Source organism: Streptomyces sp. NPDC091289 (assembly GCF_044757365.1).
Classification (GTDB): domain Bacteria; phylum Actinomycetota; class Actinomycetes; order Streptomycetales; family Streptomycetaceae; genus Streptomyces.
Window position 1 is genome coordinate 113,125 of sequence record NZ_JBIVUT010000002.1, and the last position, 56,665, is coordinate 169,789.

At 72.4% G+C, this 56,665-nt stretch carries 52 protein-coding genes (1 of these 52 cut by a window edge); 32 read left to right on the forward strand and 20 right to left on the reverse strand.

Features of this window, described 5'->3' with window-relative positions:
- Positions 1–19: 19 nt before the first annotated feature.
- The 6 genes from ACIQPT_RS02630 to ACIQPT_RS02655 all read right to left on the reverse strand — a co-directional run bounded on the left by ACIQPT_RS02630 (position 20) and on the right by ACIQPT_RS02655 (position 6,647).
- Positions 20–667, reverse strand: a complete 648-nt coding sequence (locus ACIQPT_RS02630) for a nitroreductase family protein (protein ID WP_401151863.1) — start codon at positions 665–667, stop codon at positions 20–22.
- Between the two features lie 48 nt (positions 668–715).
- Positions 716–2,413 (reverse strand): dipeptide ABC transporter ATP-binding protein, encoded by a 1,698-nt coding sequence (locus tag ACIQPT_RS02635; RefSeq protein ID WP_401151866.1) that lies wholly within the window; start codon positions 2,411–2,413, stop codon positions 716–718.
- Positions 2,410–3,285 (reverse strand): ABC transporter permease, encoded by an 876-nt coding sequence (locus tag ACIQPT_RS02640; protein ID WP_401151868.1) that lies wholly within the window; start codon positions 3,283–3,285, stop codon positions 2,410–2,412. Before ACIQPT_RS02640 ends, ACIQPT_RS02635 begins: the two co-directional genes overlap by 4 nt.
- Positions 3,282–4,229 carry an ABC transporter permease gene (locus ACIQPT_RS02645; RefSeq protein WP_401151871.1) on the reverse strand — a complete coding sequence of 316 codons (948 nt, stop codon included), beginning with the start codon at positions 4,227–4,229 and terminating at the stop codon, positions 3,282–3,284. The genes ACIQPT_RS02640 and ACIQPT_RS02645 overlap by 4 nt, the downstream gene beginning before the upstream one ends.
- Positions 4,226–5,872, reverse strand: coding sequence for an ABC transporter substrate-binding protein (locus ACIQPT_RS02650; protein WP_401151873.1), 1,647 nt, complete (start codon positions 5,870–5,872; stop codon positions 4,226–4,228). The genes ACIQPT_RS02645 and ACIQPT_RS02650 overlap by 4 nt, the downstream gene beginning before the upstream one ends.
- A 136-nt stretch (positions 5,873–6,008) precedes the next feature.
- Entirely contained in the window at positions 6,009–6,647 is a 639-nt protein-coding gene (locus ACIQPT_RS02655) for a LuxR C-terminal-related transcriptional regulator (RefSeq protein ID WP_401151874.1), read from the reverse strand.
- A 322-nt stretch (positions 6,648–6,969) separates the two neighbouring features.
- Between ACIQPT_RS02655 and ACIQPT_RS02660 the strand changes: the two genes are divergently transcribed.
- Genes ACIQPT_RS02660 through ACIQPT_RS02670 form a run of 3 tightly spaced genes read left to right on the forward strand, consistent with a single transcriptional unit; the run spans position 6,970 to position 10,186 of the window.
- A complete protein-coding gene (locus ACIQPT_RS02660; protein ID WP_401151877.1) occupies positions 6,970–8,019 on the forward strand; it encodes an iron-siderophore ABC transporter substrate-binding protein in 1,050 nt (349 codons plus the stop codon).
- Positions 8,020–8,069: 50 nt separating this feature from the next.
- Positions 8,070–9,107 (forward strand): FecCD family ABC transporter permease, encoded by a 1,038-nt coding sequence (locus ACIQPT_RS02665; protein ID WP_401151879.1) that lies wholly within the window; start codon positions 8,070–8,072, stop codon positions 9,105–9,107.
- The gene (locus tag ACIQPT_RS02670) at positions 9,104–10,186 is read left to right on the forward strand and encodes a FecCD family ABC transporter permease (protein WP_401151882.1); all 1,083 of its coding nucleotides are present in this window, start codon (positions 9,104–9,106) and stop codon (positions 10,184–10,186) included. The genes ACIQPT_RS02665 and ACIQPT_RS02670 overlap by 4 nt, the downstream gene beginning before the upstream one ends.
- 5 nt (positions 10,187–10,191) lie before the next feature.
- Here ACIQPT_RS02670 and ACIQPT_RS02675 read toward each other — a convergent pair whose 3' ends face one another.
- Positions 10,192–10,998: an alpha/beta fold hydrolase gene (locus ACIQPT_RS02675; RefSeq protein ID WP_401151885.1), complete on the reverse strand. Its 807-nt coding sequence runs from the start codon at positions 10,996–10,998 to the stop codon at positions 10,192–10,194.
- A 161-nt stretch (positions 10,999–11,159) separates the two neighbouring features.
- Here ACIQPT_RS02675 and ACIQPT_RS02680 point away from each other — a divergent pair, with 161 nt between their 5' ends.
- Complete coding sequence (locus ACIQPT_RS02680; RefSeq protein WP_401151887.1) at positions 11,160–11,726, forward strand: hypothetical protein; 567 nt, start codon at positions 11,160–11,162, stop codon at positions 11,724–11,726.
- Between the two features lie 68 nt (positions 11,727–11,794).
- Here ACIQPT_RS02680 and ACIQPT_RS02685 read toward each other — a convergent pair whose 3' ends face one another.
- Positions 11,795–12,442: a DedA family protein gene (locus tag ACIQPT_RS02685; RefSeq protein WP_401151889.1), complete on the reverse strand. Its 648-nt coding sequence runs from the start codon at positions 12,440–12,442 to the stop codon at positions 11,795–11,797.
- A 14-nt stretch (positions 12,443–12,456) separates the two neighbouring features.
- Complete coding sequence (locus ACIQPT_RS02690) at positions 12,457–13,344, reverse strand: SIS domain-containing protein (protein WP_401151892.1); 888 nt, start codon at positions 13,342–13,344, stop codon at positions 12,457–12,459.
- Between the two features lie 220 nt (positions 13,345–13,564).
- Between ACIQPT_RS02690 and ACIQPT_RS02695 the strand changes: the two genes are divergently transcribed.
- The 11 genes from ACIQPT_RS02695 to ACIQPT_RS02745 all read left to right on the forward strand — a co-directional run bounded on the left by ACIQPT_RS02695 (position 13,565) and on the right by ACIQPT_RS02745 (position 26,253).
- Positions 13,565–14,362 carry a DeoR/GlpR family DNA-binding transcription regulator gene (locus ACIQPT_RS02695; RefSeq protein ID WP_401151894.1) on the forward strand — a complete coding sequence of 266 codons (798 nt, stop codon included), beginning with the start codon at positions 13,565–13,567 and terminating at the stop codon, positions 14,360–14,362.
- Between the two features lie 159 nt (positions 14,363–14,521).
- Complete coding sequence (locus tag ACIQPT_RS02700; protein ID WP_006128240.1) at positions 14,522–14,926, forward strand: cell division protein SepF; 405 nt, start codon at positions 14,522–14,524, stop codon at positions 14,924–14,926.
- Between the two features lie 103 nt (positions 14,927–15,029).
- Positions 15,030–15,389 (forward strand): nucleotide pyrophosphohydrolase, encoded by a 360-nt coding sequence (locus ACIQPT_RS02705; protein WP_401151897.1) that lies wholly within the window; start codon positions 15,030–15,032, stop codon positions 15,387–15,389.
- A gap of 124 nt (positions 15,390–15,513) precedes the next feature.
- Entirely contained in the window at positions 15,514–16,014 is a 501-nt protein-coding gene (locus ACIQPT_RS02710) for a DUF6099 family protein (protein WP_401151900.1), read from the forward strand.
- A gap of 85 nt (positions 16,015–16,099) precedes the next feature.
- Entirely contained in the window at positions 16,100–17,023 is a 924-nt protein-coding gene (locus ACIQPT_RS02715; RefSeq protein ID WP_401151902.1) for an LLM class F420-dependent oxidoreductase, read from the forward strand.
- Positions 17,024–17,048: 25 nt separating this feature from the next.
- Positions 17,049–17,966, forward strand: a complete 918-nt coding sequence (gene mmuM / locus ACIQPT_RS02720; protein WP_401151905.1) for a homocysteine S-methyltransferase — start codon at positions 17,049–17,051, stop codon at positions 17,964–17,966.
- A 72-nt stretch (positions 17,967–18,038) separates the two neighbouring features.
- Positions 18,039–19,535: a 3' terminal RNA ribose 2'-O-methyltransferase Hen1 gene (locus ACIQPT_RS02725; RefSeq protein ID WP_401151908.1), complete on the forward strand. Its 1,497-nt coding sequence runs from the start codon at positions 18,039–18,041 to the stop codon at positions 19,533–19,535.
- Positions 19,532–22,117 (forward strand): polynucleotide kinase-phosphatase, encoded by a 2,586-nt coding sequence (locus ACIQPT_RS02730; RefSeq protein WP_401151911.1) that lies wholly within the window; start codon positions 19,532–19,534, stop codon positions 22,115–22,117. Before ACIQPT_RS02725 ends, ACIQPT_RS02730 begins: the two co-directional genes overlap by 4 nt.
- A 57-nt stretch (positions 22,118–22,174) precedes the next feature.
- Positions 22,175–23,410: an arginine deiminase gene (locus tag ACIQPT_RS02735; RefSeq protein ID WP_401151914.1), complete on the forward strand. Its 1,236-nt coding sequence runs from the start codon at positions 22,175–22,177 to the stop codon at positions 23,408–23,410.
- Positions 23,411–23,539: 129 nt separating this feature from the next.
- A complete protein-coding gene (gene argF / locus ACIQPT_RS02740; RefSeq protein WP_401151917.1) occupies positions 23,540–24,544 on the forward strand; it encodes an ornithine carbamoyltransferase in 1,005 nt (334 codons plus the stop codon).
- A 221-nt stretch (positions 24,545–24,765) separates the two neighbouring features.
- Positions 24,766–26,253, forward strand: a complete 1,488-nt coding sequence (locus ACIQPT_RS02745) for an amino acid permease (protein WP_401151920.1) — start codon at positions 24,766–24,768, stop codon at positions 26,251–26,253.
- Here the strand turns inward: ACIQPT_RS02745 and ACIQPT_RS02750 are convergent.
- Positions 26,204–26,653 (reverse strand): ATP-binding protein, encoded by a 450-nt coding sequence (locus tag ACIQPT_RS02750; protein ID WP_097867015.1) that lies wholly within the window; start codon positions 26,651–26,653, stop codon positions 26,204–26,206. The two genes, ACIQPT_RS02745 and ACIQPT_RS02750, sit on opposite strands and share 50 nt — an antisense overlap.
- A gap of 283 nt (positions 26,654–26,936) precedes the next feature.
- Between ACIQPT_RS02750 and ACIQPT_RS02755 the strand changes: the two genes are divergently transcribed.
- Entirely contained in the window at positions 26,937–27,764 is an 828-nt protein-coding gene (locus ACIQPT_RS02755) for an enoyl-CoA hydratase family protein (RefSeq protein WP_401151924.1), read from the forward strand.
- Positions 27,749–30,058 carry a bifunctional salicylyl-CoA 5-hydroxylase/oxidoreductase gene (locus ACIQPT_RS02760; RefSeq protein ID WP_401151927.1) on the forward strand — a complete coding sequence of 770 codons (2,310 nt, stop codon included), beginning with the start codon at positions 27,749–27,751 and terminating at the stop codon, positions 30,056–30,058. Before ACIQPT_RS02755 ends, ACIQPT_RS02760 begins: the two co-directional genes overlap by 16 nt.
- On the opposite strand, the gene ACIQPT_RS02765 is transcribed toward ACIQPT_RS02760, so the two are convergent.
- From ACIQPT_RS02765 to ACIQPT_RS02780, 4 genes are read right to left on the reverse strand one after another with little or no spacing between them, the layout of a single operon-like run.
- Positions 30,045–30,518 carry a hypothetical protein gene (locus ACIQPT_RS02765; protein ID WP_401151929.1) on the reverse strand — a complete coding sequence of 158 codons (474 nt, stop codon included), beginning with the start codon at positions 30,516–30,518 and terminating at the stop codon, positions 30,045–30,047. The genes ACIQPT_RS02760 and ACIQPT_RS02765 overlap by 14 nt on opposite strands.
- On the reverse strand, positions 30,515–31,345 hold the full coding sequence (locus tag ACIQPT_RS02770; protein WP_401151932.1) for a GNAT family N-acetyltransferase: 831 nt from the start codon (positions 31,343–31,345) through the stop codon (positions 30,515–30,517). Before ACIQPT_RS02770 ends, ACIQPT_RS02765 begins: the two co-directional genes overlap by 4 nt.
- A 59-nt stretch (positions 31,346–31,404) precedes the next feature.
- Entirely contained in the window at positions 31,405–32,226 is an 822-nt protein-coding gene (locus ACIQPT_RS02775; RefSeq protein ID WP_401151935.1) for a PaaX family transcriptional regulator C-terminal domain-containing protein, read from the reverse strand.
- A gap of 23 nt (positions 32,227–32,249) precedes the next feature.
- Positions 32,250–33,944: an AMP-binding protein gene (locus ACIQPT_RS02780; protein WP_401151938.1), complete on the reverse strand. Its 1,695-nt coding sequence runs from the start codon at positions 33,942–33,944 to the stop codon at positions 32,250–32,252.
- A 162-nt stretch (positions 33,945–34,106) separates the two neighbouring features.
- Here ACIQPT_RS02780 and ACIQPT_RS02785 point away from each other — a divergent pair, with 162 nt between their 5' ends.
- The 9 genes from ACIQPT_RS02785 to mnhG all read left to right on the forward strand — a co-directional run bounded on the left by ACIQPT_RS02785 (position 34,107) and on the right by mnhG (position 42,981).
- Positions 34,107–35,279: an acyl-CoA dehydrogenase family protein gene (locus tag ACIQPT_RS02785; RefSeq protein ID WP_401151941.1), complete on the forward strand. Its 1,173-nt coding sequence runs from the start codon at positions 34,107–34,109 to the stop codon at positions 35,277–35,279.
- Positions 35,276–35,677 carry a RidA family protein gene (locus tag ACIQPT_RS02790; RefSeq protein ID WP_030577659.1) on the forward strand — a complete coding sequence of 134 codons (402 nt, stop codon included), beginning with the start codon at positions 35,276–35,278 and terminating at the stop codon, positions 35,675–35,677. The genes ACIQPT_RS02785 and ACIQPT_RS02790 overlap by 4 nt, the downstream gene beginning before the upstream one ends.
- Before the next feature lie 85 nt (positions 35,678–35,762).
- Positions 35,763–36,368 (forward strand): (4Fe-4S)-binding protein, encoded by a 606-nt coding sequence (locus ACIQPT_RS02795; RefSeq protein ID WP_401151944.1) that lies wholly within the window; start codon positions 35,763–35,765, stop codon positions 36,366–36,368.
- 150 nt (positions 36,369–36,518) lie between these two features.
- Positions 36,519–39,422 (forward strand): Na+/H+ antiporter subunit A, encoded by a 2,904-nt coding sequence (locus ACIQPT_RS02800; RefSeq protein WP_401151947.1) that lies wholly within the window; start codon positions 36,519–36,521, stop codon positions 39,420–39,422.
- Positions 39,419–40,030, forward strand: a complete 612-nt coding sequence (locus ACIQPT_RS02805; protein ID WP_401151950.1) for a Na(+)/H(+) antiporter subunit C — start codon at positions 39,419–39,421, stop codon at positions 40,028–40,030. Before ACIQPT_RS02800 ends, ACIQPT_RS02805 begins: the two co-directional genes overlap by 4 nt.
- A gap of 2 nt (positions 40,031–40,032) precedes the next feature.
- The gene (locus ACIQPT_RS02810) at positions 40,033–41,685 is read left to right on the forward strand and encodes a Na+/H+ antiporter subunit D (RefSeq protein ID WP_401151951.1); all 1,653 of its coding nucleotides are present in this window, start codon (positions 40,033–40,035) and stop codon (positions 41,683–41,685) included.
- Positions 41,682–42,311: a Na+/H+ antiporter subunit E gene (locus tag ACIQPT_RS02815; RefSeq protein WP_401151953.1), complete on the forward strand. Its 630-nt coding sequence runs from the start codon at positions 41,682–41,684 to the stop codon at positions 42,309–42,311. The genes ACIQPT_RS02810 and ACIQPT_RS02815 overlap by 4 nt, the downstream gene beginning before the upstream one ends.
- Entirely contained in the window at positions 42,308–42,631 is a 324-nt protein-coding gene (locus tag ACIQPT_RS02820) for a monovalent cation/H+ antiporter complex subunit F (RefSeq protein ID WP_401151955.1), read from the forward strand. The genes ACIQPT_RS02815 and ACIQPT_RS02820 overlap by 4 nt, the downstream gene beginning before the upstream one ends.
- Positions 42,628–42,981 carry a monovalent cation/H(+) antiporter subunit G gene (gene mnhG, locus ACIQPT_RS02825; protein ID WP_401151957.1) on the forward strand — a complete coding sequence of 118 codons (354 nt, stop codon included), beginning with the start codon at positions 42,628–42,630 and terminating at the stop codon, positions 42,979–42,981. Before ACIQPT_RS02820 ends, mnhG begins: the two co-directional genes overlap by 4 nt.
- 18 nt (positions 42,982–42,999) lie before the next feature.
- Here the strand turns inward: mnhG and ACIQPT_RS02830 are convergent, their stop codons facing one another.
- The gene (locus ACIQPT_RS02830) at positions 43,000–43,368 is read right to left on the reverse strand and encodes a nuclear transport factor 2 family protein (RefSeq protein WP_401151958.1); all 369 of its coding nucleotides are present in this window, start codon (positions 43,366–43,368) and stop codon (positions 43,000–43,002) included.
- A 164-nt stretch (positions 43,369–43,532) separates the two neighbouring features.
- Between ACIQPT_RS02830 and ACIQPT_RS02835 the strand changes: the two genes are divergently transcribed.
- Positions 43,533–44,276 (forward strand): CDP-alcohol phosphatidyltransferase family protein, encoded by a 744-nt coding sequence (locus ACIQPT_RS02835; protein ID WP_401151961.1) that lies wholly within the window; start codon positions 43,533–43,535, stop codon positions 44,274–44,276.
- Here the strand turns inward: ACIQPT_RS02835 and ACIQPT_RS02840 are convergent.
- Positions 44,245–44,694: an adenylyltransferase/cytidyltransferase family protein gene (locus ACIQPT_RS02840; RefSeq protein ID WP_030079843.1), complete on the reverse strand. Its 450-nt coding sequence runs from the start codon at positions 44,692–44,694 to the stop codon at positions 44,245–44,247. The genes ACIQPT_RS02835 and ACIQPT_RS02840 overlap by 32 nt on opposite strands.
- A gap of 151 nt (positions 44,695–44,845) precedes the next feature.
- On the opposite strand from ACIQPT_RS02840, the gene ACIQPT_RS02845 reads away from it, so the two are divergent.
- From ACIQPT_RS02845 to ACIQPT_RS02860, 4 genes are all read left to right on the forward strand, one after another.
- Complete coding sequence (locus tag ACIQPT_RS02845; protein WP_401151963.1) at positions 44,846–46,108, forward strand: glycosyltransferase; 1,263 nt, start codon at positions 44,846–44,848, stop codon at positions 46,106–46,108.
- On the forward strand, positions 46,105–47,811 hold the full coding sequence (locus tag ACIQPT_RS02850; protein WP_401151966.1) for a lipopolysaccharide biosynthesis protein: 1,707 nt from the start codon (positions 46,105–46,107) through the stop codon (positions 47,809–47,811). The genes ACIQPT_RS02845 and ACIQPT_RS02850 overlap by 4 nt, the downstream gene beginning before the upstream one ends.
- On the forward strand, positions 47,808–49,058 hold the full coding sequence (locus tag ACIQPT_RS02855; protein ID WP_401151967.1) for a hypothetical protein: 1,251 nt from the start codon (positions 47,808–47,810) through the stop codon (positions 49,056–49,058). Before ACIQPT_RS02850 ends, ACIQPT_RS02855 begins: the two co-directional genes overlap by 4 nt.
- Before the next feature lie 221 nt (positions 49,059–49,279).
- Positions 49,280–50,101, forward strand: a complete 822-nt coding sequence (locus ACIQPT_RS02860; RefSeq protein WP_401151970.1) for a hypothetical protein — start codon at positions 49,280–49,282, stop codon at positions 50,099–50,101.
- A 4-nt stretch (positions 50,102–50,105) separates the two neighbouring features.
- Here the strand turns inward: ACIQPT_RS02860 and ACIQPT_RS02865 are convergent, their stop codons facing one another.
- A complete protein-coding gene (locus tag ACIQPT_RS02865) occupies positions 50,106–51,608 on the reverse strand; it encodes a hypothetical protein (protein ID WP_401151973.1) in 1,503 nt (500 codons plus the stop codon).
- Positions 51,609–51,713: 105 nt separating this feature from the next.
- On the opposite strand from ACIQPT_RS02865, the gene ACIQPT_RS02870 reads away from it, so the two are divergent.
- Positions 51,714–52,877, forward strand: a complete 1,164-nt coding sequence (locus ACIQPT_RS02870) for a glycosyltransferase (RefSeq protein WP_401151976.1) — start codon at positions 51,714–51,716, stop codon at positions 52,875–52,877.
- A 12-nt stretch (positions 52,878–52,889) separates the two neighbouring features.
- Here the strand turns inward: ACIQPT_RS02870 and ACIQPT_RS02875 are convergent, their stop codons facing one another.
- The 3 genes in view from ACIQPT_RS02875 to ACIQPT_RS02885 are tightly spaced (each overlapping or abutting the next) and all read right to left on the reverse strand, a layout consistent with a single transcriptional unit that may run on beyond the window.
- Positions 52,890–53,729 carry a glycosyltransferase family 2 protein gene (locus ACIQPT_RS02875; RefSeq protein WP_401151978.1) on the reverse strand — a complete coding sequence of 280 codons (840 nt, stop codon included), beginning with the start codon at positions 53,727–53,729 and terminating at the stop codon, positions 52,890–52,892.
- Positions 53,726–54,457, reverse strand: coding sequence for a hypothetical protein (locus ACIQPT_RS02880; RefSeq protein WP_401151981.1), 732 nt, complete (start codon positions 54,455–54,457; stop codon positions 53,726–53,728). The genes ACIQPT_RS02875 and ACIQPT_RS02880 overlap by 4 nt, the downstream gene beginning before the upstream one ends.
- A protein-coding gene (locus ACIQPT_RS02885; RefSeq protein WP_401151983.1) for a LamG-like jellyroll fold domain-containing protein crosses the window boundary here: on the reverse strand, positions 54,457–56,665 show its 3' portion. Its footprint extends 44 nt past the window's final position; only the last 2,209 of its 2,253 coding nucleotides appear in the window; its start codon lies off the right edge, out of view — the gene reads right to left on this strand; it ends in the stop codon at positions 54,457–54,459. Before ACIQPT_RS02885 ends, ACIQPT_RS02880 begins: the two co-directional genes overlap by 1 nt.

Below are 56,665 nucleotides of genomic sequence, written 5' to 3' on the forward strand. Positions count from 1 at the left end.
CCGGACGGCTACCAGGCGGCTACCAGGCGTCCCAGTGCGCGATCTCCTTGGCCTCGACCCGGGGGCCGGGCCGGAAGTCCGTGCCGATGGTGTGCGCGAGCGGGATCAGCGCCGTCTGGAGCACCGTCTCGTACGGGATGCCCAGCAGCTCGGCGGCCTCCTTCTCGTAGTGCAGGTGCGGGGTGGTCCAGGCGGTGCCGAGCCCCCGGGAGCGGGCGGCCAGCATGAACTGCCAGACGGCCGGGAGGATCGACCCCCAGGTGTTGGCCTGCCCGACGTGCGAACCGTTCTCGTGCCGGCCCTGGACCCGGATGCACGGCACCAGCAGCACCGGCACCTCGTGCAGATGGTCGTAGAGGTACTGCGCGCTGTCCGCGATCCGCTGCCCGCGCACCAGGTCGCCCCGGTTCACCCCGTCCCGGACGACCTGCTGACGCGGCCGGGCGAGCCCCAGCCGGTACAGGTTCGCCAGCGCGGCGCGCTTGACGGGGTCGGTGACCAGGACGAAGTCCCAGCGCTGCCGGTTGCGGCCGGTCGGGGCCTGGGTGGCGAGTTCGAGGCACTCCTCGATCAGCTCGCGTTCCACCGGCCGGTCCAGATCGAGCCGTTTGCGCACGGCCCGGGTGGTGGTCAGCACTTCGTCGGCGGTGAGGTCGAGCGGGGGCATGGAGCTCCGTCCATTGGGAGAGAGGGGGGCAGATGCGTACGGGAGGGTTCAGGGGGCGTGGCCCGGCAGGCGCGGCACCGAGGCGAGCAGCGTCCGGGTGTACGGGTGGGCCGGCGCGCCCAGCACCTCGGCGACCGGCCCCTGCTCGACGACCACGCCGTCGTGCATCACCAGCACCCGGTCGCTGACCTGCTGCACCACCGCCAGGTCGTGCGAGATGAACAGCATGGCCAGCCCGTACGCCTCCCGCAGCCGGGCCAGCAGGTCCAGGACCTGCGCCTGCACCGTGACGTCGAGGGCCGAGACCGGTTCGTCGCAGACCAGCAGCCGGGGCGAGGTCGCCAGGGCGCGGGCGATGGCCACCCGCTGCCGCTGGCCCCCCGACAGCCGGGCGGGCCGGCGCTCCAGCAGGCCCGGGTCGAGACCGACCTGGTCCAGCAGCTCGGCGGCCCGCTCCCGCCGGTGCGCCGCCCGCGCGGGACCGGCCACCGACAGGGCCTCGTCCAGGATGCGCCGTACGGTGAACCGCGGGTCGAACGAGCCCATCGGGTCCTGGTGGACCAGCTGGATCCCTCGGCGCAGCGGGCGTCTGCGCCGCTCGTCCAGCGCGCTCCACGGCCCGCCGTCGAGCAGCACCTCGCCCTCGTCGGGGGCGAGCAGCCCCATCGCCATCGCGGCCAGGGTGCTCTTGCCCGACCCGGACTCGCCCACCACTCCCAGCGTCTCGCCGGGGGCCACCGCGAAGTCGACGCGGGAGACGGCGGTGCGCGTCCCGCCGCCGGGGGAGCCGTACCGCTTGACCAGGCCCGCCCCCGACAGCAGCGGCCGCCCGTCGCTTTCGCTCGCTGGGGCCCGGGGTGCGGGCGCCGCGGCCCCGCGGCCGGGCACCGAGGCGATCAGCGTCCGGGTGTACGGGTGGACGGGCGAGCCCAGTACGTCGCCCGCCGGGCCGGACTCCACCACGCGCCCGTCCGTCATCACCGCGATCCGGTCCGCGAGCTGCGCCACCACCGCCAGGTCGTGGCTGATGAGCAGCAGCGCGGTGCCGGACTCCTTGAGTTCCCGGAGGAGTTCCAGGACCCGGGCCTGGACCGTGACGTCCAGGGCGGTCGTCGGCTCGTCCGCGACGATGATCCGGGGTCCGGCCGCCGTCGCCGAGGCGATCAGGGCCCGCTGCCGCAGCCCGCCGGAGAGCTGGTGCGGATACTGCCGGGCCCGCACCTCCGGCTCCGGCACCCCGGCGGCCGCGAGCAGGCCGGTCACCCGGCCCGGGACCTCGGCGCGGGTGGCCAGGGAGTGGACGAGAAGCGGTTCGGCGACCTCCGCGCCGATCCGGCGCAACGGGTCGAGGGCCCCGAGCGCGTCCTGCGAGACGAGCCCCACGGTCCGGCCGCGCACGGTCCGCCAGTCGCGCTCCCGGAAGCCGGTCGCGTCCCGGCCGTCCACCCACAGGCTTTCGGCGTGGACCGAGGACTCGGGTCCGGCGAGACCGATGAGGGACCGGGCGGTGACGCTCTTGCCGGAGCCCGACTCGCCGACGAGCGCCAGGCATTCGCCGGGGGCGAGGGTGAGCGAGACGTCGTGGACGACGGTGCGACGGCGGCGGCCGTGGCCGAAGGAGACGGTGAGCGAGCGGACGGCGAGGGCCGCGGCGGACGGATCGGGACCGCTCGCCGCGTCGGGCACGTCCGCCGCGTTCGCCGGATCCGGCGCGTCCGGCGCGGACTTCGTCGTGGATACGGTCATCTGCCGGGCCTGCCTTCGAGTCCGATGTGCAACTGCCGTCCGACGACGGTGACCGCCACCACCGACAGGGTGATCGCCGCCCCCGGGAACACCGCGATCCACCAGGCGCTCTGGAGCGCGTCCCGGCCCTGGGCGAGCATCGCCCCCCACTCCGGGGTGGGGGCCTTCGGGCCGAGGCCGAGGAAGCTGAGCGCCGATCCGGCGATGATCGCCGTGCCGACCCCGAGCGTCGCGGGCACGACCAGCGGGCCGAGCGTGTTGGGCACCACATGGCGCAGCACCACGGTCCGGCGGCGCAGCCCGAGCCCGATCGCCGAGCGGATGTACTCGGCCCGGCGCACCACCTGGGCCTGGCCCCGGACGAGACGGGCGTACCCCGGTACGGAGGAGACCGCGATGGCGAGCGCCGCGTTGACCGAGCTGGGGCCCACGACGGCGATCACCAGCAGGGCCAGCAGCAGTTCGGGCAGCGCCAGCATCACATCCATGCCGCGCATCGCCACCTGGTCCGCGAACCGGCCGAGCAGCGCCGCCGGCAGCCCGATCAGCAGGCCCGCCAGCACCCCGAGCGCGGTGGCGCCGACCCCGAGCAGCAGCGAGTGGCGGGCCCCGTGGACCACCCGGGCGTACACATCGCGGCCGAGCTGGTCCGTACCGAACCAGTGGTCGCCGCCGGGCGGCAGCAGGGCCGCCACCGGGTCGGCGTCCGTCGGGGAGGCCGAGGCCAGCAGACCGGGGCCGGCACAGGCGAGCGCCGCGACGACCAGGACGGCCACGGACAGCAGCAGGCCGGGCCGGAACGTCGCCAGCCGCTCGCGCAGCGGTCCGAAGGAGAGCCGGGCGACGGCCGCTTCGGTGGGAGGTGAGGTCATGCGGGGCTCCTGAGCCGGGGATCGGCCCACAGGCACAGCAGATCCGCCAGCGCGTTGACGACGAGATAGACGACGGCGGACAGCAGGACGAGCCCCACGACCACGGGGATGTCCCGGTTGGAGATGGCGTCCAGCGCCACCCGGCCGAGCCCCGGGCGGGCGAAGACGGTCTCCACCAGCACCGTTCCGCCCAGCAGCCCGCCCGCCAGCCACCCGCTGAGCGTCACGGCGGGCACGGCGGCGTGCCGCAGGGCGTGTCGCAGCCGCAGGGCGGTGCCGCTCAGCCCCCGGGAGCGGGCGGTGAGCGCGAACGGCTGGTGCAGTGCGGCCTCCATGCCCTCCCGGAGCACCTGCGCGAGCAGCGACCCGAAGGGCACCGCCAGCGTCACGACGGGCAGCACCAGGGACCGCCAGTCGCCCGCACCGGCCACCGGGAAGAGGTTCAGCCGGAACGAGAACAGGGTCAGCAGCACGATGCCGAGCCAGAAGGCGGGGGTGGAGACGGCCACCAGCTCCGCCCCCGACACCGCCCCCCGCACCCGGCGGCGCCGCCCCGCCGTGGTGGCGGCCAGGACCAGCGCTCCCACCACCAGCAGGACGAGCGCGCTCAGCGACAACTGGGCGGTGTCGCCGATCTGTTCGCCGATGATCAGCGAGACGGGCTGCTGCTGCTGGTAGGAGCTGCCCAGGTCGCCGGTGGCCAGCCGCCCCAGGAACGCGACGTACTGCACGGCCAGCGGGTCGTCCAGGCGGTACTCGCGCAGGATCTCCTCGCGCAGCGCCGCCGAGTCGGTGGCCGAGGCCCCCAGCAGCGTGGTCACCGGGTCGCCGGGGACGAGGTGGAGCACCAGGAAGGTCAGGCTCGCCGCGCCCCACAGCACCAGCGCGGCCCCGACGGCCCGGTGCAGCAGCCAGCGGCCCGCCGGTGGGAGGCGCCGGCTCACCTCGTGGTCTTCCGGACCCCGGCGAACTGCGGCCAGGCGTTGGCGTCGAAGGTCAGTCCTTCGGCCGTGCGGGAGACGCCGATGGTGGTCACCGGCACGTACAGCGGGAGCACGGTGGCGTGGTCGACGGCCCAGCGCTCCACCTTGGCGTACGACTTCTCCCGCTCGGCGGGCCGGGACTCGGCCGCACCGGCCCGCAGCCAGGCGTCGACCTGCTTGTCCCGGGTGCGCGAGACGTTCTGGCCGCCGGCCGACGGCAGATTGGTGGAGAGGTAGAAGCCGGCCAGGATCGCCGGGTCGGCGCGGACCCAGGCGTTGTCCCACACGTCGTAGTCGCCCTTGCCGTACCGCTCGAAGTAGCCGCCGGTCTCCACCGGGTCGCGGACCAGGTCGATGCCGTTCTTCTTCAGCTCGGCCTGCACCGCCTCGCCGAGCACATCGCGCTGGTCGCGGACGAGCGAGCCGATGAACGGCCAGTGCAGGGACAGGCGTTCGCCGTCCTTGACGCGGTAGCCCTGGGCGTCCTTGCCGCTCCAGCCGGCCTCGTCCAGGAGCTTCGCCGCGCCGGCCGGGTCGTGGCTGATCGCGCCCTCGATGGCGTCGTCGTAGGCGGCGGGGGTGGTGGGGCCGAGCGGGCTCCAGGCGCGCTCGTACTCGCCCTGGTAGATGCTCTTGATCAGGGCGCTGACGTCGACGGACTGCTGGAAGGCCCGGCGTACGCGCTCGTCGCGCAGCGGCCCCCGGTCGGTGTTGAGGTAGAGGGAGTACGAGGCCCCGGGCGACCGGCGCTTGGTCAGCCGCAGCGAGCTGTCGCGCTGGATCGCCTGGGCGGAGGTGACCGGCAGGGCCGCCGCGTCGACCTGGCCGCTGGTCAGGGCTCCGGAGCGGACGGAGTCCTCCGGCAGGAAGCGGACGACGAGCTTGTCCAGGAGCGGCGGGCCCTGGTGCTTCGCGCCTTCGGGGGACCAGGCGTAGTCGGCGTTGCGGGCGAACTCGACCCGGTCGTTCTTGACGTACCGCACCGAGCGGAACGGGCCGGTGCCCACCGAGTACTTCCCGCCCGCGCACAGCTGGTCCTTGAACTTCGTCAGGGAGGCGGGCGAGGCGATGCCGAGGTAGGGGGTGCTGGCGGCCTGCAGGAAGGGGATGTTGGGCTCGGAGAAGGAGATCTCGATGCGGTGCTTCCCGAGCACCTTGCTGCCGCTGTAGGGCCCGAGCAGCGCGGAGGCGTAGAGCGACTTGGTCGCGGGCGCCTTGATGTGCTCCAGGTTGGCCTTGACGGCGGCGGCGTCGAAGGCGGTCCCGTCGTGGAAGGTCACGTCGTCGCGGAGCTCGAAGGTGTAGGTGCGGGCGTCCTTCGACACCGTCCAGGACGTGGCGAGCCAGGGGTGGAGCTTGCCGTCGGCGTCCAGCTGGACCAGCGAGTCGAAGACGTTGCGCTGGACGACGGCGGTGATGTCGCCGGGGCTGGTGTGCGGGTCGAGGCACGAGGTGCCCACGGCGGCGGCATAGGTGAACGTGCCCCCACGCACCGGCTCGCCCCCCTTCCCCTCGCCCTGCCCGCCGCCGCTTCCGCAGGCGGTGAGGGAGAACAGCAGGGCGGTTGCGGTGGCGGCGGTGGCCACGGCGGGTCGTCTGGGCATGAGCCTCTCCATACGTGTGGTGCGAAGCGCGGGTGGGACAGGGAAGGGTCCCGGCCGTGGGGTTTCGGGGACCCGGGGACACGGCCCGGCGCGGGACCGGCGGCGACGGCCGGTCCCGTACGGGCGTGCGGGGAGGTCAGGCAGCCGTTCCCCGGCCGCGCAGCTGCGCGGCGTGGACGACGGCCTGGATGCGGTTGCGCATGCCGAGCTTGCGCAGGATGTTCGACACGTGGAACTTCACGGTCTTGCTGCTCAGACCGCAGATCTCGGCGATCTCCGCGTTGGATCGCCCTTCCGTGAGGAGGAGGTGGATCTCCCGCTCACGGGTGGTCAGCGGTGCGGTTCGGGGCGGCAGGGGGGAGGGGTGGGTGAACGGGGCCCCCGGGGACACGTCGTCGGGTCCGTGGGGGAGAGCGGTCTCGATGACGCGCCGGGCCACGTCATGGGTGAGGAAGGCCTCGCCGCGGGCGGTGGCCCGGAGCGCGGCGAGCAGGACGTCCGGGGCGGCGTCGACCGAGACGAACGAGCGGACGCCCAGTCGGAGATAGCCGAAGACGCGGTGGGCGCAGGTGCTCTCCATAACGATCAGCGCACGGGTGGCGCGCGTCTCGCCGTACGGGCGGAGGGCCCTGCCGACGGCTTCGGTGACCGGGACGGTGGGGACGTCCTCGATCAGAACCACGTCGGGAAGGGCCGGACGAGGGACGCGGTCCGCCGCCGTCCGGCGGGCCGTGAGCATCTCGAAACCGGGCTCCTCCTGAAGTAGTGCCGTCATACCGGCGGTGAGTAACGACGTTGTGCCGGGGGCCAGTACACGGATCGCACTTCGCCCCCGTGGCGATGCATCGAAGTGCAACATGAGGCTCGACGGTACGAAATTTTCGTCTGTGAGTCAATCATCTATGTCCAGATTAAATGTTGCGCGATTGTGTCGTATCCCCGATTCCTGGTGCGCCCCGTGACGGCTTCTGCTAGGGCGGCGGTCCCGGTGTGCGGCGCCTGTTCCGGCAGGGGCGGGAGGGGGCTCGTTCGGTACGCCCGGACCTCTGGCTTAGGCTTGCCTAACCTTCATTGCCCGGCCAACCTGAGGACCCTCCATGCTCGGCTTCACCCGCGTGCGCCGCCACACCCTCGCCGCGACGGCCACCACCGTCGCCCTCGCCGTCGCCCTGGTCGGCTGCTCCTCGGACGGCGACAGCGACAAGGGCGGGGCCAAGGACTCGGCGAAGAGCGACGGCGCCTTCCCCGTCTCGATCAAGAGCTCGCTCGGCACCGCGAAGATCGAGGAGAAGCCCGAGCGCATCGTCACCCTCGGCCAGGGCTCCGCCGAGACCGCGATAGCCCTCGGCCAGACCCCGGTCGGCATCGAGAGCTACCCCTGGGGCAGCGACAAGTCCGGCTACCTCCCGTGGATCAACGAGGCCGTCAAGAAGTCCGGCGACAAGCTGCCCAAGCAGTTCACCGGCGGCGAGGAGATCGACTTCGAGGCGATCACCGAGCTGGAGCCGGACGTCATCCTGGCCCCCTGGTCGGGCATCACGCAGAAGCAGTACGACGTCCTCAAGGACATCGCCCCCACGGTCGCCTACCCGGAGCAGGCGTGGAGCACCGACTGGGACCAGCAGATCGACATCATCGGCAAGGCGCTCGGCCGGACGAAGGACACGAACGGCCTCAAGACGAAGATCGAGAAGCAGCTCGCCGACGCCGCGGCCACCCGGCCGAACTACAAGGACGTCACCTTCTCGTACATCTACAACTCCGGCCCCGGCACCCTCGGCGTCTTCAAGCCCGAGGAGCAGCGCGTCAAGATGGTCTCCTCGCTCGGCCTGAAGGTCGACCCGGTCGTCAACGGCTTCAAGGAGACCCCCGGCACCGACTCGGCCCTCATCGGCCTGGAGAACGCCGAGAAGCTCAAGGACAGCGACCTGATCTTCACGTTCTACACGGACGAGAAGAACCGCAAGGAGATCGAGGGCCAGAAGCTGTACGGCGCGATCCCCGCGATCAAGAAGGGCGCCGTCGTCGCGAGCGACGACAACTCCTTCGTCACCGCCTCCTCGATCATCAACCCGCTGACCGTGCCGTGGACGATCGAGCGCTACCTGCCGATCATCGACCAGGCCGTCAAGACGGCCGGCAAGTAACCCCGGCCGGGTATCCGAAGGACCAGGGCCACCAGGCACACTCCACACCCATGGCAACCACCACGGTCGCACCGCCGAGCGGCGCCGGTACCTCCCGTACCGGCGCCGCTCGGACGGCGTTCCTCCTGCTCCTCGGGCTGGTCGCACTGGCCGTCGCGCTCTGCGCGAGCGTCATGTTCGGCAGCCGCTCCACCTCGTTCGGCGATGTCATCGACGTCCTGCGCGGCAACGCCGCCCCCAACATCACCGTCATCGTCGAGAGCCGCTACCCCCGGACCGTCCTCGGCGTCCTCGCCGGACTCTGCCTCGCGGTCGCGGGCACCCTCATGCAGGGCGTCTCGCGCAACCCGCTGGCCGAACCGGGCCTCCTCGGCATCAACGCCGGGGCCTCCGCGAGCATCGTCGCCGCGACCGCCTGGCTCGGGGCCTCCGGCGCCACCGACACCATGTGGTGGGCGCTGCCCGGAGCGCTGGTCGCCGGCGTCCTCGTCCATGTCATCGGCTCCGCCGGTACGGGGACGAGCGTGGTGCGCCTGGTGCTCGCCGGAGCCGTGCTCACCGCCGTACTGATGGCGTTCATCCAGGCGGTGACCCTCAGCAAGCCGCAGGTCTTCGACAGCTACCGCTACTGGGTCGTCGGCGCGCTCGGCGGCCGGGACTTCGACGTGTTCTGGTCCGTCCTGCCCTTCGCCGCCGTCGGCTTCCTGCTCGCCCTCGCGCTGGGCCCCGGCCTCAACGCCCTGGCCCTGGGCGACGCGACCGCCGTCGCCCTCGGCTCGCACCCCGGGCGCACCCGGGGCGGCGGACTGCTCGCCGCCACGCTGCTCAGCGCCGCCGCGACGGCCGCCGTCGGCCCGATCGCCTTCGTCGGCCTCGCCGTCCCGCACGTCGTGCGGGTCCTGGTCGGCGTCGACTTCCGCGTCCAGATCCTCTTCTCCGCCCTGCTGGGCCCCACCCTCCTGCTCCTCGCGGACGTGGTGGGCCGGGTCGTCATGCGCCCCACCGAACTCATGGTCGGCGTCGTCACCGCCTTCATCGGCGCACCCGCGCTGCTCATCGCCGTACGCAGGATGCGGGGCACCTCATGACCGTCACCGACCGCACCGCCACCGACCGGACCGCCCCCGTCCGCAAGGCCCCCCGGGGCTATCTGGTCGTCGGCAGCACCCTGGCGATACCCATGCGCCGGGCCTCCGTGTTCGCCGGCGCCGGGCTTCTCGTCCTCCTTCTCGCGGCCGCCGTCACGACACTGACCTGGGGACGCCTCGGCATCGACCTCGCCGACCTCCCCGCCGCGCTGCTCGGCGACGCCGAGGGCAAGGACCGCTTCGTCTTCAACCGGCTGCGCGGCCCCCGCCTCACCGTCGCCATCGGCGTCGGCGCGGCGCTCGGCCTCTCCGGCGCGCTGTTCCAGTCCGTCACCCGCAACCCGCTCGGCAGCCCCGACGTCATCGGCCTCTCCGCCGGAGCCGGCGCGGGCGCCGCGATCTGCGCCCTGATGTTCCCCGACACGGTCCCCGTCCCCATCGGCGCGCTCATCGGCGCGGTGGCGGCGATGGCCCTCGTGTACGTCTCCACCGGCAGCGGCTTCCGCAACCCCGCCCGGCTCGTCATCGCCGGGATCGGGGTCGCCGCGATGGGCGCGGCCGTCACCCAGTACGTCGTCTACGCCCTGGAGCGCGACAAGGCCTCCGTTCTCACCGCCTACGTCAACGGCAGCCTGACGGCCCGCTCCTGGACCGACGCCACCACCGTCTGGCTGGTCCTGCTCGCCACCGCCCCGCTGGCCGCGCTGATCTCCCGGCGGCTCGACATCGGCGAGATGGGCGACGACATCGCCGAGGGGCTCGGCTCCGAGCCGAAGAAGGCCAAGACCCTCGCCGTGGTCCTGGCCATCGCCCTCTCGGCCGCCGCGGTCAGCGTCTCGGGCCCCATCGCCTTCATCGCCTTGACCGCACCCCAGATCGCCAGACGCCTCACCCGCGGCTCCGGCCCGCACCTGCTGCTCTCCGCCCTCACCGGCGGCCTGCTGCTGGTCCTCGCGGACCTCTGCTCCCAGCAGCTGGCGCTCTTCGACGACCTGCCGGTCGGGATCTACACCATGGCCATCGGCGGCGCGTACCTCGGCTATCTGCTGGTACGGGAGTGGCGCAAGGGCGTGCTCTGAGGCGGTCAGGACCGGGCGACGGCCCGCAGCTCCTCGAACAGCTCGCGCAGGGTCGGTCCGCTCGGGACGTGATCCGGCGCGCGCTGCTCCGTCAGCCGGGCCGAGGGGAACAGGGCGGCGGTCGCCTCCGCCGCCGGGAACGGCACCTCCTCGTCCGCCGGCGCGTGCCACAGCCGTACGGGCTGCGCCACCCCGGCCGGATCGAACCCCCACGGGCGCGTCTGCAGCCGCACCTCCCGGGCCGGCCCCCGCCAGCCGTGCCCGGCCAGGCCCGTCAGCGCGGCGAGCGTCGAGGGGGAGGACGCGAACACATCCGCCAGGCGCTCCGCCGCCCCGGCGAACCGGGCGGCCACCTCGTCCTCGGGAGCCTCGCGGTAGAACGTCCAGACGGGCTCGGCCGCTTCGGGGTAGCGGTGACGGATCGCGTCGTCGGCGACGTACGGCAGTCCGCTGAGGACCCAGACCCGTCGCACCCGCTCCGGAAGGGCCGCCGCCAGGGCGTACGCGTACGGCGCGCCCGCCGAGACGCCCAGCACGTCGAACGCGTCCACCTCCAGCGCCGCGAGCACCGGCAGCACCAGGGGCGTCCAGTCGGCGACGGCGGACATCGGGACCGGGTCGGAGAGCCCGTGGCCCGGGCGGTCCAGTGCGATCAGCCGGACGCCCGCCTCCCAGGCCCAGGCGTCCCAGACGTCCGGCAGCCCGGCGTCCCCCAGCAGCCCGTGGTGCAGCACCACGGGCCGGCCGTGCGGATCGCCGTACTCGGCGAAGCCGTGCGCGACACCGTCGATCGTCAGGGCCGTGTGCTTCACGCGTCCTCCTCTGATTAGGTGAGGCTATCCTTAATTATCTGTCGCCGGGCAGGGCTTCGGAGGTTCCGTGGAGGGGAGTTCACCTGCGGACCGGGGGTCGGGGGCCACGCCGGGGCGATGACGACTGGTCACGTACAGGTTCGTCGACCATACTGCCCGCCGTGGAGCAGAGCATAGATTCGACCAAGAAGCCCGAGTTCGCCGCAGGCACCGACCCGGCGTTCATCCCCCTGCCCGGACTGGCGGCGCCCGTCGCGACCCGGAAGCCCGAACCGGAATCGGAGACCGGTCCGGAGGACGCTGCTCCGGAGTCGGAGCGGGAACGCGACGACGCGCCCGAAGCGGCGACCGCGGAGACCGAAGCCGAGGCCGGGACCGACAAGGAACCGGAATCGGCGGCGGGCGATGCCGAAGCGGAGGACGCGACCGAGAGCGAGGACGCCGAGGAGGGCCCCGTATTCGAGGTCAGCGACCGGCGCGGTTCGATACGGGTGGCCCGGGAAGGCGTCCGGTTCCGGCTGGACGACCAGGAGGCCGAGTTCGGCTGGGACGAGATCGGCGCCGTGGAGACCACCCCGGCCCGCTTCGGCCGCCGGTTCACGGTGACCGTGCACCTGTCGACCCGTCGCTGGTTCAACGCCGAGGTCGAGGCGGCGAGCCGCAGCGAGCTCAAGGCCTGGCCGGCCGAGCTGGACACCGTCCTGGACGCCTACTTCGAGGAGTCCTGAACGGCCGGTCGTGAGGCACCCCCCACCGGGGGGTGCCTCGTCGATCGGGGTGGGGCCGCGCCCGGCCGTCAGGGCCGCTCGCGGTTGCGGCCCCGGACGCGCATCACGACGTAACCGGCCACGGCGACGGCGGCCAGCGCCAGCACGACCTTGGACGCGACGCCGACGTACGCCCCGACCATGTCCCACTGATCGCCGAGCCAGTACCCGGCCATCACCAGCACGGTGTTCCACACCAGGCTGCCCGCCGTCGTCAGCGCGATGAACACCGGCAGCGGCATGCGCTCCACACCCGCGGGCACCGAGATGAGGCTCCGGAACACCGGCACCATGCGGCCGAGCAGGACCGCCTTGGTGCCGTGCCGGGCGAACCACTCCTCCGTCCGCACCAGGTCGGACGCCTTGACCAGCGGCAGCTTCGCCCACCAGGCGTGCATCCGCTCCCGGCCGAACACGGCGCCGATCCCGTACAGGACCACCGCCCCGACGACCGAGCCGAGCGTCGTCCAGAACAGGGCCGAGGCGATGCCGATCACGCCCTGCGAGGCGGCGAACCCGGTCAACGGCAGGATGACCTCGCTGGGCAGCGGCGGGAACACGTTCTCCAGCGCGATGGCCGCACCCGCACCGGGACCGCCGAACGTCTCGACGAGACCGGCGGCCCAGCCGGCGATGCCCCCCTGCGGCTCCGAGGCGGCTGACGGGGTCAGGTGCATGTCTCCATGATCCCTCAGGCCCCGTCGAGGACCACCGAACGGCTCAGATGGCGCGGCAGGTCGGGGTCGAGCCCCCGTGCGGCCGCACGGGCGAGGGCGAGGCGCTGTACGCGTACGAGGTCGGCCAGCGGGTCGAGGGCGTCGTCCACCCACCGGGCGCCCGTCGCGCGCACCTGCTCCGGCAGGCCCTCGGGGGCCTCGCCGAACATCCAGGTCGCGGTGCCCGCCGTGGAGATGCTGATGGGCCCGTGGCGGTACTCCATCGCGGGGTAGGACTCCGTCCAGGACAGCGACGCCTCCTTCATCTTCAGCGCCGCCTCGTGGGCCAGCCCGACCGTCCACCCCCGCCCGAGGAAGGAGAACTGGCTGCTCAGCAGCAGCCCTTCGGGCAACGGCTCCGCGAGCGCGGTCTCCGCGTCCGTGACCACGTCCTCCGAATGCAGACCGAGGTGGGCCCGCAGCAGGGTGAGGGCGGTCGTGGCGAAGCGCGTCTGGACGACGGACCGTTCGTCGGCGAAGTCCAGGACGACGAGGTCGTCGGCCGCCGCCCTGACCGGAGTCTCCGGGTCCGCCGTGACGGCCACCGTCCGGGAGGTGCCGCGCAGCCGGTTCAGCAGTTCCAGCACCTCGGTCGTGGTGCCCGACCGGGTCAGTGCGACGACCCGGTCGTAGCCGCGGCCGAAGGGGAACTCGGAGGCGGCGAAGGCGTCCGACTCGCCCTGGCCGGAACCCTCGCGGAGTCCGGCGTAGGCCTGCGCCATGTAGAAGGAGGTACCGCAGCCGACGACCGCGATCCGCTCGCCCGCGGCGGGCAGGGCGGCGGCCTCGGGGCCGTCGGCCAGGGCGGCGGCGCGCCGCCAGCATGCGGGCTGACTGGCTGTTTCGGACTCGGCATACGACACGTCTGCACTCCACGGGAACGAGGTGGACCACGGGAACGGGGCTGATGCAGCCCGCATGTAGAATTCTGCACGTTACATGTAGTTATCGAGCAAAAACAAGCAAGCTGCAGGTGGGGGAAGGGCTCCCGGGAGACCCTGTGCGACGCTTGCGGCGGTCCGGCCACCGGCGACCGCGTTCCCGCGAAACGCGGTGCCCGCGCCGGACGGTGAGGAGACGCTCTTGTCCAGGGACGCCCGGTGGGACGCGCTGCTGGAACTGGTCGGCAAGCACGGCAGGGTGGACGTCGAGGAGGCGGCGACGGCGCTCGACGTCTCGGCCGCCACCATCCGCCGTGATCTGGACCAGCTGGCCGAACAGCATCTGCTGACCCGCACCAGGGGCGGTGCGGTCGCGCACGGGGTCTCCTACGAACTGGCGCTCCGCTACAAGACGGGCCGTCACGCCCCGGAGAAGCAGGCCATCGGCCGCGCGGTGTCGGGCCTCGTCGCCGTCGGCGAAGTGGTCGGCCTGACCGGCGGAACGACCGTGACCGAAGTGGCCAGGGCGCTGGCGGTACGCCAGGACATCGTGGGCGAGACGACGGTGGCGGGTGGCCAGCCGACGCTGACCGTGGTGACCAACGCCCTCAACATCGCGAGCGAGCTGGCGATCCGGCCGCAGATCAAGATGGTCGTGACGGGCGGCGTCGCGAGGCCCCAGTCGTACGAACTGACGGGCCCGCTCGCCGTCGGCGTGATGAACGAGATCACCCTGGACGTCGCCGTCCTCGGGGTGAACGCCATCGACATCGAACGCGGCGCGTACGTCCACCACGAGGGCGAGGCCAGCGTCAACCGGCTGCTCGCGGAACGGGCCCAGCGGGTGGTGGTGGCGGCCGACTCGTCGAAGATCGGCAAGCGTGCCTTCGCCCGGGTCTGCGACCTGGGCCTGGTCGACGTCCTGGTCACCGACTCCAACATCGCGGCGGAGGCGAAGGACCGGTTCGGTGAGGCGGGGGTCCAGGTCATCACGGTCTGAACCGGTGTCAGCCGGTACCGGAAACGGCTCGGACGACGACTCGGACGGAGACTTCGCCGTGTCGTTGGTACGCCGAACGGGTGAGGGGCGAGAGGATTGCCCGATGAACAGTGAGTGCAGCCGGTGCGAATCCGCCCGGCTCGACGACGGGGTGGCCCTGTGAGCAGGTACGACAGGTATGACAGATACGACGCCACCGACGAACAGTGGGAGGGGCTCGCGCAGGTCGTGCCGCTGCGCGGCCGGGACGAATGGCCGTCCAGGATCGACCACCGCACCGTCCCGGACGAGCGCGCGGCCGAGCAACGACGCCTCGTCGTGCTGCGGGTGCAGGTCTTCGCGGACGCACGCGAGGTCGCCGAGTACCTGGTCGCCCAGGTTCCGGTCCTGCTCGACCTGACGGCGGCGGAAACGGACGTGGCGAAGCGGATTCTCGACTTCAGCAGCGGCGTGGTCTTCGGCCTCGGCAGCGGCATGCACCGCGTCGACCGCAATGTCTTCCTGCTCGCGCCGGTCGGCATGGAGGTCGAGGGAGTCACGCCCGCGGGCCTCGCCCAGTCGTAGGAAGCGGCAGTCGGGGCGGCAGCCGAGGCCGGCGGGCGGCCCGGACCGCCGCCCCCGGCCGCCCGCTCCTCCGCTGTCGGTGGCCGGTGATAGACCTGGAGCCGTGACAGACATCGATGTGGCAGAACTCCAGCGGCGGCTGGCCGCGTTCGCGGCGGCGCGGGACTGGGGGCAGTACCACACCCCGAAGAACCTGGCGGCCGCGCTCAGCGTCGAGGCCTCCGAACTGCTGGAGATCTTCCAGTGGCTGACGCCCGAACAGTCGGCGGCGATCATGGAGAACCCCGAATCGGCCCACCGGGTCGCCGACGAGGTGGCGGACGTGCTCGCCTATCTGCTGCAGTTCTGCGCCGTGTTGGACATCGACCCGACGGCGGCGCTGGCGGCCAAGTTGGAGCGGAACGAGAAGCGCTTCCCTCTGCCGGGCGCTCCGGAACCCCACGATCGTCACTCTTCGGAGTGATCGAGTTGTCCACAGTCGACTTCGTGTCCACAGATTTCCGATTTCCTCTGGCCTTACGGTGCTGTCTACCTCACTGTGGGTAATGAATGAGGTGAGCGGGTTTTCGTACGGACGGGGGAGACACATGGAAGCGGAGCGACTTATCGAGGCGGGGCGGCGGGCCCTGGCGGGCAGCCGGGGCGCGCTGGACGTCATGGCGGAGGCCTGGCAGGCCCAGGCGCTCGCACGGGCGGTCGGCAGCAGGCTGGCGCTGTACGGCCCGATGGAATTACGGAGCGAGGCGCGGGCGCTGGGGGAGATCGGCGCCGGATGCTCGGCCCTGGATCACCCGACGGTGCTCTCCGGCGGTGCCAGGGCGGCCCAGTTGTCCGGGATCGCCGATGTGCGGCCGGCCCTGGCCGGGCTGGCGCTGCTGCTCGGTGAGGCCGGGATCGCGCTGGTCGGGGTGGCCTGCGACACGGGGGAGGACGGGCTGTACTGGCAGTGCATCGAGGCCATGGACGCGGCCGACGAATCACTGGACCGTGTGCACGGGATGCTGAGACGGCTGGCGGAGCGGGAGAGGGAGCGCGACGGCCCCTACGGCGGCATACGCGGCCCGGCGTCATCGACGGCGGGGCCCTGAGGGTCCCGGGGGAAGAGGTGGAGATATCGGGGGGCCCGGCCGGGCTGGCCAGGAGGACCGCGCGCCGGAGGGGCAGGATGGAGGCATGGATCTTCGCATCTTCACCGAGCCCCAGCAAGGGGCCGACTACGACACCTTGCTCACCGTCGCCAAGGCCGCCGAGGACCTGGGCTTCGACGCCTTCTACCGCTCCGACCACTATCTCCGCATGGGCTCCGGCGACGGCCTGCCCGGACCTACGGACGCCTGGATCACGCTGGCCGGACTGGCGCGCGAGACCCGGCGGATCCGGCTCGGCACGCTGATGACCGCCGGCACGTTCCGGCTTCCGGGAGTGCTGGCCATCCAGGTGGCCCAGGTCGACCGGATGTCCGGCGGCCGGGTCGAACTGGGCCTGGGAGCCGGCTGGTTCGAGGAGGAGCACAAGGCCTACGGCATTCCGTTCCCGAAGGAGAAGTTCGGCCGCCTGGAGGAGCAGCTCGCGATCGTCACCGGCCTGTGGGCGACGGAGGTCGGCAAGACCTTCAGCTATGACGGGACCTACTACCAGCTCACCGACTCGCCCGCGCTGCCCAAGCCCGCCCAGGCCAAGGTGCCCGTCCTGATCGGCGGTCACGGTGCGACGCGCACCCCGCGGCTCGCCGCGCAGTACGCGGACGAGTTCAACATTCCGTTCGCCTCGCTGGAGGACAGCGAGAAGCAGTTCGGCCGGGTCCGGGCCGCCGCGCAGGCGCACGGGCGCTCGCCGGACGACCTCGTGTACTCCAACGCGCTGATCGTCTGCACGGGCAAGGACGACGCCGAGGTCGCCCGGCGCGCGGCGGCGATCGGCCGGGACGTGGAGGAGCTCAAGGCGAACGGGCTGGCGGGATCGCCCGCCGAGGTGGTCGACAAGATCGGCGCCTACGGGGCGATCGGCTCGTCGAGGATCTACCTCCAGGTCCTCGACCTGGACGATCTGGACCATCTGGAACTGATCTCCTCGCAGATCCAGTCCCAGCTGACCTGACCTGACCTGACCCGAGGAGTTGGCCGTGAGTACCGGCAGCACGCTCGCCGACGCACTGGACGCCGGGCCCGTCCTGCTGGACGGCGGGCTCTCCAACCAACTGGAGGCGCAGGGCTGCGACCTGTCCGACGCGCTCTGGTCGGCCCGGCTGCTGGCCGACGCGCCGGAACAGATCGAGGCCGCCCACCTCGCCTACCTCCGGGCCGGGGCGCGGGTGCTCATCACGGCCAGCTATCAGGCCACGTTCGCAGGGCTCGGGCGGTACGGGATCGACCGGGCCGGGACCGAGGCCCTGCTCGCCCGCAGCGTGGAGCTGGCCCGGGGCGCCGCCGAGGCGGCGCGCCGGGCCGACCCCGGGCGGGAGACCTGGGTCGCCGCGTCGGTCGGTCCGTACGGGGCGATGCTCGCGGACGGCAGCGAGTACCGGGGGCGCTACGGGCTGAGCGTCCGTGAGCTGGAGCGCTTCCACCGCCCCCGGGTGGCGGCGCTGGCCGCTGCGGGACCCGACGCCCTGGCGCTGGAGACGGTGCCGGATCTGGACGAGGCCGAGGCCCTGGTCCGGGTGGCCGAGGAGACCGGACTGCCGTACTGGCTCTCGTACAGCGTGGCGGGCGGCCGGACCCGGGCCGGCCAGCCGCTGGAGGAAGCGTTCGCGGTGGCGGCGGGGCGGGACTCCGTGCTCGCGGTCGGGGTCAACTGCTGCGAGCCGGAGGAGGCACAGGGCGCCGTGGAGCAGGCGGTGGCGGTCACGGGCCGGCCCGCCGTGGTCTACCCGAACAGCGGGGAGGGCTGGGACGCCGGAGCGCGGGGGTGGACCGGTCGCTCCACCTTCGACGCGGGGCGGGTGCGGGCCTGGACCCGGGCCGGGGCCCGGCTCGTCGGAGGCTGCTGCCGGGTGGGGCCGGACCTCGTCACGGAACTGGCCGGGCGGCTGGAGGCCTAGTCAAGGGAGAAGGAGAAGCAGGGGAGCGAAAATACCTGGTGGGGGCAGGGGGCGAGGATCATACTCGGACAGGTGTTCCTGACAATCGGTACGACCGGCACCCCTGAACGTCCCGCCACGGATTTGGGATTTCTGCTGCACAAGCATCCCGACAAGGCGCAGACGTTCTCCACCTCGCACGGCTCCGCGCACGTCTTCTACCCCGAGGCGTCCGTCGAGCGCTGCACGGCCGCGCTCCTGCTGGAGGTGGATCCGGTGGCGCTGGTGCGGCGCGGCAAGGGCAAGGGCCGGGGAGGCGCGCCCGACGCGGCGCTCGCGCAGTACGTCAACGACCGCCCCTACGCGGCGTCCTCGCTGTTGTCGGTCGCGCTCGCCGCCGTGTTCAAGTCGGCGCTCGGCGGGGTCTGCCGGGCCATGCCCGAGCGGGCCGGGAGCCCGTTGCCGCTGCGGATCGAGGTGCCCGCCCTGCCCGCCAGGGGCGGCGCCGAGCTGGTGCACAAGCTGTTCGCGCCGCTCGGCTGGACGCGGGTCGAGGTCACGGCCGTACCGCTGGACGAGCAGTTCCCCGCGTGGGGCGACTCGCGCTACGTACGCCTGGTGCTGGAGGGCGAGTTGCGGCTCGCCGACGCGCTGCGGCAGCTCTACATCCTGCTCCCGGTGCTCGACGACGCCAAGCACTACTGGGTCGCGCCCGACGAGGTGGACAAGCTGCTGCGGGCCGGGGAGGGCTGGCTCGCCGACCACCCCGAGCGGCCGCTGATCACCCGGCGCTATCTGTCCCACCGCTGGGGGCTCACCCGCCAGGCCGACCAGGCCCTGGAGCTGGTGCGGCTCGCCGAGTCGGACGACCTCGACGTGGAAAGCGTCGACAACGCGGTGGACGAGAGCACCGACACCGAGGAGAAGCCGGTCCCGCTCGCCGAACACCGGCGCACCGCGATCCTCGACGCGCTGCGCGCCGCCGGGGCGAGCAGGGTGCTCGACCTCGGCTGTGGCCAGGGCCAGTTGGTGCAGGCGCTCCTCAAGGACGTGCGCTTCACCGAGATCGTGGGCGTCGACGTCTCGATGCGCGCCCTCACCATCGCCTCCCGGCGGCTGAAGCTGGACCGGATGGGAGAGCGCCAGGCGGACCGGGTCACCCTGCGGCAGGGATCGCTGACCTACACGGACAAGCGGCTCGTGGGATACGACGCCGCCGTGCTCAGCGAGGTGATCGAGCACCTGGACCTGCCCCGGCTGCCCGCCCTGGAGTACGCGGTGTTCGGCGCGGCGCGACCGGGCACGGTGCTCGTGACCACGCCGAACGTCGAGTACAACGTGCGCTGGGAGACCCTCCCGGCCGGGCACGTCCGGCACCGGGACCACCGCTTCGAGTGGACCCGGGCCGAATTCCGGGACTGGGCCGGACCGGTCGCCGAACGGCACGGATACACCGTCCGGTACGTGCCCGTCGGGCCGGACGACCCCGAGGTGGGACCGCCGACCCAGATGGCCGTGTTCACCCGGACCGACGCCACCACGACCACCGGAACGACCGAGAAGAAGGCGAAGGAGGCGAAAGCCGCATGAACAACGACCACAGCGACGCCGGTACAGAATCCGGCACCGCCGCCACCGCCGCGCGCACCCTGCCGGTGACCGACCTCTCCCTCGTCGTCCTCATCGGCGCGAGCGGATCGGGCAAGTCCACCTTCGCCCGCAAGCACTTCAAGCCGACCGAGGTCCTCTCCTCGGACTTCTGCCGGGGTCTGGTCGCCGACGACGAGAACGACCAGAGCGCCAGCCGCGACGCCTTCGACGTGCTGCACTACATCGCCGGCAAGCGCCTGGAGGCCGGGCGGCTCACCGTCATCGACGCCACCAGCGTCCAGTCCGAGAGCCGCAAGCAGCTCGTCCAGCTGGCCCGGAAGTACGACGTCCTGCCCATCGCCATCGTCCTCGACGTTCCCGAGGAGGTCTGCGCCGCGCGCAACGCGTCCCGCCCCGACCGAGCCGGCATGCCCCGCCATGTCATCCAGCGGCACCGCCGCGAGCTGCGTCGGTCCCTGCGCGGCCTGGAGCGCGAGGGCTTCCGCAAGGTGCATGTCCTGCGCACCGAGGAGGAGGCCGAGAGCGCCGAAGTGGTCCTGGAGCGCCGTTACAACGACCTGCGCCATCTCACCGGCCCGTTCGACATCATCGGGGACATCCACGGCTGCCGCTCCGAGCTGGACACCCTGCTCGGCAAGCTCGGTTACGTGGACGGCGCCCACCCCGAAGGGCGCACCGCCGTCTTCGTCGGCGACCTCGTCGACCGGGGGCCCGACAGCCCCGGCGTGCTGCGCCGCGTGATGTCCATGGTGTCGGCGGGCAACGCCCTGTGCGTCCCCGGCAACCACGAGAACAAGCTCGGCCGCTATCTCGCGGGCCGCAAGGTCCAGCTCACCCACGGGCTCGCCGAGACCGTCGAGCAGCTGGAGCGCGAGGACGCCGAGCACCCGGAGTTCCGGGGACAGGTGCGGGAGTTCATCGACGGGCTCGTCAGCCACTACGTCCTGGACGACGGCAAGCTGGTGGTCTGTCACGCCGGGCTGCCCGAGAAGTACCACGGCCGCACCTCCGGCCGGGTCCGCTCGCACGCGCTGTACGGGGACACGACGGGCGAGACCGACGAGTTCGGCCTGCCCGTGCGCTACCCGTGGGCCGAGGAGTACCGGGGCCGCGCCACCGTGGTCTACGGCCACACCCCGGTGCCCAGCACCTCCTGGATCAACAACACCATCTGCCTGGACACCGGGGCCGTCTTCGGCGGGAGGATGACCGCGCTGCGCTGGCCGGAGCGCGAACTCGTCGACGTACCCGCCGAGAAGGTCTGGTACGAGCCGGTCAAGCCGCTGGTCACCGAGGCGCCCGGGGGCCGGGAGGGCCGGCCGCTGGACCTCGCCGACGTCCAGGGCCGCCGGGTCGTGGAGACCCGGCACCTGGGCCGTGTCGCCGTGCGCGAGGAGAACGCCGCCGCCGCGCTCGAAGTCATGAGCCGGTTCGCCGTCGACCCGCAGCTCCTGGCCTACCTCCCGCCCACGATGGCCCCCACCGCCACCTCCCGGGTGGACGGTTTCCTGGAGCACCCGGCCGAGGCCTTCGCGCAGTACCGCAGCGACGGCGTCGAGCGGGTCGTGTGCGAGGAGAAGCACATGGGCTCCCGGGCCGTCGCCCTGGTCTGCAAGGACGCCGGGGCCGCGACCGCGCGGTTCGGCACGGCGGGCCCGACCGGCGCGCTGTACACCCGCACCGGACGCCCCTTCCTGGACGACCCGGCCATGACCGAAGGGGTCCTGGACCGGCTCCGTACCGCCCTCACCGCCGCCGGGCTCTGGGAGGAGTGGGACACCGACTGGGTGCTCCTGGACGCCGAACTGATGCCGTGGTCGCTCAAGGCCGGCGGGCTGCTGCGCTCGCAGTACGCCGCCGTCGGCGCGGCCTCCGGGGCGGTCTTCCCGCCGGCCGTCGCCGCCCTGGAGCAGGCGGTCGCCCGGGGCATCGAGGTGGCGGACCTCGCCGGGCTCCAGCGGGCCCGCGCGCGGGACGCGGCCGCGTTCACCGAGGCGTACCGGCGCTACTGCTGGTCCACCGAGGGGCTGGACGGGGTGCGTCTCGCCCCGTTCCAGTTCCTCGCCGTCCAGGGCCGTTCCCTGGCCGCCGTCCCGCACGACGAGCAGCTCGCGTGGCTGGACCGGCTCGTGGAGCACGACCCGACCGGGCTGCTCCAGGTCACCCGCCGGCTCCTCGTCGACACCGGGGACGAGGACTCGGTGCGCGCGGGCGTGGACTGGTGGCTGGAGATGACCGGGCGCGGCGGTGAGGGCATGGTCGTCAAGCCGCTCGGCGCCCTCGTCCGGGACGCCAAGGACCGGCTGGTGCAGCCGGGCATCAAGGTGCGCGGCCGGGAGTATCTCCGCATCATCTACGGCCCCGAGTACACCCGCCCGGAGAACCTGGAGCGGCTGCGCTCCCGGTTCCTCGGCCACAAGCGCTCGCTGGCCCTCCGGGAGTACGCGCTCGGCCTGGAGGCCCTGGACCGGCTGGCCGAGGGCGAGCCGCTGTGGCGGGTCCACGAGGCGGTGTTCGCCGTCCTGGCGCTGGAGTCGGAGCCGGTGGACCCCCGGCTCTGAGCGAACCGATGGGCGGTTCGCCGGGTGAACGGCGCTCCGCGCGGTGAGGATGAAGGCATGGGATTCCATGTCGACTCCGAAGCCGGGCGGCTGCGCCGCGTCATACTGCACCGCCCCGATCTGGAGCTGAAGCGGCTCACCCCCAGGAACAAGGACGCGCTCCTGTTCGACGATGTCCTGTGGGTGCGCCGCGCCCGGGAGGAGCACGACGGGTTCGCCGACGTGCTGCGCGACCGGGGGGTCGCCGTGCACCTCTTCGGTGATCTCCTGCGCGAGTCCCTCGACATCCCGGTCGCCCGGCGGCTGGTGCTGGACCGGGTCTTCGACGAGAAGGAGTACGGCCCGCTCGCCACCGAGCATCTGCGGGCCGCCTTCGAGGAGTTGTCCTCACGGGAGCTGGCGGAGGCGCTGGTCGGCGGCATGACCAAGCGGGAGTTCCTGGAGCGGCACAGCGAGCCGACCTCCGTCCGCTTCCATGTGATGGACCTGGACGACTTCCTGCTGGGCCCGCTGCCCAACCACCTCTTCACCCGGGACACCTCGGCGTGGATCTACGACGGGGTCTCCATCAACGCGATGCGCTGGCCCGCCCGGCAGCGCGAGACCGTCCACTTCGAGGCCATCTACCGGCACCATCCCCTCTTCACCGGCCCGGAGGCGGGCGCCTTCCACACCTGGTCGGAGGGGCAGAACGACTACCCCTCCACCATCGAGGGCGGTGACGTCCTGGTCATCGGGCAGGGCGCGGTCCTGATCGGGATGAGCGAGCGCACCACGCCGCAGGCGGTGGAGATGCTGGCCCGGGGCCTCTTCGACGCCGGTTCGGCGCGCACGATCGTGGCGCTCGACATGCCCAAGGCCCGCGCGTTCATGCACCTGGACACGGTGATGACGATGGTCGACGGCGACACGTTCACCCAGTACGCCGGTCTCGGCATGCTCCGCTCGTACACCATCGAGCCCGGCAGTGGCCCCCGTGAGCTGAAGGTCACCGACCATCCGCCCGAGCACATGCACCGCGCCATCGCCGCCGCCCTCGGCCTCGACTCCGTCCGGGTCCTCACCGCCACCCAGGACGTGCACGCGGCCGAGCGCGAGCAGTGGGACGACGGCTGCAACGTGCTCGCGGTCGAGCCCGGCGTCGTCGTCGCGTACGAGCGCAACGCCACCACCAACACCTATCTGCGCAAGCAGGGCATCGAGGTCATCGAGATCCGGGGGAGCGAGCTGGGCCGGGGGCGTGGCGGGCCGCGCTGCATGAGCTGCCCGGTCGAGCGGGACCCCGTGGCATGAGAGGTCGGCGACCGTGAGCCGACAGCCCTGTATAGAGATGCGGTCGATCGTATAGAGTTCCAGTTCTGCCGCGCGCAGTGCGCCGATCCCCGTCTGCGCCGATCCCCGTCCCACCCAGGAGCAGTCATCATGGCCATAGACCTCACCGGCCGCCACTTCCTCAAGGAGCTGGACTTCACCTCCGAGGAGTTTCTCGGCCTGGTCTCCCTGGCCGCCGAGCTCAAGGCGGCCAAGAAGGCCGGGGCCGAGGTCCAGCGGCTGCGCGGGAAGAACATCGCGCTGATCTTCGAGAAGACCTCGACCCGTACGCGCTGCGCGTTCGAGGTCGCCGCCGCCGACCAGGGCGCCGCCACCACCTACCTCGACCCCTCGGGCTCCCAGATGGGCCACAAGGAGTCCGTGAAGGACACCGCCCGGGTGCTCGGCCGGATGTTCGACGGGATCGAGTACCGGGGCGACAGCCAGCAGGCCGTCGAGGAGCTGGCCGCGTACGGCGGGGTGCCGGTATTCAACGGGCTCACCGACGACTGGCACCCCACCCAGATGCTCGCCGACGTGCTCACCATGACCGAGCACGGCAACGGGCCCGTCACCCAGAGCGCCTTCGCCTACCTCGGCGACGCCCGCTTCAACATGGGCAACTCCTACCTGATCACCGGCGCCCTGCTCGGCCTGGACGTCAGGATCGTCGCCCCCGAGGCCTACTGGCCCGCCGAGGCCGTCGTGGCGCGGGCCCGGGAGCTCGCCGAGGTCAGCGGCGCGACGATCACCCTCACCGACGACGTCGCCGAAGGTGTGCGGGGCGCCGACTTCGTCGCCACCGACGTCTGGGTCTCGATGGGGGAGCCCAAGGAGGTGTGGGCCGAGCGCATCGCCGCCCTCGGGCCGTACGCCGTGACGATGGACGTCCTGCGGGCCACCGGCAACCCGGACGTGAAGTTCCTGCACTGCCTGCCCGCCTTCCACGACCTCGGCACCCAGGTCGGCCGGGACATCCACGCCCGGTACGGGCTGACCGAGCTGGAGGTCAGCGACGAGGTCTTCGAGTCCGCGCACTCGGTCGTCTTCGACCAGGCGGAGAACCGGATGCACACGATCAAGGCCGTCCTGGTGGCCACGCTGGCCGGGAAGTAGCCCCGCCGGTACGCGTCGCGCGTACGCATACGGGGCAGGGGTTCGCATGCTCATACACCCGATTGGGTGAACATGCGTGGTGGTGGCTACGATGTCGCCTCTTGGTGGGGTTCGGACCCGAGGGAGACCCCCTGCGGGGCCCGAGCCCCTTACCTGTGCCGCCGCGCGTCGGCGCACGGGGCCGTCCCCCCACTGCACCACCAGAGATGAGAACGTCCCCCATGAGCACCGGTCTGCCGCGATCCGGCACCCCGAAGCGCCCCGGCCGCCCCGAGCGGGACCTGCGCCGCAAGAGCCCCGATCAGCTCATCGCCGAGTCCGGCGGAGACCTGGAGGGCCACGGCCTCAAGCGCACGATGGGCCTCTTCCAGCTCGTCTGCTTCGGGGTCGGCGCGATCGTCGGCACCGGCATCTTCGTCGGGCTGTCCGACAGCGTCGCCGAGGCCGGCCCCGCCGTCGTGATGTCGTTCGTCCTCGCGGCGATCACCTGCATCTTCACCGCCCTGTCCTTCGCGGAGCTGGGCAGCGCCATCCCGGTCTCCGGAAGCTCGTACTCCTTCGCGTACGCCGCGCTCGGCGAGCGCACCGCCTTCCTCGTCGGCTGGTGCCTGCTGCTGGAATACGGCGTCTCGGTCTCCGCCGTCGCGGTGGGCTGGAGCCAGTACGTCAACGAGCTGCTGAACAGCGTGATCGGCTGGGAACTCCCCGAGGCCCTGTCCTCCGGGCCCGGCGACGGCGGCGTGATCAACCTGCCCGCCGTCGTCGTGATCGCCATGGCCGCCACCCTGCTGGTACGCGGCGTCCGTGAGAGCGCCACCGCCACCGCCGCGATGGCCGTCCTCAAGATCGGCATCCTGGTCGCGTTCTGCGCCGTGGCGTTCAGCGCGTTCCAGGACGACAACCTCATGCCGTTCGCGACCCACGGGCTCGGCGGAATCACCGCCGGTGCGTCGCTCGCGTTCTTCTCCTACATCGGCTTCGACGCCATCACCACCGCCGGCGAAGAGGTCAAGAACCCCCGGCGGAACATCCCGATCGCCATCCTGATCTGCATCGGCGTCGTCACCCTGCTCTACTGCGCGGTGGCGCTCTCGGCCATCGGCGCGATCGGCTCGGACGACGTCGCGAACAAGAGCGCGGCCCTCTCGATCGCCGTCAATCAGGTCACCGACTCCACGGTCGGCGGCGGCATCATCGCCTTCGGCGCGGTCGTCGCCATCGCCTCGGTGGTGCTCGCCGTGATGTACGGACAGACCCGCATCCTGATGTCGATGTCCCGCGACGGGCTCATCCCGCGCGTCTTCGAGCGGGTCTCGCCCAAGACCCACACCCCAGTTGCCAACACCTGGATCGTCGCCTGCGTCTTCGCGGTCCCGGCCGCCTTCGTGTCGCTCGACGTCGTCGTGAACCTGACGACCATCGGCACGCTCGCCACGATGGTCGCCGTCAACATCGCGGTGATGGTGCTCCGCCGCCGCAACCCCGAGCTGCAGCGGACCTTCCGGGTGCCGCTCTATCCGGTCAGCCCGCTGCTGGGCGTCGTCTTCTGCCTGTATCTGATGTACGGGACCGGCTGGACGACCTGGGTCCAGTTCGCGGTCTTCCTGGCCGTCGGCTCGCTCCTGTACGCCGGCTACGGCCGCAAGCGCTCCCGGCTGGTCAGCTCCCCGGGGACGGACCCGGCTGCGCCGGTATCGCCGGAAGCGTGAACCAGACGGCCTTGCCGTGCTCCGTGGTGCGGTGACCGCATGCGGAGCTGAGGGTCCGGATCAGCAGCAGGCCGCGGCCGTGCTCCTGCCAGGGATCGACCTCACAGCCCGGCTGCGGCCGGGACAGGTCGCCCGGCGGGGCGGGGTCGCGGTCGTGCACCTCGACCTGGCAGCCGGTGGGCAGCAGCTCCACGACCAGCTCGATGGGCTCACCGCCCAGCGTGTGCTCGACCGCGTTGGCCACCAGCTCGGCGGTCAGCAGCTCGGCGGTGTCGCTGTCGGCCGGGGCGTCGATGTCCGACAGCGCCGTACGGATGAGTGCGCGGGCGATCGGCACGGCCGCGGTGGAGTGCGGCAGGGCGATGCGCCAGGAAGCGGGGACGGGGACATCGGGCGGCACGGCAGGGTTTCCGTTCGGGAGCGGGTCTTCCTCGAAGCGGGAGGTCTCGACATCCGGGGTTCACGTCGTACTCGTGTCGGGACTTCCTGGTTTCAACCTTACGAACCGCTCCGGTCCAGCCATAGAGGCGGTCGGCCGGAGCAAAGGGGACTTTCGCCACAACGGTCTCATGGATGCTGTATTGCGACCTCGTGACGGCAGTCACGTAAGGGTGATAACTTCGGAGGCGGAACGCGACCCGCGCACGGCCGGCACCAGCCCGATCGCTGAAGGGGACCCCTCCATGAGCCCGTTTCCCAGCTCGGCCCCGAGCGCCGAGGAATGGCGTCATCTACGGCTGACCCGGGACGACGGTGTGGCAACCGTCACATTCGCCCGTCCCGAAAAACTCAACGCACTCACCTTCGGCGCCTACGCGGATCTGCGCGACCTCCTCGCCGAGCTCTCCCGGGAACGCTCCGTCCGCGCTCTCGTCCTCGCCGGTGAGGGGCGCGGCTTCTGCTCCGGCGGTGACGTCGACGAGATCATCGGCGCCACCCTGGCCATGGACACCGCCCAGCTCCTCGACTTCAACCGGATGACCGGGCAGGTCGTCCGGGCCCTGCGGGAGTGCCCCTTCCCCGTCGTCGCCGCCCTCCACGGTGTCGCCGCCGGAGCCGGTGCCGTGCTGGCCCTGGCCGCGGACTTCCGGGTCGCCGACCCGTCGGCCCGCTTCGCGTTCCTCTTCACCCGGGTCGGCCTCTCCGGCGGCGACATGGGAGCGGCCTACCTGCTGCCCCGGGTCGTCGGCCTCGGCCACGCCACCCGGCTCCTGATGCTCGGGGACACCGTCCGTGCCCCCGAGGCGGAGCGGATCGGCCTGATCAGCGAGCTGGCCGAGGAGGGGAAGGCCGACGAACGGGCCGCCGAGCTGGCCCGCCGCCTCGCCGACGGCCCCGCCCTCGCCCTCGCCCAGACCAAGGCCCTGCTCACCGCCGAACTGGACATGCCGCTGGCCGCCTCCGTCGAGCTGGACGCCAACACCCAGGCCCTCCTGATGCACGGCGAGGACTACGCCGAGTTCCACGCCGCCTTCACCGAGAAGCGGCCGCCGAAATGGCAGGGGAAGTAGCCGTGGCGGGCGGCGGGTCATCCGTGCGGCGGATCGCGGTCATCGGCGGCGGCCCCGGCGGGCTCTACGCCGCGGCCCTCCTCAAACGGCTCGACCAGGACCGCGAGGTCACCGTCTTCGAGCGCAACGCCCCCGACGACACCTTCGGCTTCGGCGTCGTCCTCTCCGACGAGACCCTCGGCGGCATCGAACACGCCGACCCCGAGGTGTACCGGGCGCTCAGCCGCGCATTCGTCCGCTGGGACACCATCGACATCGTCCACCGGGGCCGCACCCACACCTCCGGCGGTCACGGCTTCGCCGCCCTCGGCCGCCGCCGGCTCCTGGAGATCCTGCACGAGCGCTGCACCGGCCTCGGCGTCGACCTCCGCTTCCGCAGCCCGGCCCCGCCCGCCGCCGAGCTCGCCGCCCACCACGACCTGGTCATCGCCGCCGACGGCGTGCACAGCGCCACCCGCCGGGCGCACCCCGAAGCCTTCGGCCCGTCCCTCACCGAACACGGCAACCGCTACATCTGGCTCGCCGCCGACTTCGCGCTCGACGCCTTCCGCTTCGAGATCGCCGAAACCCCGTACGGCGTCATGCAGTTGCACGGCTACCCGTACGCGGCGGACGCCTCCACCGTCATCGTCGAGATGCGCGAGGAGGTGTGGCGCGCCGCCGGGCTCGACACCTGCGACGAGGCCGAATCCACCGCCCGCTGCGCCAAGTTCTTCACCGAGGCCCTGGACGGCCGCCCCCTGCGCGGCAACAGGTCCTCCTGGCTCGCCTTCCGTACGGTCACCAACTCCCGCTGGTCCCACGGGAACACGGTGCTCATCGGCGACGCGGCGCACACCGCCCACTTCTCCATCGGCTCCGGCACCAAGCTCGCCGTCGAGGACGCCCTGGCGCTGGCCGCCTGCGTCGAGGAACAGCCGGACCTGCCCACCGCCCTGGCCGCGTACGAGGCGGAGCGCCGCCCGGTCGTCGCCTCCACCCAGCGCGCGGCCGCCGCCAGCCTGCGCTGGTTCGAGGAGCTGGCCACGTACGTCGACCAGCCGCCCCGGCGCTTCGCGTTCAACCTGCTCACCCGCAGCCGCCGGGTCACCCACGACAACCTCCGGCTGCGCGACGCCTCGTTCACCGCCGCCGTCGAGGAGGAGTTCGGCTGCCCGCCGGGCACCCCGCCGATGTTCACCCCGCTGCGCCTGCGCGGCCTCGAACTGCGCAACCGCGTCGTCGTCTCGCCCATGGACATGTACTCCGCCACCGACGGGCTCCCCGCCGACTTCCACCTCGTCCACCTCGGGGCCCGGGCGCTCGGCGGCGCCGGGCTCACCATGACCGAGATGGTCTGCGTCAGCCCCGAGGGCCGCATCACGCCCGGCTGCACAGGTCTGTGGAACGGTGAACAGGCCGCCGCCTGGCGGCGGATCACCGACTTCGTGCACACCTCGGCCCCCGGCGCCGCCATCGGCGTCCAGCTCGGCCACTCCGGCCGCAAGGGCTCCACGAAGCTGATGTGGGAGGGCATCGACCAGCCCCTGGAGACCGGCAACTGGCCGCTGACGGCCGCCTCCCCGCTCCCGTACGTGCCCGGCGTCAACCAGGTCCCGGCGGAGCTGGACCGGGCCGGGATGGACGCCGTACGCGAGCAGTTCGTGGAGGCGGCCCGGCGCGCCGCGAGCAGCGGCTTCGACCTCCTCGAACTCCACTGCGCCCACGGCTACTTGCTCTCCGGCTTTCTCTCCCCGCTCACCAACCGCCGCACCGACGCCTACGGCGGATCACTCCAGGCGCGGCTGCGGTTCCCCCTGGAGGTCTTCGACGCCGTCCGCGAAGTCTGGCCGCGGGAACGCCCGATGACCGTGCGGATCTCCGCCACCGACTGGGTCGAGGGCGGCACGGAAGCGGCGGGCGCCGTGGAGATCGCCCGCGCCTTCGCCGCGCACGGGGCCGATGCCCTCGACGTCTCCACCGGCCAGGTCGTGCCCGAGGAGCGCCCCGAATACGGCCGCTCCTACCAGACCCCGTACGCCGACCGGATCCGCAACACGGTCGACGTCCCGGTCATCGCGGTCGGCGCGATCTCCTCCTGGGACGACGTCAACTCCCTGCTGCTTGCTGGCCGCGCCGACCTCTGCGCTCTGGCCCGCCCCCACCTGTACGACCCGAACTGGACCCTGCACGCGGCGGCCGAACAGGGCTACACCGGACCCGGCGCGCCCTGGCCGCTCCCGTACGGCGCCGGCAGCCGGCCCCCGCCGACCGGCCGCACGGACGCCCCGAAACCCCGGCTCACCCTGGAGTGACGACGCAGGCGTGGCAGAGGCACGGAGTCGGGTGCGGCGCGCCGTGGTGGGTCTCGCGGTACCCGGCGGCGAGCCGCTCGAGGAGGACCGCCAGCTCCTCGGCCTCCTCCCGCGATCGCGGGCGCACCCCGATCGCTTCGGCCCGGCGCAGCACGGTCGGCGCGTACACCAACTTCGCCCGGAACGTGTGCAGATGGCGCGAGCCGGTGTCGATGGTGATCCATCGGCCCGTGGTGCGGGCCTGCCCGATGGTGCTCACCTGCTCGTGCCCCATGCCCGGGTAGGTGTCGACGACGTACACCTTCGCCCCGCCCCGGTACGTCTTGGTCCCCGGCCGCAGTTCCTGCCCGCCGTCCCCGTACCGCCGCCACCGCACGACGTTCGCGGCGACCAGCCAGAGCGGCTCCGGTGCCGGCGGCTCCGGCGTCACGGCCTCCGGTGTCACGGGCTCCCCGCTCACGCGCCCCTCCTCAACTGCACCCGGTCCGCCACCGGTTCGTAACCGATGCGCGGATACACGCCATTGCTGGTCGGGTTGGCCAGGTCCGCGAACAACAGCACCTCCGCCGCGCCCGCCTCCAGGGCGGCCCGGGAGGCCTCGGCCGTCACGGCGGCCGCGTACCCCCGGCCACGGAACTCCGGAGGCGTGTACACCGACGTCACCCGCACCGTGCCCGCGAGCATCCGGGTGCGCCCCGCCAGCGCCACCGGAGCCCCGCCGCTCTCCCAGAGGGTGAACGCCCCGCGCTCCGTGCCCTCGTCCACCAGCCACTTGGCCGAGGACCTGGCCTGCCCGGTCGCGTCGGCGAATCCGTGCATCCACTCCACCAGCAGCGCCCGGTCCGCCCGCGTCGCCGCCCTGGCCCGGCCCTCCGGCGCGGGGGAGGGCGGCCGGAGCGCGCCCAGCCGGTACAGCCGCTGCTCCTGCACGGTCCGGTAGCCCGGCAGTAGGGCGGCCAGCAGCGCGGCGGTGTCCCGGTCCGCGTTGACGCCGTCGAGGTCAGGACCCGCGCCCCGTTCCGCCACCAGTGGCTCCACCGCGTCCGGGGGCACGGCGGTCAGCAGCGCCCCATGGGGCGGAGTGCGCACCAGGGTCCCCGCCACCGCCCCGTCCGCCCCGCGCCACCAGCCGAGCACCGGATCGCCCGCACCGTAGTGATGTGCGCCGGAACGCTTCAGCCGCTCGGTGACCGAAAGCGCCACCGTGTGCTCGACGGGCCGCGCGGCGAGCGAGGCGCCGGCCGAGGCGAGGAACACATCGACGTCGTCGGTGAAGGTCCAGGTCATGCTTCATCCTGCCCGGGGGCGGGCGGCCGGGGCACCCGGATTTCCCGTCCGTACGGAGGTCACTCCCGTACGAACCGCTCCCCGGCGTCCCGCAGCCGCTCGTGCAGCCGCCCGAACACCTCCGCCGACCGGCCGCCCGGCCAGTCATCGGGCAGCAGTTCCGGTGGCAGACCCGGGTCCGCGTACGGGAGTTGCCGCCACGAGTCCAGGGCCAGCAGATAGTCCCGGTAGGCGGTCTGCGGGCGGGGTTCGCCGTCGGTGTCCCCGGAGGCCTCCCAGTCCCGCAGCACCGGCTCGTGCAGTTCCAGGAAGTCATGGTGCAGCCGCGCCACCGTCGCCAGGTCCCACCAGCGGGCCACCGCCTCGCGGGTGGCGGCGAAGCCGAGGTGTTCGCCTCGGAACAGATCGACGTACGGGGCGAGTTCGAGCCGCTCCAGAGTGTGCCGGGTCTCCTCGTACAGACCGGCCGGGGCGATCCACACCCCGGGCGCGGCCGTGCCGAAGCCGAGGCGGGCCAGCCGGGAGCGCAGCAGGTGGCGTTTGCTGCGCTCCGCCTCGGGCACCGAGAACACCGCGAGCACCCAGCCGTCGGCGAGCCGCGGTACGGGATGCCGGTAGATCCGCCGGTCCCCGTCGTCGAGCAGTTGCCGGGCGTCCGGCGACAGCGCGTAGCCCGCCGAGCCGTCCGCCGCCCGGGCGGCCACCAGCAGCCCGCGCCGCTTCAGCCGCGAGACGCAGGACCGTACGGACGGGGCGTCCACGCCCACGGCGTGCAGCAGGCGGATCAGCTCCGACACCGCGAACGGCGAACCGTCCGCCGGACGGCCGTAGGCGCCGTAGAGCGTGATGATCAGGGAGCGGGGGGTGCGCAACTCGGCCACGTGATCACTCTACGAGACGCCCCCTAGGGGTGCTGGTCCCGGAGCAGGAACCGCTGGAGCTTGCCGGTCGCCGTACGGGGGAGCGAGGAGTGGAAGACGAAGACGCGCGGGCACTTGTGCGGGGCCAGATTGGCCTTCATATGGGCGCGCAGCGAGTCCGCCGTCTGCTCCGAGCCCTCCGTCAGCACCACGTGCGCCACCACGACCTCGCCGCGCAGTTCGTCCGCCCGGCCCACCACGGCGGCCTCCGCGACCTCCGGATGGCGCAGCAGCGCGTCCTCCACCTCGGGGCCCGCGATGTTGTAGCCGGAGGAGATGATCATGTCGTCGGCGCGGGCCACGTAGCGGAAGTAGCCGTCCGGTTCGCGGACGAAGGTGTCGCCGGTCATGTTCCAGCCGTGCCGGACGTACTCCGTCTGCCGCGGGTCGGAGAGATAGCGGCAGCCGACCGGGCCGCGCACGGCGAGCAGGCCCGCCTCGCCGTCGGGCAGCTCGTCCCCGTGCTCGTCCACCACCCGGGCCTGCCAGCCCGGCACGGGCACCCCCGTCGTGCCCGGCCGGATCGCGTCGTCGGCGGCCGAGATGAAGATGTGCAGCAGTTCGGTGGCCCCGATGCCGTTGATGATGCGCAGCCCCGTCGCCTCGTACCAGGCCTGCCAGGTCGCCGCCGGCAGGTTCTCCCCGGCCGACACACAACGCCGCAGCGCGGAGAGGTCGTGGCCGTCCAGTTGGCCGAGCATCGTGCGGTAGGCCGTCGGTGCGGTGAAGAGGACCGAGACCCGGTGGCGGGCCAGCGCGGGCAGCAGTTGCTGCGGACCCGCCTGCTCCAGCAGCAGCGTCGAGGCCCCGGCCCGCAGCGGGAAGACCAGCAGCCCGCCCAGACCGAACGTGAAACCCAGCGGCGGGCTGCCCGCGAACACGTCGTCGGGTGAGGGCCGCAGGACGTGCTGGGAGAAGGTGTCGGCGATGGCCAGCAGATCCCGGTGCAGATGCATACAGCCCTTGGGGCGTCCGGTCGTCCCCGAGGTGAACGCGATGAGCGCGACCTCGTCGGCGGCGGTGTCCACCGCCCGGTACGGGCCGGAACCGGAGTGCGCGGCGGCCAGTCGGGTGAGATCCCGGGGCCCGTCCCCGCCGAACAGGGTGACCCGCAGCCCGTCCACGTCCGCCTTCGCCAGGTCCGCCACCGACCGGGCGTCGCACAGGGCGTGGCTGATCCGCGCCAGCGAGCAGATGGTGGTCAGTTCACTCGCGCGCGCTTGCGCCAGTACGGTGACGGCGACCGCGCCCGCCTTCATGACGGCGAGCCAGCAGGCGGCCAGCCAGGGCGTGGTCGGTCCGCGCAGCAGCACCCGGTTGCCCGGCACGACGCCCAGGTCCTCCGTCAGCACATGGGCGATGCGGTCCACCGTCTCCCGCAGCTCGCCGTAGCTCCAGACGGTTCCGTCGCCGGAGCGCAGCGCCGGACGGTCGGCGCCCCGCTCCTCGACGGTGCGGTCCAGCAGTTCATGTCCGCAGTTCAGCCGGTCGGGGTAACGCGGCGCGGGGTCCTCCAGAAGGAGCTCCGGCCACTGTTCCGGCGGCGGGAGATGGTCGCGCGTGAAGGTGTCGGCGTGGGCGCCCGCGGCGTGCCCGGACGGCTCGGGATGCGCGCCGGGGACGCGCACGGACGCGTCGGCGGCGGCTGTGGGCGTGTTCGGCGAGGAATTCGGCTCCATGAAGGATCGCCCCCTTGTCGCCTCTGGAGCGTATCGTTTGGGTGACGGTAGTCAACGGTCCGCGATAAGACAGGTCGTGCGAGGCACGCGACGAGATGCCGCGCGAGCGCGACAGGGCGTGCGGCACGGCACGCGACACAACGCGACAAGAGAGGCGCCGCCATGACGGCATTCTCCCTCGAACCCGAACAATCCGCCTGGTGCGAAGAGCTGCGCACCCTCGCCGCACAGGAGCTGCGCCCACTGGCGGAGAAGGGGGAGCCCGGGCGCGTCAACCGCCCGTTGCTGGCCGCCCTGGGCGAGCTGGGCCTGCTGGAGCGGATGTTCGGCTCCGGGGCGCTGGATCTGTGCCTGCTGCGCGAGTCCCTGGCCCGGGGCTGCACCGAGGCCGAGACCGCGCTCGCCCTCCAGGGCCTCGGCACCACCCCGATCGTCCAGGCGGGCACCCCCGCCCACCGCGAGCGCTGGCTCCCCGAGGTCCGGGCCGGGCGGGCCGTCGCGGCCTTCGCGCTGAGCGAGCCGGGCGCGGGCTCGGACGCGGCGGCCCTGAGCCTGGCCGCCGAGCACACCCCGGCCGGCTGGGCGCTCACCGGCGAGAAATGCTGGATCTCCAACGCCCCCGAGGCCGACTTCGCCGTGGTCTTCGCCCGCACCACCCCCGGCGCGGGATCCCGGGGCATTACCGCCTTCCTGGTCCCGTCCGACCGGCCCGGACTCACCGGCTCCGCCCTCGACATGCTCTCACCGCACCCCATCGGCACCCTGGAGTTCGACGGCGTACCGGTCACCGCCGACGACGTCCTCGGCGAGCCCGACCGGGGCTTCCGGGTCGCGATGAACACCCTCAACCTCTTCCGGCCCAGCGTCGGGGCCTTCGCCGTCGGGATGGCCCGCGCCGCGCTCGACGCGACCCTGGAACACACCGCCCACCGCACCGCGTTCGGCGGCCCGCTGAGCGACCTCCAGGCCGTCTCGCACCAGGTCGCCGAGATGGCCACCCGCACCGAGGCCGCCCGCCTCCTGGTCTACGCGGCGGCCGCCGCGTACGACGCGGGGGAGAGCGGCGTGCCGCGCCGCGCGGCGATGGCCAAGCTGTACGCCACCGAGACCGCGCAGTACGTCGTCGACGCCGCGGTCCAGCTGCACGGCGCCCGGGCCCTGAGCCGGGGCCATCTGCTCGAACACCTCTACCGCGAGGTCCGCGCGCCGCGCATCTACGAGGGCGCGAGCGAGGTGCAGCGCACCATCATCGCCAAGGAGCTGTACGCGAACGCCGCCGCGCACGAGCTCGTGGAGCCCGCGCACCCGACCCCGACCCAGGAGCCGCCCGCATGAGTCCGTCCCACCGGATCAACCCGGCCGAACTCTCCCCGCCCACCGGCTTCAGCCACGCGGTCGTCGCCACCGGCGGGCACCTGGTCTTCCTCGCCGGACAGACCGCGCTCGACCCGGACGGCAAGGTCGTCGGGGCCACCCTGCCCGACCAGTTCGCCGTCGCGCTGGGCAATCTGCTCACCGCCCTCCACGCGGCCGGCGGCGCCCCCGCCGACCTCGCCCGGGTCACCGTCTACGCCACCGACGTCGCCGACTACCGGTCCCACGCCGCCGAGCTGGGCCGGATCTGGCGCAGGCTCGCGGGGCGCGACTACCCGGCGATGGCCGTCATCGGGGTGGCCCGGCTCTGGGACGAGCAGGCGATGGTCGAGATCGACGGGGTCGCGGTCCTGCCGTGAGGCCCCCGGCTCCCGAGTAGCGGCGGCGGGGCGGCGGGGCGAGGCTGAAGGGGCCCGGATGCCGAGCCGCCCAGGAGAGTCAGCGGTGCCCAGCCAGTCGCCCCCGCGCCCCGCCGCCCGGTCCTACGACGGCGAGGGCATCGTCGTGGGCTTCGACGCGCACCGCTGCCTGCACGCCGCCGAATGCGTACGCGGCCTGCCCACCGTCTTCGACGTCGGCCGCCGCCCCCAGGGCCTGTCGTCAAACTGCCGTCTGCCGGGCGACGCCTGGCACGCACGCTCGCGGCGTTGCCGAAACGGCCTAGTAGCTCCGCTACGAGACCATTCCGGCGCCTTGCGATCGCACGCACCATGCGCCGCCCGGCCGCCCTTCGGGCGACGACGGCAGTTTGACGACAGGCCCTGGATCCAGCCCGGCAACGCCCCCGCCGACGAGGTTGCCGACGTCATCCACCGCTGCCCGAGCGGCGCTCTCCAGTACCACCGCACCGACGGCATGCCCGACGAGGTCCCCGACGTCCCCACCCATGTCTCGCTGGGCGCCGACGGGGTGCTCCACCTGCGCGGCGACCTCGAAGTCGCCACGCCCCACGGGCCCCGGCAGGAGACCCGCGTGATGCTCTGCGGCTGCGGCGCCACCGGCAACACGCCGTACTGCGACCACAGCGGCCCCTGCGCCGGACACGGCTGAGCCGGTCCCCGCGGCCGGACCCGCCGGACACTCGGACACAGCGACCGGTAGGTGCGCGGCGCGCCGGTCGGGTGAATCGGCCTGAGGGATATATCTGTATTTAGTGCCCTCTCTTCCGGATGCCCCGTCGCCCGAACCGGACACCCCGCTGTGATCGCGCTCATCGTCGCCCACTTCGCGCTGGCGGCCTGTGCCGGCCCTCTGGTGCACCGGCTCGGCCGACGGGCCTTCGTCGTGCTCGCGCTGCCCCCGGCCGCCGCGACCGTCTGGGCGTTCACCCGCTGGAACACCGCCGCCTCCGGGGGCGCGGACACCTGGACCTGGGAGTGGATCCCGGACTACGGGGTCACCCTCGATCTGCGGCTGGACGCGCTCGCCGAACTGATGGTGCTGCTCGCCGCCGGGGTCGGCGCGCTCGTCCTGCTCTACTGCGCCTCCTACTTCACCGACGACACCCCGCAGCTGGGCCGCTTCGCCGGGAACCTCCTCGCCTTCGCGGGCGCGATGCTCGCCCTGGTCCTCGCCGACGACCTGATCACGCTCTATGTGTTCTGGGAGCTGACCACGGTCTTCTCCTACCTGCTGATCGGCCACGGCAGCGAACACCGGCACAGCCGCCGCTCCGCCCTCCAGGCCCTCGTCGTCACCACGTTCGGCGGCCTCGCCATGCTCGTCGGCTTCCTGATCCTCGGTCAGGCCGCCGGTACGTACCGGATCTCCGCGATCGTCGCGAACCCGCCCGAGACGACGCTCGCCGTGTCCATCGCCGTCGTCCTCGTGCTGTGCGGGGCCCTGTCGAAGTCCGCGATCTGGCCGTTCTCCATGTGGCTGCCGAACGCCATGGCCGCGCCGACCCCCGTCAGCGCCTATCTGCACGCCGCCGCGATGGTCAAGGCCGGGGTCTATCTGGTCGCCCGGCTCGCCCCCGCCTTCGCCGACGTCCCCGTCTGGAAACCCGTCGTCCTCGTCCTCGGCGGCGCGACCATGCTGCTCGGCGGCTGGCGGGCGCTGCGCCTGAACGACCTCAAGCTCGTCCTCGCCTACGGAACCGTCAGCCAGCTCGGCTTCCTCACCCTGCTCGCCGGGACCGGCAACCGTAACGCCGCGCTCGCCGCCGTCGCGATGATCCTCGGGCACGCCCTCTTCAAGGCCCCGCTGTTCCTCGTCACCGGCATCGTCGACCACGCCGCCGGTACGCGTGACCTGCGCAAACTCTCCGGGGTCGGCCGCTCCCTGCCGTACGTCGCCGGGGTCGCCGTGCTCGCCGCCGCCTCCATGGCCGCCCTGCCGCCGCTGCTCGGCTTCGCCGCGAAGGAGGCCGCGTTCGAGGCGCTGCTGCACGGGTCGGCCGCCGAGCGGTGGGCGCTGGGCGTCGTCGTCGCGGGCTCCGCGCTGACCACCGCGTACACCCTGCGGTTCGTCTGGGGCGCGTTCGCCCGCAAGCGCGGCGTCCCCGACACCCCCGTCCACTCCGTCGGGTGGGCCTTCCTCGCCCCGCCCGCCCTGCTCGCCGTCCTCGGCCTGGCCCTCGGCCCCGGCGTCGGCTGGACCGACCGGCTGCAGGGCGCGTACGCCGACACGTTCCCGGCCGACCCCGACCCGTACCACCTCTCCCTCTGGCACGGATTCGGCCTCGCCCTGCTCCTGTCGGCCCTCGCCTGGGGTGCGGGCACCGTGCTCTTCCTCGGGCGGGCCCAGGTCACCCGGCTCTCCCGCCGGATCGCCTGGCCCACCGCCGACAGCGTCTTCGGTCATCTGCTGCTCGGGCAGGAACGTCTCGCCCTCCAGGTCACCGGCTTCATCCAGCGCGGCTCCCTCTCCGTGTACCTGGCCACCACCCTGCTCGTCATGCTCGGCGGCCAGCTCGCCGTCCTCATGGTCGACACCCCCTGGGACGGGGCCGTGCGCCCCCGGCTCTGGGACAACCCGCTCCAGGGCGCGGTCGCCGCCCTGACCTGCGCCGCCGCCCTGCTGTGCCTGACCGTGCGACGGCGTATGAAGGCCGTCGTCCTGGCCGGCCTGACCGGCTACGGCACCGCGCTGCTCTTCGTCGTCCAGGGGGCGCCCGACCTGGCGCTCACCCAGTTCTGCGTCGAGACCGTCGCGATGATCGTCTTCGTGCTGGTGCTGCGCCGGATGCCCGTCCACTTCCAGGAGACCGTGAGCACCTGGCGGCGCGCCACCCGTGTCCCGATGGCCCTCGCGGCGGCCGCCACCGTCGGCGTCGGCATGTGGGTCGCCGCCGCCGCGCGCACCGCCGAACCGGCCGGCGCCGCCATGGTCCAGGAGGTCGCCGACCACGGGTACAAGGACGTCGTCGCGACCATCCTCGTCGACCTGCGCGCCTGGGACACGATGGGGGAGTCCGCCGTGCTCGCCGCCGCCGCCGTCGGCGTCACCAGCCTCATCTACCTGCACCGCCGCAGCGAGGGCTCCATGGCCCAGGAGGAGCTGCGGGGCCGCACCGCCTGGTCCCTGTCGGCGCACCACTCCTCCAGGCTGCCGCTGGGCGACGACGCGGCCCCCGAACGCAGCTGGCTGGCCGCCGGGGCCACGCTCGCCCCCGAGCACCGCTCGATCGTCTTCGAAGTGGTGGCCCGGCTGCTGTTCCACCCGATCCTGGTGCTCTCGGTCTATCTGCTGTTCTGCGCCGAGTCCCTGCCCGGCGGCGGCTTCGTCGCCGGACTCGTCGCCGGCGTCGCCCTGATCACCCGCTATCTGGCGGGCGGCCGCTTCGAACTCGCCGAGGCGGCCCCCCTGCAACCCGGACTCTTCACCGGCCTCGGCCTCTTCATCTCCACCGGGGTCGGACTCCTCGGACTCGCGGAAGGCACCGTCCTGCACGCGTTCACGTACCACGGACATCTGCCGGTCTTCGGCGACTACCACCTGAGCACCTCGGTCCTCTTCGACTTCGGCGTCTACCTCCTGGTCCTCGGCGTCGTCCTGGACATCGTGCGGGCCCTCGGCGCCAAGGTCGACCGGCAGATCGAACGGGCGGCGGGCGTCCTCACACCCGAGGGCGGCCCCGAGGCGGGAGGGCCCCTGCGATGATCGTCAGCGCCTCGCTCATCGCCACCGCGGTGGTGCTCTGCGCCGTCGGCGGCATCCTCATGCTCACCCGCCCGCTGACCCGCATCCTGCTCGGCGCCGTCGTCCTCAGCAACGGCATCAACCTGCTGGTGCTCTCCTCCACCGGCCGGGCCGGCGCCGCACCCCTGCTGTACGGGGTGTCGCTGAGCCGGGTCACCGACCCGCTGCCGCAGGCCATCGCCCTGACCGCCATCGTCATCACCCTGGCCACCACCGCGTTCCTGCTGGCCATGGCCTACCGCAGCCACCAGATCACCGGCACCGACGAGGTCCATGACGACCTGGAGGACCGGCGCATCGTGCTGCGCGCCGAAGTGCTCGGCGAACGCGCCCAACTGCGCGAGCAGTTCCGGTCGGGAGCCGAGCCCACCGCCGAGGAGCGCGAACGCTACCGGGTGGAGCGCCGCCGGCTCCGCGACCGGCTCCGCGCCGACCGGGCCCGCCAGGCCCGGGGCCGCGACGCCTCCGGAAACCTGTGGAACGACGTGCTGGGCGCGGACCCCGAGGACTACGAACGCGACGGCGACGCCAAGGCGGACGACCGCTACCCCCGTGACCGAGGAGTCTGAGGATGAACGCGCTCGTCCCGTTGCCGGTGCTGCTGCCGCTGTGCGCCACCGGCCTGAGCCTGGCCTTCGGCATCCGGCTGGGGCGCTTCCAGCGCTTCATCAGCGTCGCCGTGCTCACCGCCGTCACCGCGCTCTCGGCGACCCTCATGGTCGCCGCCGACCGGCAGGGCCCGCTCTCCGTCCACCTCGGCGACTTCGCCCCGCCGCTCGGCATCACCCTGGTCGCCGACCGGCTCTCCGGGCTGATGCTCACGGTCTCCTCGGCCGTCACGCTCTGCGTGCTCGTCTACTCCCTCGGCCAGGGCATGACCGACCGGGACAAGGAGACCCCGCTCGCCGTCTTCCACCCCGCCTATCTGATCCTCGTCGCCGGGGTCTCCTGCACCTTCCTCGCCGGCGACCTCGTCAACCTCTACGTCGGCTTCGAGATCATGCTGGTCGCCAGCTTCGTCCTGCTCACCCTCGGCGGTACCGGCCCCCGGATGCGCGCGGGATCCACGTACGTGATCATCTCGCTGTTCTCCTCGATGCTCTTCCTCACCGCCATCGCCATGACGTACGCGGCCACCGGCACCGCGAACTTCGGCCAGCTCGCGGTGCGGCTGCCCGAACTCCCCATCGGCGTACAGACGTTGATCCAGGCGATGCTGCTGACCGTCTTCGCGATCAAGGCGGCCGTCTTCCCGCTCGCCGCCTGGCTCCCCGACTCCTACCCCACCGCCCCGGCCCCCGTGACCGCCGTCTTCGCCGGACTGCTCACCAAGGTCGGCGTCTACTGCATGCTGCGCACCGAGACCCTCCTCTTCCCCGGCAACCGCATCGGCGACCTCCTGATGGCCCTCGCGCTGGCCTCGATGGTCATCGGCATCCTCGGCGCGGTCGCCCAGACCGACCTCAAGCGGCTGCTCTCCTTCACCCTGATCAGCCACATCGGCTACATGGTCTTCGGGATCGGCCTCGCCACCCGTGAGGCGTACGGCGGGGCCATCGTGTACGTCGCCCACCACATCACCGTCCAGACGACCCTGTTCCTCGTCGCCGGGCTCATCGAACGCCGGGGCGGCACCACCGAGCTGACCCGGCTCGGCGGCATGGCCCGAGCGGCCCCGATGCTCGCCCTGCTGTTCTTCGTCCCCGCGATGAACCTCGCCGGGATCCCCCCGCTGTCCGGTTTCATCGGCAAGCTCGGGCTGATGCGGGCGGGCGTCGCCGACGGCGGCGGCTGGGCGTGGGTCCTGGTCGCGGGCTCGGCGGCCACCAGCCTGCTGACGCTGTACGTGGTCGCCAAGGTCTGGAACCTGGCCTTCTGGCGCGCCGCCCCGCCGGGCCAGGCCGCCGCGGGCACGGTCCTGGAGTCCGGCGACGACAGCGACGACGACGCGGACGCGGGCCCCGACCGGATCCGCGGCACCGGCGACGAGGGCATCGCGCCGGCCCACCGCCCGGCGGGCCAGGCGGTCGCCGCGACCCTGCACGGACGGGCCGTCATCACCACCAGCCGGCTGCCCCGCACGATGGTCGCGGCCACCGCGGCGACCATCGCGATCGGCCTCTCCTTCACGGTGTTCGCCGACCCGTTCACCGCCTACACCGACCGCACGGCCGTCGAACTCCTCCAGCGGACCCCCTACATCCAGGAGGTGCTGGGCCGGTGAGACGCATCCTGCGGTTCTCGTTCCGCAACGCCGATCTGCCGCCGCTGAGCTGCGAGTTCGGCACCCGCCGCCGACGGGTGATCGACCTGCCGCTGATCGCCTGGCTCACCGTCATCTGGGTCCTGCTCTGGTCGACCCTCACCTGGGCCAACGTCCTGACCGGCCTGGTCGTCTCGGTCGTCGTCTGCCTCGCCTTCCCCCTGCCCCGGGTCGACCTCGGGCTGCGGCTGCACCTCTGGGGCATCGTGTGCCTGGTCGGCTATCTCTTCCACGACATGTACACCTCGGGGGTGAAGGTCACCCGGCAGATCTTCTACGGTCTCCCGCACCGGGCCGCCGTCATCGGCGTCCCCCTGCGCTGCCGCAGCGACCTGATGCTCGCCGCCACCGCCGTCGCCGTCTCCAACGTCCCCGGCGGCTCCATCATCGAGGTGCGCCGGGCCACCGCCACCGTCTTCCTGCACGTCCTGGACGCCGACCGCCCCGAGGAGCTCGAAGCGGCCCGGCGCAAGGTGTGGCGGATCGAGGAACTGACCGTACGGGCCTTCGGCACCCCCGACGAGATCGCCCGGGTCGCCGAACCCCCGCCACCGACCCAGCTCGCCGCCGGGAGGCCCGCGCCATGACCGCACCCGAACAGGTCGACCGGATCCTGCTGACCACCGCCGTCGTGCTGATCCTCGTCGCCGGGGCCCTGCTGCTGGCCCGCATCTGGCGCGGCCCCTCCATGCTGGACCGGGCGATCTCGCTGGACGTCTGCGCCGCCCTGATCATCGCCGGTCTCGCCGCCAAGTCGGCGTTCGCCCGGGACCCGTTCTACTTCCCGATCATGCTGGTGCTGGCGTTCCTCGGATTCACCGGCTCGGTGGGCATCGCCCGCTTCATCGCCGTACGCGACCGGCCCGGCCGGTCGCACCCCGACGACACCCAGGAGGGCCCGCGGTGAATCTCTGGCTCCAGATCGTCGACACGGCCGGCGCCGTACTGCTCCTCATCGGCGCCGCGATCTGTCTGCTCGGGGTGATCGGCATGATCCGGCTGCCCGACGTCCTCTCCCGCAGCCACGCGGCGACCAAGCCGCAGACCCTCGGCATGATCCTGGTGCTGGCCGGGGTCGCGCTGCGGCTGCGCAGCGGCATGGACCTCGCCACCCTCGCCCTCATCGCCTTCTTCCAGATGCTCACCAGCCCGGTGGCCTCGCACCTGGTGGCCCGGTCCGCGTACCGCACCGGGCAGGTCGACCACGATGAGCTGCTCTTCGACGAACTCGACGAGCAGCTCACCGACGGCAAGTGACGCCGCGACGGCGCGCGTTCACGCCTGCGGTACGCGGTCCAGGAACCCGCTCACCGAGCTGATCCGGCCGTCCTCGGCCAGCCGGACCACGTCGGAGCCGGCCACCGGAGCGGAGCCGTCGGCCGAGGAGACCAGCTCCCAGGAGAACCGGACCAGGTCGTGGTGCCCGTCCGGCGTTCCGGCGGGCCGGAACCGGAAGCCCGGGAACTGCTCGTGCACGCCGCCGATCACGGCCGCCAGCCCCTCGTGCCCGTGCACCTCGGCCACCGGGTCGGTATAGCGGGCGTCGGCGGTGAACGCGGCGGCCACCGCCTTCGCCCGCTCCTCGCCCCCGGTGGCGTTCCAGGCGGCGAAATAGCGCTGCACGGCCTCGTCGTACGCGGTCATGGTGGGTCCTCTCCTCCGGCGCCCCGGCGGTCCGCGGCGATGTCCTCACCCTGGCGCGAAGGCCCCGGGGGCGTCGATTACTCCGGAGGTAAGGGGACGCAAACGCCCCCCGGCCCCGGGCCCGCGTGCCATGATGCGGGCACTGCCGGACGCTGGGGGGCGTAGTGGGAAGCACAGGCACAGTGCTGCGCGAATTGCGCGGCGCACAGAAGAGCGCCAAGGGCGTCTCGCTCTACTCGCGGTACGTGAACCGGCCCGCCGGGCGCGTGCTCGCGGCCGGGGCGTATCGGGCTGGCATGACGCCCAATCAAGTGACCTTGACCAGCGCGTTGTTCACCTATGGCGCACTGGCATCGGTCGCGCTCGTCGAGCCGTCGTGGACGCTCGCCGTGCTGGTCTACGCGGCCCTCGCGGTCGGCTTCGCCTTCGACTCCGCCGACGGCCAGCTCGCCCGGCTCACCGGCCGGGGCGGGCCCGACGGGGAGTGGCTGGACCATGTCGTGGACTGCGGAAAGCTTCTGCTCGTCCACACCGCCGTCCTGATCTCCTTCTACCGCTTCGGAGAACTGCCCTCGAACGCCTGGCTGTTGCTGCCCCTGGGCTTCCAGCTGGCCGCCGTGCTCACCTTCTGCGCGGGGCTGCTGCGCGAGCAGCTCGGCAAGGCGGCGGCGACCGCCCGGGGGCCGTCCTGGGCGGCATCGGCGGATCCGGCGGCGCCCGTCTCCCGGGTGCGGGCCGTGGCGCTGCTGCCCGCCGACTACGGGGTGTTCTGCCTGGTGTTCCTGCTGCTCGGCGCACCCGGGGCCTTCCGCGCCGGGTACGCCGTGCTCGCGGTGGTGCACACGCTGTTCCTCGCGGCGTTCCTCGCCAAGTGGTTCAGGGAGCTGAAAGCGCTCCGGGCCGGCTGACGAGCACGTCCAGCGCCCGGCGCAACTGGGTGCTGGACGTGTGCACGGTGTACGGGAAGTAGACGACCTCCACGCCCACTTCGGCGAAGTCGCGCTCCAGCTTCTGGCCCTTCTCCGTGCCCCGCCAGTCGTCGCCCTTGAAGATCACGTCGAACCGGACCTGCTGCCAGGTCTCGACCTTGTCCGGCACGGTCTCCACGAACGCGGCGTCCACGAAGCGCACACTGCGGACGATCTCCAGGCGTTCGCGGAGCGGGATCATCGGCGTGTGGCCCTTGGCGAGGGCCGCCATCTCGTCCGACACGACCCCCGCGACCAGGTAGTCGCACTGACTGCGGGCGTGCCGCAGGATGTTGAGGTGCCCGACGTGGAACAGGTCGTACACCCCGGGTGCGTAACCCACCCTGTGCTGCACCATCCGTATCTCTCCCCCCACGGTGAACGTGATCCGGTGATGTTCCAACGACCTTACTGTGAAGAACACTTGTGCAAGCCGTGAACGGATAAGCTCGGCAAGGGCTGTTCCCCGGTGGGGGCAGCGGTTGTCGTGGGGGGAAGGCGATCGTCCGATGTCCGAAGCGTCAAGGCCCGGTCCGCTGCGGGACCGCCGGCTTCTGGTGGTTTCGACCAACTACGCCCCGGAGCTCACGGGCATCGGCCCGTACGCCACTCAACTGGCGGAGCACTGGGCCGCGTCCGGAGCCCGCGTCCGGGCGCTCACCGGAATGCCGCACTACCCGTCCTGGCGGCTCGACGAGGACTATCGAGGCCTCTGGCGGACGGTGGAGATACGCGGCGGCGTCGGAGTGCACCGACGCCGGCACTATGTGCCGTCCCGTCAGACGGCGCTGAAGCGCGCGGCGTTCGAGGCGAGCGTGCTCGCCACCGGGCTGTTCGCGCCTCCGCCCGGCCGGCCCGACGCCGTCGTCTCCCAGATGCCCAGCCTCGCCGGCGGCGTCATCGCGGCCCGCCTCGCCCGGCACCACCGCGTCCCCCATCTCCCCGTCGTCCAGGACCTGATGGGCGCCGCCGCCGCACAGAGCGGCATCCGGGGCGGCGGCCGGGCCGCCACCGTCGCCGCGGCGGCCGAGCGCTACGCACTGCGCGGGGCCGCCCTCGTCGGCGTCATCCACGAGAGCTTCGTCCCCGGCGTCACGGCCCTCGGCGTCGACCCCGGCCGCATCCGCCTCGTCCCCAACTGGACCCATGTGCAGAGTCCCACCGCCGACCGGGCCGCGACCCGGGCCCGGCTCGGCTGGCCCGAAGGCACACCGGTCCTCCTGCACTCCGGCAACATGGGCCTCAAACAGGGCCTCGAAGTCCTGGTGGACGCCGCCCGCTCGGCACCGGACGTCCGCATCGTCCTGATGGGCGACGGCAACCAGCGCGACGCCCTGCGCGCCCGCGCCGACGCGCTGCCCAACGTCGACTTCCTGGAGCCCGCGCGGGCCGAGGAGTTCACCGACGTCCTCGCCGCCGCCGACGTCCTCGCGGTCACCCAGCGCGCCTCGGTCCTCGACATGAGCGTCCCCTCCAAGCTCACCTCCTACTTCACCTCCGGACGCCCCGTGATCGCCTCCGTCGCCGACGAGGGCGGCACCGCCGACGAGGTCCGCCGCTCGGGGGCCGGGGTCCTCGTCGCTCCCGAGGACCCGGCCGCCCTGCTCGAAGCGGTGCGGAAGCTGGCCGCCGACCCGGCCGCCGCCGACGCCCTCGGGGCCGAGGGCCCGCGCTACGTCGCCCGCCATCTGAGCCGGGAGGCCGGCCTCGCCCGCTTCGACGACCTGCTCGCCGAGGTCCTGCCGGACACCCGAGGGAGCTCCCGCCGATGACGCCACAGCACCGCGCCCCGGACGACCAGGACGAGCCGGCGCTCCTGCGCGACCAGTTCCGCCAACTCCTGCGCTACCGCACCCTGCTGGCCTCCGGCGTGGTCATCGGTCTGCTCGGCGGCGGCTACCTCGCCCTCGGCGGCGAGGACACCTACACCGCCACCGGCGAGGTCCTCGTACGCTCCGCGATCTCCGACCCCTTCGCCGCCGGATCCACCGCCGACAAGGGCATCAACATCGGCTCCGAGCGCCAGACCGCCGTCAGCGACACCGTGGGCACCCTGGCCGCCGGAACCCTCCTCAAGGCGGGCGACGACGTCACCGCCCGCAAGCTGCTCGCCGGACTCCAGGTGACCAACCCGCCCAACACCCTCACCCTCCGCTTCTCCTACACCGGCGCCACCCCCGAGCAGGCCCGCGCCCGCGCCGAAGCCCTCGCCGGGGCCTATCTGACCCACCGCAAGGCGCGCACCGAGGACAGCATCCAGAACATGTCCGACGGCTACCGCGCCCAGCTCGACCCGCTGGAGGAGAAGCGCGACCTGCTGGAGAAACAGATCGGAGCGGGCGCGGCCGACGACGTCAGCAGCGCCCGGGCCAACATCATCGTCTCCATCTCCGAGCTGAGCCGGAAGATCTCCGAGCTGAAGGCCCTGGACACCACCCCCGGCTACCTCAACAAGAAGCCCGTCGCCCCCACCGCGCCCACCGGTGCGGGACTGCCCCTGCTCCTCGGGCTCGGCGGCGTCGTCGGCCTCGCACTGGGGCTGCTGCTCTCCTGGGTGCGCCTCGTCTTCGACCCCGCCGTACGCTCCACCCGCGAGCTCGTCCACTCCCTCGGCGCACCCCTGCTCGGCACCCTGCCCCGGGAGCGCGCCGCCGCCGGCAGCCTGCTCGCCATCGGCCGGGGCGGCTCCCGGCTCGCCGAGGAGTACCGCGCCGTCGCCTTCCGGCTCGCCTACGACCCCTCCTTCGCCGAGAGCCGCCGCCTGCTGGTCACCGCCCCGCGCGGCGACAACGCGGCGGCCGCCGCCGCGGCGGCGAACCTGGCCGCCGCCTTCGCCGAGATGGGCCGTGACGTCCTGCTCGTCGAGGCCGATCTGCGCACCCCGTCCCTCGCCGACGACCTCGGCCCCGCCGCCCACGAGGTGCGCCCGCCGCGCTGGGCCGCCGAGGAGGGCGACGGCAGCTGGCCCACCGGCGGCCGCTCCAACGTGGACGTCCCCGGCTCCGGAGCCTTCGCCCTGATCCCCGGCACCACCGCCGACAACGTGCCGCGCGCCCTGACCTCCCCGTCCGTCGGCCGCATCGTCGCCGAGGCCGACCGGCCCGGCGGCGTCGTCATCGTCCTCGCCCCGCCCGTCCTGTCCTACGCGGACGCGGTCGCCCTGGTCGACCGGGTCGAAGGCGTCATGATCGTCTGCGACCCGCGCGAGGTGCACCGCAGCGACCTGGAACGCATCCGCGAGATCATCGGCGCCTCCGGCGGCTCCGTGCTCGGCGCCCTGCTCCACCCGGGCCGTGGCCGGCTGCGCCGCGCCGAACGCCGCAAGAAGTCCGCCCGCCGCCGCTCCACCGGCGGTGACGGCGGCGGCGGGGGCGGCGGAACCCCGGCGGCCGATGCGGACGGGCCCGAGCTCACCGGCGATCCCACCGAGACCCTCGGCCTGCGCTCGGTCAATCTGCCGACCGCGCGCCGGTGAGAGCCCGCACCGCCGTCCTCTGCTCGGTCGCGGACCAGGGCGTGGCGGCGCTCACCAACATCCTGGTGCTGGTGGCCGCCGCCCGGCTCTCCACCGTCTCCGACTTCGCCCGCTTCTCCGCGGTCTACCTGGTCTTCACGGTGCTCCTCGGCGTCTCGGGCGCGTACACCGGGCAGCCGCTGGTCCTCAAACGCGGCGCGGGGGAGGAGACCCGGGGCGCCTGTCGGTCCGCCGTCGCCTTCACCGTGCTCACCGCCGCCACGCTGGGCGCGCTGCTCGCCGCCGTCTGCGTCCTCGTCCCCGGCGACACCGCCCGCGCCCTGATGATGCTCGGCCTGGTGCTCCCCGTGGTGCTGGGACAGGACGCCGTGCGGTACGCCTTCGCCACCCTCCAGAAACCCCATCTCGCCCTGACCTCCGACCTGTTGCGGCTCATCTGCGTGCTCGGGGCGCTCTCGGTCCAGGCCTACGGGGCCTCCCCGGCCCGCCTGATCGCCGTCTGGGGTCTCTCCGCCCTGCCCGCCCTGCTCGTCTCCGCCGCCCTCCTCCACCGCGCGACGTCGGGCGCTCCGCTCCGGCTGCGCCCGATGCTGCGGCGCGGCCACCTCGGGCAGCGCTTCACCGTCGAGTTCGGCGTGGGCAACGCCACCAGCCAGCTCTCCGTCCTCGGCCTCGGCGCGGTCGGCAACCCGCTCCTGGTGGGCGCGCTGCGCGGAGCGACGACCCTCTTCGGCCCGCTCAACGTCCTCTACACCTCGGCCACGTCCTTCGGCCCCCCGCTGCTCGGCCGCATCACCGACGAGCGCCGCCGGGTCCGGGCCACCGCCCTCCTCGCCGCCGTCCTCGCCGCGACCGCCGCCCTCTGGGCCACGGTGCTGGCCCTGCTGCCCGACACCGCCGGACGCCAACTGCTCGGCGACACCTGGCCCACGGCCGCCGCCCTGCTCCCCGCGACGGGCAGCCAGTACGCCGCGATGGCCGTCGGCACCTGCGGCCTGCTCGCCCTGCGCATGCTCGACCCGCGCACCACGCTCGCCATCCAGGTCGTCTTCTCCCTCACCGCCGTGGCGTTCCTGGCGGGCGGTTACGTCGTCGGGGGCGTCCCGGGCGCCGCCTGGGGGCTCTTCCTGGGCTCCCTCTGCAAGGCCGTCGCTACCTGGATCAGGGTGGCCCGGCTGCGCCGCAGGGGACCGGCCCAGGAGGAGTCCGAGGCGGTCACCCAGGACCCGGTCGGCGGGCGTGCCTGAGACGACAACCGCTCGTCCCGGGTGAGGTCCGGTAAAGTAGCGATCTTCGGGTGGCCCGGCTCCTGGAGTCCCAGAGGCGACTGCCGATGAATTTCCCTCCCGTACCTTCTCGTTCCGATGCCTCGGTCCACCGCGTCTGGCGGCCTCCCGCCGCCGACGCCGTGCGGGGGTACCGGCCCCTCTGGTGGACCGTAGGGCCCGCGGGCGAGCTCGCGGTTCTCGTGGTCCACCGGCGATACCTCGAGCACTCCCGCTATGTGAAGGGGTGGGTCGGGTGGTGGCCGAAGGTCCCGTTCACCGGGGAGCTGGTCGTCGTCACGGGGCAGGAGGAACGCCGCACGCCGGTGCCGGACATCCACATCGCACCCAGCCACCTGGCCCTTCTCCCCGATTCCCGGTTCCTGCTGGCGAACGGCCGTACGTCACGCATGGAGGCCCAGGGGCTCTGGCGGGCCAACGCCGTGGTGTTCTCCGCATCGGGTTCTCCCGACGCCGAGTTCTGTCTCGGCGACGACATCGCCACCCTGGTCACCGACGCCGACGGAGGCATCTGGACCGCTTACGGGGACGAGGGCATCTACGGCGGCCACCCCGAGTCGGGAGAGGGCCTCGCGGGCTGGAACGTCCGGGGAGAGGCGACCTGGTCACCCGGGGGACGGCTGCCCGACCACCCCCTGCAGGGGTGCACCGCCGCGACCGAGGACGACCGGGTCTGGCTCGTGTGGTCCTCAGCCGGCTTCCGAAAGGGCGGCACCTTCCTGACCCGGATCACTCCGTCCACCGGTGCGGTGACCAGCTACCCCAGCCCCGTTACCCGGGTGGACGGGTTCGCGGTCCGCGGCGACCGGGCGGTATTCACCCGCCGGGACCACAACAAGCGGACCACCGAGCTCGTACGTGCCGAACTCGACGGCGACACCTGGACGGTGACCGGTCGACTCCGGCTCCGGATGCCCGGCCGCGTCGTCCTGAAGTGCGGCCAGGGCCGTGACGGCTTCCTCTGGCTCCGGGCAGGCGACACCTGGCTGCGTGCCGAGGTCTGACCACTCAGCGCCGACGCTCTGCCCGCCGCTCCCTGAACGTCGTGATCAGCACCAGGCACAGAGCGGCGATGGCCAGCTTCCCCACCGCCTGGAGCAGTGGACCGCGCAGCAGGATGAACGTGTACCCGGCGATCAACGGGGCGGCGATGGCCAGCACACTGCCGGAACCCGGTCCCGCCCGGGTGACCGCGAGGGCGTACCTGCGGTCGGTGCGGGCCGCCGCGTAGCCGATCAGGGCGAGACCGCCGGCCATCCCGGCCGGACCGAGGTCGACCCAGAGCTCCGTCCACAGCGGGGCGGAGAGGTTGGTCATGTTCATCCCCATCCACTGGCCCACCCGGACCCCGGTGTCCTCCGGCTTGCCGCTCCACACCGCCCGGGGCACGAAGAACAGCGCGGAGCCCGCCAGTTGACGGCCGTAGGTGTGCCCCCGGGTGTCCACCCAGGAGATCGTGTTGGCGAACATCACCGTCTGGTCGTAGTCCTTGGTGGCCAGCGGCTCGAAGACGGAGGCCGACTGCACCGACTTCTGGCCCGCCTCGTCGTACCGGAACTTGTCCGCGTACGGGAACAGCACCAGCGCCCCCACCACGCCCAGCGCCAGCACCGAGCGGTACATCGCCGCACTGCGCGGGAACGCGGTGAACAACAGCGACACCAGCACCGTGAGGAACCAGTAACGGGCGTTGGAGATCGGGTTGTTCACGACCAGGTTGACCGCCGCCAGCGCCACCCACACCAGGACCGTCGACGGGGTGCGCCGCGCCCGGTGCGAGGTCACCAGACGCCGGGTGTAGAACAGCAGCGCCAGCAGCGCCGGGACCGTGCCGAAGCCCTTCAGGAACGCCGAGCCCACATTCGACTCGGTCGAGGCGACTCCGCTGGCCGCCACCGTCTCGCTGATCTCCTGCCGGCTGGAGAAGAACACCGCGGGCCCGCCCAGCTTCAGCACGTAGTACCCGCTCGCCGCGAACGCGAGCAGCACCAGCAGCCGCAGCCGCAGCGGATGCGCCAGGGCGGGCCCGCCCGTGCCCCGGGGGGAGGGGGTACGCCGCCGCAGCGGACGCCGCGAGGCCAGCAGCGCCCCCAGGTCGAACGCCGCGCACCCCACCAGGATCAGCGCGATCGCCGTCACCAGATCCTGGCGCGGCCCCACCATCGGGGTCGGCGTCTGACCGATCACCACCTGTGCGAACGGCGCCACGCCCATCGCGATGTACACGAACATCCAGAAGACGCCCTGCAGCAGCCGCCGCCGGGTCGAGAGGATCATCGTCGCGAGCCGGGCCCCCGCATAGCAGGTCAGCACCAACTGGAGCCAGTACGCGGTGTCCCGCACCCCGCTGCCGGGCTGCGCGGCGATCACCGCGGGCAGGAAGCAGACCAGCCCCAGGATCAGCGGCACCGCCAGCGCCCGCGACAGCATGGCCCAGGCGATCGGCCGCGGCGCGACATCGGAGGCCTTCCCGCCCGTCGGCGTACGCGCCGACGTGTGCACCGACGTCATGCGCCCCCCGATCAGTGAACCGCTGAACACTCTAACGAATCAACCCACTTGAGGGGACGCGATGACTACGCTGTGAACAGTCGGCCGAGGTTGAGGGGAACCCTGGTGAAAATCCTGCACATCGTCACGCTCCACACCCCGGACCACGCGTTCGGCGGTCCGACCCGGGTGGCGCTCAATCTCTCGAAGGCCCAGCGGGCCTCCGGTGACGACGCCCGCATCATGGCCCTCGGCGACGGCTTCCCGGACGGCGAACTGCCCAGCCAGGTGGAGGGAGTTCCCGTCCATCTCTTCCAGGCCCGGCACCTGCTCCCGATGTTCGAGGTCAGCGGCATCACCTCCGCCGCGCTCCTCAACACCGCACGCCGCATGATGCGCGGCGCCGACCTCGTCCACGTCCATCTGATGCGGGACCTGGTGACCCTGCCCGCCGCGCTCATCGCCCTCGCCACCCGGACACCCCTGGTCGTCCAGACCCACGGCATGGTCGACCCGACCGAGAAGAAGGTCGCCCAGCTCACCGATCTGCTCGGGGTACGCAAGGTGCTGCGCGGGGCGGACGCCGTCCTGCACCTCACCGAGAGGGAACGCCTCGACGTGAACGCCGTCGCCGCGCCCGTCCCCCTCACCCGCACCGTACGGCTGGTCAACGGGGTGCGCCCGCAGGAGCGCAAGCCCGCCCGCGACCCCGGCCGGCCGCCCACCGTGCTCTTCCTCGCCCGGATCCAGGAGCGCAAGCGCCCCGAGGACTTCGTCGCCGCGATGCCGCATGTCCTCGCCCGCCACCCGGACGCCCGCTTCGTGCTGGCCGGCCCGGACACGGGGGCGCTGCCCGAAACGCTCGCCCTTGCCCGTGAGTTGGGCGTGACGGGCTCCCTCGATCACGTCGGCCCGCTGGACCATGAGCAGGTCCTCGCCGCCGGGCGCGAGGCCGATGTGTATGTCCTCCCGTCGATCGAGGAGCCCCTCGGGGTCTCGGTCCTGGAAGCGATGTCGGTGGGCACCCCGGTCGTCATCACCCGCACCTGCGGGCTTGGGCCCGACGTCGCCGAAGCCGGTGCGGGCCGGGTGATCGACAGCCGGGTCGGCGAGGACGCGGCCAACGCCCGCAAGGTCGCCGACGCGATCCTGGAACTGCTGGAGCCGGAGGCCGCCGAGCAGGCAGGCAAGGCCGCCTGGGAGCTGGTCAACGACCGCTTCACCATCGACGTCGTCACCACCACCCTCCGGCGGACCTACGAGGACGTGATCCGCCGGAGGCGAGGGTGACCGCCCCGCCCGTCAACGTAGCGGCTTCTCGCGGGACTTGAGGGCGATCTGCCAGCGATAGAAGCTCATCGCCAGCGCGAAGTCGAAGCCCGCCCGGCCGTCCAGGAAGCCCCGCCGGTAGAGGTACATATAGGCGAAGGACACCACCGGCTTGAACGGTGCCTTGTGGAACAACTGCCCCTGGCGGGACTTGACCTGGCGCACCTGCTCCTTGACCTCGGGGTGCTGCTCCAGCCACGCCTCCCAGTCCGAGTAGCGGTTGTGCCGCTCGAACCAGGCGGTCACCGGGTCGAGGTCCTGGTGCTCGATGGGGTGGGTGAGCGTCCCCACCGTCGCCGCGACCGGCTGGTAGTGGCCCTCGACCTCACCGATGCCGGGGGCGTCCAGGTCCCCGACCTCCGGGTAGTGGGAGCGGGTCCGGTCGGTCAACGACCGCTTGCGGATGGTGTATCCGTGGCGCAGCCGCTTTCCAGAGAACCAGTAGCCGAGCGGAATGTCGTACGCCGCAGGCTTCGGGGCCGAAGGGTTGCGGAACGTCTCCCGCAGCTCGGCCAGTAGCCCGGGGCTCAGCCGCTCGTCTCCGTCCAGGAGCAGGATCCAGTCCAGATCGGTGCGGACGTTCTCCAGGCACCACTGCTTCTTTCGCGGGTGGCCGCCGTCCCAGGTGTACGTGACCACCTCGGCCCCGCACTCCTCGGCGATCTTGACGGTGTCGTCGGTGCTGTGGGAATCCACCACCACGACCGCCTCGAAGTGGCCGAGCACCGATTTCACCGCCTCCGCGATGTTGAGCCCCTCGTTCTTGGTGGGGATCGCCACGGCGATGGGGAGTTTCGGCGTACCTGCGGTCATCCCTTGGTCCCTTCGGGCAGCCAGGCGTAGCAGCCTGTGGAGGTGAACGTGCGGGCGGACTTCGGGATCGTGATCTTCCGCGACGTGCCGGTGTCGGACCGGCCCGAGGTCAGCTCCTTGCCCCCGGCCCCGGTGATCTCCCAGGAGCAGTCCTTGGTGGGGGAGGCGGAGCGGTAAACGCCCGGCCGGAGCTTCTTTCCGGTGTGGGTACCGTCCGGGTAGGCGTACGCCGCCTCGTCCACCAGGTCCTGATGCCGGGGGCAGAGTCCGGCGACCGCGTCCGCCGCGTCCGGGATCTCGTCCGTCGCGATGGCGCCGACGGCGGTGTCCCGGTCGGCCTTGACCAGATAGCGGAGCTTGTCGCAGGTCTCCTGGCCGGTCTGGAGCACGGCGGCCGGGTCCATGCCCTTCGGCACCCGGTCCTCCAGATACTCCTTCTGCTTCTTCGTGAACGTGCCCGTCGCCGGGGTGATCTCGTCGGACGGGGTCTTCGGGCCCGTGTCGGCCGGTGACTCCTGCGGTTCCTCCGGCTCCTTTGCCTTCTCGGCAGCGGGCGTGGTGGGCGTGGTGGGTGTGCCGGCGGACGGGCCGGGGACGGCGGGCCCGGAGGCCGCGGGGCGCTGGGCGCCCGCGGCCTCCGGGTCGTTCCCGTCCGCGGACGAGCCGCAGGCGGCCAGCGCCGCCGCCGTCACGATGACGGCGGCGCCGGCCAGGAACGGGTTTCTCATCAGCCGTTCCTCAGGGCGTAGTGCGCGCTGATCTGCGAAGCGCTCAGCGCGGTCGGGTAGACGGCGGTCTCGTCGATCTGTCCGGCGAAGAAGTTGCTGGTGGGCCGGTTGGGCCAGCTCGACAGATTGTCCCCGCCGATCCGCCAGTAGCCGGGGGAACTCTCGTTGGTGGTGTAGAGGGCGTTCGACGCGCGCAGCTGCCCGTCGACGTACAGGGCCATGCCGCCGGTGCCCTGGGTGGCGACGACGTGGTGCCACTGGCCGTCGTTGTACGCGCCCGTGGTGGCGACCGTACGGGCGGAGCCGCTGTACACGCCGAACGTGAGCCGTCCGTCGTTGCGCATGTAGATGTGCTTGTCGTGGCGGGTGCTGTTCTGCTGGGTCAGGTTGCCGAAGCCGATGATCTTCCCGCCCCGGGTGGTGGTGGTCTTGATCCAGGTCTCGATGGTGAACCGGGTCGGCTGGGTGTGCTGCCGGTTGCTGTACGCGTACTCGTCGGTGCCGTTGAAGCCGATCGCCGTCGAGGGTCCGGCGACCGCCGCCGGGGTCTGCCGGTAGGCGGGCGCGTTGCGCAGGAAGCCGTTGTTGAGGTTGCCGCTGCTGTCGTGCGCGAAGGTCGAAGTGCCCTCGTCGTAGCGCCAGTAGAGGCTCGCCCCGTCGGACCTGACCCGCGCCGGGTACGCCTCCGTCGTGCTCGCCACGGTCGCCGACTGGGCCGGGGACTTGGCGCTGGTGTTGATGCCGTCGCTCGCGGTGATCCGGTACGAGTGGGTCTCGCCCGGGGCGACGTCGGTGTCCGTCCAGGTCAGCTGCGGCCGGTCCCAGAAGACCGAGTAGCCGGTCGTCGTGTGGATCGGGGTGGCGGAATTGTCCTTGTAGATCCGGTAGGTCAGCTCCCCGTCGTCGGTGTCGAAGCTGGTCTGCCAGTTCACGTCGATCTGCCCGGGAGTCAGCGTGGACAGGGAGACGTTGGGCACCCAGGGCGCGCCGGTGTCCGGGCCGTCCGCGAACCGGGTCAGGCCCTGCTGCGGCTTGCTGTTGACGGTGGTGAACTCGCCGCCCACCCACAGATAGTGGCGGCCCCCGCTGCTCGTCTGGCTCATCACGCGCGGACCGACCGGCTCACCGATGCCGTCGTTGGTGTCCGGGAACCACGGCAGCAGCTTCGGGTCGTCGACCGACTGGGCCAGCAGATGCTTGCGCGGCTGGTCCGGGAACGCGCCCATGCTGGCGCAGTCGTGGGCATGGCTGCCGCTGTACAGCACCCCGGAGTGCACCAGGACGGACTGGGTCGCACCGAGGCAGGTGTCCCGCCAGCGCTGGTTGAAGTCGCTCAGGTCCAGCGCGATGCGTCCGTCGAACACTCCGCCGCCGCTGCCCTCGTTGGCGGTGTAGAAGCCGGCGGCGTCGGTGGTGATGTCCTGGACCGTGGAGTTGTTGTGGATGAACCCCGGGTAGGACTTGGTGAGTTGGCCGGTGGTCGCGTCGACCACCGCCAGCGCGTGGGTGTTCGTGCCGTTGATCCGGAAGAAGTCCCCGCCGAGCAGCACGTGCTGTCCGTCCGGAGTCACCTCGACGGCCCGGGCGACCTCGTCGGCGTTGGCCGTGAAGGGCAGCAGCGAGGCTCCGGTGGTGACGGCGGCGAACTTGTTCCTGGTCTGCCCGCCGACGTTGTTGAAGTCACCGCCCAGGTAGACCGTGTCGGCGGTGGCGGCGAGCGCCCGCACGGTCGCCGTCACGGAGATCTTGAAGTTGTTGCGGGGGGTGCAGGTCGCGGTGTCGATCGCCGCGATGTTGCTCACCCCGACCCCGTTCACCGCCCCGAACTGTCCTCCCGCGTACAGCGTTTCACCGTCCGGGGAGAGGGCCAGGGCCCGGACGGTCGCGGTGCCCGAGGAGATGGTGAAGGACAGCGAGCAGCCGGTGGGCGTCCCGGTCGCCGCGTCGAACGCGGCGAAGTTCACCGCGGGCTGCTCGCCCGTGCCGGGAGCGGCCGTGGGGGGCCGCAGGGTGGAGAAGGTGCCGCCCGCGTAGACGACGCCGTCGCCGGCGGCCATCGACCAGACGATGCCGTTGGTCTGCCAGGTGGTGAGGTCGTCCGCGGTGATGGCGACCGGTGGTGTCAGTCCCGCCGCCGGAGAGGTCCCGGCCGCGGTCGCGGTCAGGGCTCCGGCCAGCAGGCCGAGAGCGGCGAGGGCGGCCCGCACA

Bases quoted from the DNA above. Each gene is read 5' to 3' on its own strand.
- argF (WP_401151917.1), top strand. From the start codon at position 23,540: ATGGCCATAGACCTCACCGGCCGCCACTTCCTCAAGGAGCTGGACTTC.
- ACIQPT_RS02755 (WP_401151924.1), top strand. From the start codon at position 26,937: ATGAGCCCGTTTCCCAGCTCGGCCCCGAGCGCCGAGGAATGGCGTCAT.
- ACIQPT_RS02630 (WP_401151863.1), bottom strand. From the start codon at position 667: ATGCCCCCGCTCGACCTCACCGCCGACGAAGTGCTGACCACCACCCGG.
- ACIQPT_RS02875 (WP_401151978.1), bottom strand. From the start codon at position 53,729: ATGACCGCAGGTACGCCGAAACTCCCCATCGCCGTGGCGATCCCCACC.
- ACIQPT_RS02770 (WP_401151932.1), bottom strand. From the start codon at position 31,345: ATGACCTGGACCTTCACCGACGACGTCGATGTGTTCCTCGCCTCGGCC.
- ACIQPT_RS02865 (WP_401151973.1), bottom strand. From the start codon at position 51,608: ATGACGTCGGTGCACACGTCGGCGCGTACGCCGACGGGCGGGAAGGCC.
- ACIQPT_RS02810 (WP_401151951.1), top strand. From the start codon at position 40,033: ATGAACGCGCTCGTCCCGTTGCCGGTGCTGCTGCCGCTGTGCGCCACC.
- ACIQPT_RS02730 (WP_401151911.1), top strand. From the start codon at position 19,532: ATGAACAACGACCACAGCGACGCCGGTACAGAATCCGGCACCGCCGCC.
- ACIQPT_RS02790 (WP_030577659.1), top strand. From the start codon at position 35,276: ATGAGTCCGTCCCACCGGATCAACCCGGCCGAACTCTCCCCGCCCACC.
- ACIQPT_RS02650 (WP_401151873.1), bottom strand. From the start codon at position 5,872: ATGCCCAGACGACCCGCCGTGGCCACCGCCGCCACCGCAACCGCCCTG.
- ACIQPT_RS02780 (WP_401151938.1), bottom strand. From the start codon at position 33,944: ATGGAGCCGAATTCCTCGCCGAACACGCCCACAGCCGCCGCCGACGCG.
- ACIQPT_RS02880 (WP_401151981.1), bottom strand. From the start codon at position 54,457: ATGAGAAACCCGTTCCTGGCCGGCGCCGCCGTCATCGTGACGGCGGCG.
- ACIQPT_RS02655 (WP_401151874.1), bottom strand. From the start codon at position 6,647: ATGACGGCACTACTTCAGGAGGAGCCCGGTTTCGAGATGCTCACGGCC.
- ACIQPT_RS02735 (WP_401151914.1), top strand. From the start codon at position 22,175: ATGGGATTCCATGTCGACTCCGAAGCCGGGCGGCTGCGCCGCGTCATA.
- ACIQPT_RS02830 (WP_401151958.1), bottom strand. From the start codon at position 43,368: ATGACCGCGTACGACGAGGCCGTGCAGCGCTATTTCGCCGCCTGGAAC.
- ACIQPT_RS02640 (WP_401151868.1), bottom strand. From the start codon at position 3,285: ATGACCTCACCTCCCACCGAAGCGGCCGTCGCCCGGCTCTCCTTCGGA.
- ACIQPT_RS02850 (WP_401151966.1), top strand. From the start codon at position 46,105: ATGACGCCACAGCACCGCGCCCCGGACGACCAGGACGAGCCGGCGCTC.
- ACIQPT_RS02665 (WP_401151879.1), top strand. From the start codon at position 8,070: ATGGCAACCACCACGGTCGCACCGCCGAGCGGCGCCGGTACCTCCCGT.
- ACIQPT_RS02685 (WP_401151889.1), bottom strand. From the start codon at position 12,442: ATGCACCTGACCCCGTCAGCCGCCTCGGAGCCGCAGGGGGGCATCGCC.
- ACIQPT_RS02805 (WP_401151950.1), top strand. From the start codon at position 39,419: ATGATCGTCAGCGCCTCGCTCATCGCCACCGCGGTGGTGCTCTGCGCC.
- ACIQPT_RS02670 (WP_401151882.1), top strand. From the start codon at position 9,104: ATGACCGTCACCGACCGCACCGCCACCGACCGGACCGCCCCCGTCCGC.
- ACIQPT_RS02785 (WP_401151941.1), top strand. From the start codon at position 34,107: ATGACGGCATTCTCCCTCGAACCCGAACAATCCGCCTGGTGCGAAGAG.
- ACIQPT_RS02715 (WP_401151902.1), top strand. From the start codon at position 16,100: ATGGATCTTCGCATCTTCACCGAGCCCCAGCAAGGGGCCGACTACGAC.
- ACIQPT_RS02745 (WP_401151920.1), top strand. From the start codon at position 24,766: ATGAGCACCGGTCTGCCGCGATCCGGCACCCCGAAGCGCCCCGGCCGC.
- ACIQPT_RS02635 (WP_401151866.1), bottom strand. From the start codon at position 2,413: ATGACCGTATCCACGACGAAGTCCGCGCCGGACGCGCCGGATCCGGCG.
- ACIQPT_RS02840 (WP_030079843.1), bottom strand. From the start codon at position 44,694: ATGGTGCAGCACAGGGTGGGTTACGCACCCGGGGTGTACGACCTGTTC.
- ACIQPT_RS02660 (WP_401151877.1), top strand. From the start codon at position 6,970: ATGCTCGGCTTCACCCGCGTGCGCCGCCACACCCTCGCCGCGACGGCC.
- ACIQPT_RS02760 (WP_401151927.1), top strand. From the start codon at position 27,749: ATGGCAGGGGAAGTAGCCGTGGCGGGCGGCGGGTCATCCGTGCGGCGG.
- ACIQPT_RS02710 (WP_401151900.1), top strand. From the start codon at position 15,514: ATGGAAGCGGAGCGACTTATCGAGGCGGGGCGGCGGGCCCTGGCGGGC.
- ACIQPT_RS02820 (WP_401151955.1), top strand. From the start codon at position 42,308: ATGACCGCACCCGAACAGGTCGACCGGATCCTGCTGACCACCGCCGTC.
- ACIQPT_RS02845 (WP_401151963.1), top strand. From the start codon at position 44,846: ATGTCCGAAGCGTCAAGGCCCGGTCCGCTGCGGGACCGCCGGCTTCTG.